Genomic DNA, 57,245 nt, shown 5'->3' on the forward strand with positions numbered 1-57,245 from the left:
CGGGTCCATATAAATCGGGGCGGCCGGCGCCCCCCCCCCCCAGTTTTCCGGGGTAACGGGGCCGCGCCACGCCCGGGAAGAGTGGCCGAATTTCGTTTGCGCCCGACCCGATGATAGAGTTTTACCTTGTTCGGGGAGATCCCAAACAGGCGCCTCTAGCTCAATTGGCAGAGCAATTGACTCTTAATCAATGGGTTCCCGGTTCAAGTCCGGGGGGGCGCACAGACAAGGCCCGAGATCATCATGATCTCGGGCCTTTTTTGTTTTTCCGGGTTATCGATGGTCTTCACTGATTCCCGGTTTGCGAGTGAATCGTTCTCACCCACGGGACCAATCCCGCGGAAACACCGGAACCGAGTGCCGCACACCGCGCCCCACGTCGGAGCAAGTCTCGAACGGTGATCGGTAGAAGACGCCCAGACGCCGACCATGGAGGTGGGGGCAGAACCTGCCGTTACTTTTTGCTTGCGGCCTTATGGATCTTTTCGCCAACATCGTGAACCGCGTCTTCGATGATGTCGGTGACCTCGTTCACTTTCGATTCCACCGCGTTGACGGTCTTATCAGTAACGTTCTTCGTTCCTTCAGCGGCCCGCTTGAGACCTTCGCCGACTGTCTTCATGACTCTTCTCTCCATTCCCGCTTCGCCTGAGCGACTACGCGCCAGTCTTTTTCCGTGAATCGCGCTGTTTGAGAATGCCAAACAGCAGCGTCCCGACCACGAGTACGACGCCGATCACTCCCAGCCACAGAAGCCCCTCGATGGCAAACCCCACGATGGCGAGGATCACCCAAGCCACCGCTAGCACAAGCAACACGATCCACATGCCTTCACGGTACGCCTGGAACGGGAGCAGAAACGAGACTGCCAGGATTCGACAGGATTCACGACCCCTCTCGCGGCCATGTGCACCGTGCAGGCCGACGACCATTGTTTCCGTGCACGCGACCCGAAGCGACGACCTTTCTCTCGAGCCAGGCAAGCGAGCCCTGCGGAAGGAACCCGGGGCACCGGTGAATACTTCACCGCCACATGCACAGAAAGGTACCCCCCTCCTCCCGGAGGGAGACGGGGGCAACACAGCCAACCGTCACCGGGATCCGGTCGCTTGACGGCGCAGACTAGTAGTGCGCAGGGGGGTCGCTGCTGGGGAACGAATCTTCGCCCCATTCGTCCGCGAGCTCGTCCGCATGCTCGTGTGGAACCTGTGTAGTACCCGGCCGCTCTGCAACGTCGTTCGCTGCTTCGTCGGGGACAGTGTGTGGTGCTGAACGGTCGCTGCGATGCACGATTTTCCTCCTGACCTCGCGGTGTCCCACCACTATTGAGCAGGCTTCCGATCCCCGTCAAGGGCCACATCGCCGCACATTGCGACAGCACCCAGGTTCGAAAACCCGGTAGCGATCATGAGTAGACCGGGCAACCGAGAGAGCGAATTTCTCCGGTTTGCAACATCCTTGGAGACCGATTTTCTGCAGATTTGTGCAGTCCCCACAAAGACTTCCGCTTCCGAGTCGAGCCTTCGGCACGATGTTGGGTAACCCGAAAGGAGCAAAAATGGGATTCATTTCATTCATCTTGCTGGGCCTCATCGCTGGAGCAATCGCGAAGGCCATCCTGCCCGGCGAACAAGGTGGGGGTTGGATTGCGACGCTCGTGCTGGGCGTCGTGGGGGCAGTACTCGGTGGCTGGCTCGGCTCGCTCATCTTCGGCGCATCGCTTGAAGAGTTCTGGTCGCTCCAGACGTGGGCACTCGCGATTGGTGGTTCGATCGTCGTACTGCTCATCTGGGGATTGACGGTCGGGCGCAAACGGACCACATAGTGTGCATGACCGTCACACTGACACTCTGCGGCGCTTGAGACACCACACGGAGGACACCATGGGAATTCTTGAAGATGCGAAAGAAGCCGCTGATTCGGCAGCGAAGAAGATCAGCCGATCCGTCGAGGACGGCGTAGATCGAGCGAAGGACAAGATTGATGAGCTGCATGCTGAAGCCGACCTCAAGAAGGCTGAAGCGGAACGCGACTCGGTCAGGTTGAAGAACGAGTTGAAGGAAGACCTTCGCGACAAGTAAGTCACACGGAAGGCTCGAGATCATCCCGATCTCGGGCCTTCTGCGTGTTTCCGGCACACGCGAATCGTGATCCCCCTTCCCTGCGAGCTTGCGCCGGGACAGGCTTCGCGTCGACTACTCTCGGCCGCATGGCACCGTCGCGTTTGTCCTTGGCCCTCGTCGCCGTATCCGGCTGCGCTCTCGCACTCGGGTTCGCGTCCTGCGCCGCGCCCCCACCGGAGCCGCCTGCGGCCCCTCCCGGCCCTGCGGCCACTCCCTCGCCCACGGCTTCACAGGAGCCATCCCCCAACTCGCAGCCAATTCGCATCCCGAGCTGTGACGAGCTCGTCCCACTCGAGGACGTACGTGCGCTGGTGGGCGACGATCGGTACGTGCTCATTCCCCTCGAGGGTTCCGATCTCGCGAGCGCGCACACGGGCCCCGTAGCTGCCGAGACCCTCCGCAACGCCATTCAATCTCAGGCCTGCGTCTGGGGTATCCCGAATTCGGACGGCTTCGTACAGATCGTCGTCGCAGAGATCACTGACCCGGCGAAGGCCACGTTCACTGCCGCCTTGAACGACTCTGATTTCGCACACCAACTCGCGGGGGACGTGGCCCTGTACACCAACGGCCCCGTTCAGGGGCTCGGCCCGAACTTTCTCACGCACCTCTTCCGAGGGAACATCTGGATATCCGAGTTCAGCTGGGGCCCTGATCCCGCCGTCGGCAAGCAGGCCCTTGCTGCAGTCCTCTCGGCCAACTCCTCCTAGCGTCCCGCCCACCCCGCTGGACTCAAATGTCGGACCCCCACCGTACGATCACCTCGAGTTACTTTTGAGGAGAGCGATGGCCGACACACGTGAGCCCATTCAGGTCGATGCGGACACCTGGGTGATCATGCGCGAGAGCGCACACCAGCCCAAGGCGATCGTGCAGCGGGTCACTTCGACCGCGGGCGAGGCACGGTTCCTCCTGATGACCTGGCATCCGATCGCCACCGAGCGCCGCATGGTCGCAATCCACCCCGATCTCCGGACCGCGGACCGTGCCGTACCCTAGCCCGCCCGCTCGGGGTGAACAACGGGTAACGAGGGCCTGTCGGGTCCGCCAAAGAGCGCCGTCTGGCTAGACTTCCCAGTGAATTACTGAAGGAGTTCGTCATGGCGCATCCCCCCGCCCCCTCGGAAGACCTGCGCTTCGCGCTCGAACTCGCGGACCTTGCCGACGCGATCTCGCTCGACCGGTTCCGCTCGGCAGACCTCGCGATCGACACGAAGCCCGACCGGACCTTTGTGACCGACGCCGATCGCGCCGTCGAGGCGGCCCTGCGCGCGCGCATCGAGCAGGATCGTCCCGGCGACGGCTTCCTCGGCGAAGAATCGGGGCGCGTCGACCAGGGTACGCGGCGCTGGATCCTGGACCCCATCGACGGCACCTCGAACTTCCTCCGCGGCGTCCCCAACTGGGCGACGCTGATCGCGCTCGAGGTCGACGGTGACCCGACAGTCGGGGTCGTCTCGGCACCCGCGTTTGGCGCCCGCTGGTGGGCCGAGACGGGTAGCGGCGCCTGGGGCCAGGCGACGGGCGAGGCACCCCGTTCACTCCGCGTCTCCGGCGTCTCGGGGCTCGAGCACGCCTCTCTCAGCTTCCAGAGCATCGAGCAGTGGGACCTCGCGGGATACCTCGAGCCGCTCATCGCACTCAGCCGGGCCGTGTGGCGCGATCGAGCGTACGGGGACATGTGGTCATACATGTTGCTCGCAGAGGGCTTGGTGGACGTCGTGGCCGAATTCGATGTCAAGCCGTACGACCTCGCGGCCCTCGTGCCCATCGTTCGAGAGGCCGGCGGCCGCTTCACCGATATCGACGGCAACGAGAGCGCGTGGAACGGCAGCTCACTCGCGACGAACGGCGCACTCCACGCCGCGGTGATCGAGTGTGTCGCGGAGGCGAAGCCCGCCCACGGCTGAGCCCGCGCTCGGCTGGGCCGATGGCCCATCCTGCCGACTAGTCGCGAATCTGTCGCCGCTCGGGGTCGATCTGATCGAGCACCGGCTGCAACAGGGCGCTCAACTCGGTGATCTTCGACGGATCGAGTGCGTCAAACACCAGGCGGCGAACCTCGCCGACGTGCTCGGGCGCCGAGTCGGCAAGCTGAGCGAAGCCCGCGTCTGTGAGCACCGCATTGGTTGCGCGCTTGTCGCTCGCGCAGGGCTCACGACGCACCCAGCCCTGCTTCTCGAGCCGCGTGACCACGTGAGAGAGCCGCGAAAGCGACGAGTTGGTGTGGAAGGCGAGGTCGCTCATCAATCGAGCACGCTCGGGCGCATCGGACAGCATCGCGAGCACGTGATACTCAAAGAGATTCATGCCAGCCTCGCGCTTGAGCTGCGCTTCGACTGCACTGGGCATCAGCATCGAGAGGCTGACGAGTTGCAACCAGAGCGCACGTTCATCAGGACTCAGCCAGTTCGGCTGCGCATCGTCAGTCACGGCGTCTCCCTCTCGCGGTCTCTGCCGGAGTTCCGGCACTCACTTCAGAGTAACCGGCTCTGGGGCCCAGCCGCACGTGCGTAGACTTTCGGCATGTCCCACGCGCCCGCAGCTTCGCCGCTTCCCGACACCTCGACCCCCATGAATCCGTCGATCCGTGCGAGATTCGGCGCGTTCCTGCCGTGTGTGCTCGACGCACTATTCGTTGTCGTGTTTGCGGTCACCGGACGCGCGAGCCACGCCGAGATGCTCGACGTCGCAGGTGTGTGGGCGACCGCCTGGCCGTTCCTCGTCGGGCTCGTGATCACCTGGGCCGCGACTCGCGCCTGGCGCCGCCCGCTCGGCATCGTGTGGCCCGGTGTCGCCCTCTGGGTCGGCACGGTCGCCATCGGCATGCTGCTCCGCTTGGCTACAGGCGAAGGGGCCGCACTCCCGTTCATCATTGTCGCGACCATCACTCTCGCGGTTCTCTTGCTGGGCTGGCGGGGCATTGCCGCGCTCGCGCGCCGGCTTCGCCGGCCTTCAGCAGACAGCCGTTAAGGTCACGGCCCGCAGCAGGCGAACCGCTCACACCCGCGAGACCGCCGTCTGGCCCTGGACACCCCTTCCGAAAAATACCCCCGGGGGTATACACTAGAGTCCAGGTATCCAACGGAAGGGACTGTGGTGCGAGTAATTATCATGGGTGGCGTCGCTGGGGGGATGTCTGCGGCAACGCGACTTCGCCGGCTTGACGAGCAGGCAGAGATCGTCATTTTCGAGCGTGGCCCTCACGTTTCGTTTGCGAACTGCGGGCTCCCGTATGCGCTCGGCGGCGTTATCGAGGAACGCCAGTCACTGCTGCTGCAGACTCCCGAATCGCTCGCACAACGGTTCGACCTCGATGTGCGAGTAAACCACGAGGTCCTGAGCATCGATCGCGAAGCCCACGAGATCCTCGTCGCAGATACCTTGAGCGGCGAGACTCGCATCGAACCATACGACGCACTCATCCTCTCCCCCGGCGTCTCACCGGTGAGATTGCCGAGCGATGACAGCGTCCCCGTGGTCGCGCTACACACCGTTCCCGAGCTTGACACGATGCTCGCGACGCTTGACGCCACACCCGGCACCCCAGTCGTCGTCGCGGGGGCGGGGTTCATTGGACTCGAGGTCGCCGAGAACCTCGTCCACCGCGGAATTCCGGTCACACTAGTACAGCGTTCGCCACAGGTCCTCGCTCCACTTGACCCAGAGATGGCGGCGCTCCTCACCGATCGGCTCCGCGACAATGGGGTCGACCTGCGGCTCAGTACCCGCGTCGATCGCATCGAGGCCGGGGAAGTCGTCCTGAGCGACGGAAGCACGCACCGGCCGGCGATGGTCGTGAACGCGATCGGCGTTCGCCCGAACACCCAGGTGGCGGCAGCGGCTGGACTCGCCATTGGGCCGTCCGGGGGGATCGTCGTTGATGCGCAGCAACGCACGAGCGATCCGGCAATTCTGGCCGTCGGAGATGCCGCGGAGAAGGTGGATGCCGTCGACGGGCAGACAACCATCGTTACCCTCGCTGGGCTCGCGAATCGGCATGGCCGCGCCGCCGCGGACACGATTGCCGGCATGGAGACCACCGCCGCACCGGCGCTGGGAACCTCCGTGATCGGATTGTTCGGCCTGGTGGCAGCGTCCACGGGCTGGTCGGAACGGCGCCTGATCGCCGCTGGTCGGGCGCACCATGCGGTGCACATCCACCCGTCATCGCACGCCGGCTACTATCCTGGCGCGACGACCCTGACCTTGAAGCTCCTGGTGGACAGCGAGACCGATGAGATTCTCGGCGCGCAGGCCGTAGGCACCGAGGGCGCCGCGCGGCGCATCGATGTGATCGCAACGGCAATCGTGGGCGGCATCACCGCCTCGGCGCTTTCGAGGCTCGAACTCGCCTACGCTCCCCAGTTTGGATCCGCAAAGGACCCGGTGAATCAGCTCGGATACGTGGCCGAGGGGCGCGCCAACGGGTCGAGCCCTGCGGTTCAGTGGCATCAGCTCGAGAGCGAGCTCGCCGCCGGGGCGCTCCTGATCGACGTGCGCTCGGCGGGTGAATTCGCTCGAGAGACGATTCCTGGCGCGACGAACATTCCGGTCGACGATCTGCGCGAGCGCCATGGCGAGCTCGCAGGGCGCCGGGTCATCGTGCACTGCCAAGTGGGGCAACGCGGACACACGGCAACTCGCTTGCTCCGACAGCTCGGGATCGACGCCCTGAATCTCGATGGCGGCTTCCTCACCTGGAAGGCCGGTGTCCGTGCGACGGCAACAGCAGCGCTCGAGGGTGCCGGCGAGGGCACGGGCGCCGCTCGCAGCTCGCAGGCATAAGAAGAGGGGGTGGGGCTTACGCCCCACCCCCTCTCACCTCAGTGCATGATTCATTCAAGACTCGTGGAGCCGCGGGGAATTGAACCCCGGTCCACTTCGGCAATTCCGTGTCTTCTACGGGTGTAGTTCGTGGAAACGTTCTACTCGGCCCCGTCCTTTGTCACGAACATCTAGGACGACAGGCCCAGCCACAGAAAAAGTCCCCACACACCCTGAGACACAGTGTGTGAGCAAGCCCCCTTAATGACGCCAGAATCCGGGGCAGGGGCACACCCGGTCTGACGGACTTTCTACTCTGCCTTAGGCGGCGAGAGCGAAGTCGGTGCGCTTAGCGTTTGCACCTATGTTTTGCGAAGAGCGTTTACGAGATAACTTCGCATCCTCGACCCGCTTCCCACGGTTTCACAACGACGTGTCGAAACCGATCGGCCCCGTGTGTGGCGGACAAGTCCGCCGGGAGGTCGAATGAATCATGCACTGTGGAGTTTTCAACCCGGCTTTTACCGGTTCCTCAATGCTAGCGCGGGTCGCTGTGAGATTCCAGCGCGCGGGCGCGCACGTGCACCTCAATTGCCTGGTCGAGGCCCCCACGCGCAAGACCGAGCGCACGTTCCGTCGCAGTGCGCACGTAGCGGGTGAACGATACATGCTCAAACGGTTGGTCGTTGTTCGCGTAGGCTCCGACGCCGTCAACCGCAATGAGAATTTCGACGGCCGCGGTGAACGGATCGATCAGTTCGAACTCCCCCGCGGCGACTCCGTCGGCGATGATCGCCATCAGCTGATCGCGATCGAGGGCCTCTTGCTCTTCGAGCACATCGCGAAGCGCCGGACGGAAGCGGCAGAGGTGGCGCGCGTTGAGCCAGAGGCGATCAAGACCCGATTCGCGCCCGCCCTCAACCCGCGCCACGAGTTCGGCGATGCGCTGCAGAGCGGATCCCACTCCCCCGTACAGGTGCGCGCGCTCTTCGCCGATCGCGAGCGCGAAGGCGGCGTTGACGAGGTCTTCTGCCGCCGGAAAATAATGGCTGATGAGGCCGGGTCGAACGCCCAGTCGATCGGCGACTGCGCGCAGCGTGACCTTCTCCAATCCCTCGGCGAGAGCGATGCGCGCCGCTTCGGCCAGAATCTCGGCGCGCCGCTCTTCCGGACGCTTGCGGGTCCGGGTCACCTGCGAACTTGACACCATGCCCAGCATCATATTGGATAAGTGCTCAATAAGACATTGGTCTTGCAACCAATAGCAGCGTCGCTTCGATTCCCGACCACTGGGTTCCTGGCGCGCTGGCGCCGAAAGGATCCCTCGTGACACCTCCCACCACCGCTGGCCTAGCCGAGCAGAGCCCGCTCGAGTCAGCGACTCAGCCTGAGACGCGTGGCATCGAGCTGATTCAGCCCGCTGAGCGTCACGGCCGCGCCCGCGACCTGTTCGCCGTCTGGGCCGCACCGAACGTGAGCGTCCTGGCATTCACGATGGGCGCGACGCTCACGCTCGTCCTCGGACTCGAGATCTGGCAGGCGATCCTGGTCATCATCGCCGCCTCCTTGCTCTGGGTGCTCCCCGGCATCGTCGCCATCAGCGGACCCTCGGCGGGAACCTCGGGTTCGGTCATCACCCGCGCGATCTATGGGGTGCGTGGCAACAAGTTCATCATTGCCTTCTACGGCTGGTTCATTTCCGGCGTCTTCCTGGCGCTGAACTGGGTGGCCTCAGCCTTTATGGGCGCCGAGCTGCTGCGCCGCATGGGCTGGGCGAACGACACCCTGAACATTCTTCTTGTCAGCGTCGTCGTGTCGACGATCACCGTGCTCGTCGCGGTTTACGGTCACGCGCTCATCCTCCGCGCGTACACCGTCGTCACGGCGGTCCTCTTGGCCATCTTTGTCCTCGTCGTCGGCTTCATCCTGCCGAACATCGACTGGGCCTTTACCCAGCCGGAACCGCTCGAGGGCGTGGGACTGTGGACCTCGGTGAGCATCGGCTTCGCGATCCTCGCATCGTCGCCACTTTCGTTCTCCAATAGCGCGGACCTTGCCCGCTACCTGCCCCGCGAGACGAAGCCGTCGCACATCGTCGCGGCGACCGCCTTGGGCGGTGCGCTCCCCGGCATCTTCTTCACCTCAGTTGGTGCGCTGCTCGGCACCGCAGTGAAACCGGAAGACCTCGCCTTCGGCATCGAGTACCCGCTGCTCGAGATGCTGCCCGTATGGCTCGGCCCCATCTTCGTCCTCGGCGTCATCGTCAACACGATCGCACTCAATGGCATGACCACCTACACGGCGAGCATGGTCTTCCAGTCCATCGGGGTGCGCATGAAGCGCATCCCCTCCGCGATCACGATCGGCGTCCTCGGGACGATCTTCACCATCGTGCTGGCGCTTGCCACGAGCCTCATCGATGCGGTGAACCTCATGCTGCAGTTCCTACTGATCATCTCGGTGCCGACCATGGCCGTATACGTCATGGACATCCTCCTGCGCCGCAACCGATACAACGGATTCGACCTGTTCGACGAATCCCCCGGCGGGCCGTTCTGGTATTTAGGAGGATTCGGCATCCCCGGAATCTCCGCCGCGCTGGCCGGGGGCATCGCGACCGCCCTCTTCCTCTCCACCGACGTCTGGACCGGCCCGCTCGCGGTGGCGATCGGCTACATCGACCTGTCGGTGCCCGTGGGGCTCGCCGTCTCCGCACTCGTCTACGCCGTGTGCTCGCGCCGATCCATGCGTGCCCTGACCACGACGACGTCTCGAGTTGCGGCATGACCCGCGGTTCAGGCCTGCCGCACACCCCACGCTATCCCGGCGCGCCTGCTGGTGAGCCGAGCCTCGACGGCTGGCAGGATCCGCCCCAAAGTCGGTGGGCATTCACCCACCTGGGCGAGCTCGTGCCGTCCGCGACGATCTCGCGACACGCTCGACCGGCCGCCCACGAGACGCAGAGCCGCCTGCAGGCGCTGACCACACAGGTCCCCGACCTTGAGTTGCGCCTCGCAGCGACCTACACGAACGCGTTCCTCGTGCTGCGTGGGGACGAGATCGTTGCGGAATATTCCGGCCCCGGCGTAGCCGCAGACGACCGCCACCTCCTCATGAGCGTGTCAAAGTCGCTCTGCAGCACGCTGATCGGATCCCTCGTGCTCGACGGGCTCCTCGACCCCGGGTGTCGGGTCACCGAGTACGTCCCTGAACTCACCGGCTCGGTGTATGACGGTCCGACCGTGCAGCAGGTGCTCGACATGGAGATCCAGATCGACTACCGCGAGGAGTACACCGACCCGAACTCGGAGGTGCAGACCCACGATCGGGCGGCCGGCTGGCGGAGCCCCCTGCCCGGCGACCCGATCAGCAATACCGAGTTCCTCACGACGCTACGCGGGAACGGCAGCACCGGCGAGTTCCAGTACTGCTCGGCGAACACCGACGTGCTTGCCTGGGTGATCGAGCGGGTAACGGGCCAGCGCTATGTCGATGCCCTGAGCGAGCGCCTCTGGAGCAAGCTGGGGGCCGATCTCGACGCGACTCTCACGGTCGACCGGGTCGGGTTTGGTTACGCCAACGGCGGCATCTCATGCACCGCGCGTGACCTGGCACGGGTCGGGCGGCTGATCCTCGACGGCGGCGTCGCTCCGGGCGGCCGCGTCGTCTCTGAGGCATGGGCGCAGAGCGTGCTCGCCGGCGGAAACCAGAAAGCCATGACCGACGAGGGCTACACGTCGTTCTACCCGAATGGTTCGTACACCCGCCAGTGGTGGTCCACCGGGAACGAGCGAAGCAACGTCAGCGGCATCGGCATCCACGGCCAGAACCTCTGGCTCGATCCCTTGACCGACTCCGTCATCGTCAAGCTCTCCACCTGGCCGGATCCCACCGGTTCGGAATGGGACCGCCAACAGGACGGGATCCTGCTCGACGTCAGCCGCGCGCTGGACCGACTGTAGGCAGAGACCGGGGAGTAGCGCGAAATTGCCCAGAAATGGGCGCTTTCTCTGAGCGCGGCCGCAGCCGAGACGGCTGCGGGGAGTAGCGCGAAATTGCCCAGAAATGGGCAATTTCTTATAGCGCTACTCCCCCATGTGCTTCCGGCTCGAGATGGCACGGTCGGCCTCGCGCCGATCCTGCCGCTCTCGCAGCGTCTGACGCTTGTCGTACTCCTTCTTGCCCTTGGCAAGCGCAATCTCAACCTTCGCGCGCCCGTTCAAGAAGTACAGGCGCAGGGGCACGATCGTCATGCCGCCCTCGCGGGTCTTCATATGCAGCTTGTCGATCTCCTGGCGGTGCAGCAGCAACTTCCGCTTGCGCCGCGGCGCGTGGTTCGTCCACGAACCGTTCAAGTACTCAGGGATGTAGGCGGCATCGAGCCACGCCTCACCATTCTCGATGAACACGTACCCGTCGACGAGCGACGCACGCCCCTCGCGGAGCGACTTCACCTCGCTGCCGGTGAGCACCATCCCCGCCTCATAGGTGTCGATGATGAGGTAGTCGTGCCGCGCCTTCTTGTTCGAAGCGACGAGTTTTATCCCGGTTTCTTTGGGCATCCTGGTCCCTCCTGACAATCGCGACCGCGGGCGCCCAGCAGCGAGCGCCCCGACCGCACAGTCTAACGGACGAGCGCCGTTAGACGCGAAGGTAGCGTGTGATTGCAACCTTCGCAGCGAAGGCCGAGAGCACAATCCCGACTGCGATCAAGATCGGCGGCACAATGAGCGACTGCTCGACCGTGATGTAGCTCGTAAACGGCACGTTGACCACCAGGAAGTCCTGCACGAAGAACTTCACGATCGCGACCGAAGCCGCGCTTGCGAGCACCGCCCCGATCAGCGCCGCGATGATTCCCTCAAGGATGAACGGCGTCTGGATGAACCGGTTCGATGCCCCCACCAGGCGCATGATGCCGATTTCTCGCCTGCGCGAGAACGCCGAGAGGCGGATCGTCGTGGAGATCAGCAACACTGCCGCGATCAGCATGAGCCCGGCGATGCCGATCGCCGTGTAGCTGGCGATCCCGAGCAGCAAGAAGATCTGGTCGAGCAGGCTGCGCTGATCCGAGACACTTTGCACACCGGGGACGCCCGAGAACGTCTCCTGGATGATCGCGGACTGCGACGGGTCATCGAGCTTCACCCAGAATGTTTGGTTGAGCTGCTCCGGCCGCGTGATGTCGACCACGGGGTTGTCGGCGAATTGCTTCGTGAACTCCGTGTAAGCCTCGTCGTGATCGACGAAGAAGAAGTCGGACACGTAGGGGGCGAGGGCGTCCGAACGCAGCGCGTCCTCGACCGCCTGGATCTGCTCCTCGTTCGCGTCGGTTCCCGCGCAGGTCTCGCTCTGGTCGAAGTCGGTGCAGAGGTAGATCGCTACCTGCGCCCGGTCATACCAGAACGTCTTCATCTGCTGGATCTGCAGCTGCATCAAGATTGCGGCGCCCACGAACGTCAGCGACACAAAGGTCACCAAAATGACCGAGATCACCACAGAAACATTGCGGCGGAGGCCAGAGAAGACCTCGCCGAGTACCAGACCAATTCTCATCGCACGGGCCCCACATCAGTCTGCTCATCATTGTTTCCCGCGCTGCCGCCGAGCCCCAGCGACTGCGCCAGGTTTCCGGTCTCAGACAGCTCTACCGGATCCCGCTTCACATGCGGATCAAGGAATCTCGGGAGCTTGCGTTGCCCGTCAGCCTGCGGCGCCTTCGCGTTGACCGTCTCGTCGTTCACGGTGTCCGGGAGAGCGACCGGCTCGGCCGGGGCCGGGGACTCTGCCGCGGCACGCGGCGCGATGACCGGAATCGACGGGGTCGAGCGGGAGGGCGCAGGGGCGGCCACCTCGGCAGGGGTGTCCGGGCGAGCCGGCTGCTGCTGCGCGGACTGAGCAGCGGCAGGATCCTGCACCGCCGGCCCGCCGATCGGGGCGATCGAGGTGTCGGGTGCGAGGACGGCTTTGACCGCGTCCTCGGTCGTGCGCAGGGCGGTGCGCTGCGCCTCAGGGATCTCGGCGAGCGAAATCGCCGCAGTCTCGCCGTATCCGCCGCGCTGCTCGTCGCGGACGATGACGCCCTGCGACAACTCGATGACGCGCTGCTGCATGATATCGACGAAGGCCGCTTCGTGGGTCGCCATGACCACGGTCGTGCCAGCGGCGTTGATCGAGCGCAGCAACTGCATGATGCCGAGGCTGGTCGCGGGGTCGAGGTTGCCCGTGGGCTCGTCGGCGAGCAGCACCGCGGGCTTGTTGACGATGGCGCGCGCAATCGCCACGCGCTGCTGCTCGCCACCCGACAGCTCGTGCGGGTAGCGCTTCGCCTTGCCGCCCAGTCCGACCATCTCGAGGGTGTCGGGCACGGCCTCCTGAATGAACCCACGGGACTTCCCGATCACCTGGAGCGAGAACGCAACATTGTCATAGACCGTCTTGCCGGTGAGCAGACGGAAGTCTTGGAAGACGACGCCGAGGTTGCGCCGAAAATACGGCACCTTGCGGGTCGACAGGTTGCCGAGTTCGTGACCGAGCACGTGCACGGTGCCCGAGGTCGGCTGCTCCTCGCGCAGCATCAGCTGCAGGCAACTCGACTTTCCCGACCCGGAGGCGCCGACAATAAAAACGAATTCCCCCCGGTTGATCGTCAGGCTCACCCGGTCAAGGGCGGGCTTTTGTGTACCCCGGTACTGTTTGGTGACATTCTCAAATCGGATCATGGCGCTTCGACCCTACGCACCCGGCTCGCCCGCGCCCTCGCGACTCGCTGGAAAGGCGCGAGCTTTCAGGATCCCGCCCGCTTGGCTAGGCCTTTGAGAGCGAGCGCCAGCGGATGCCCGCCGCGATAAATCCGTCGATGTCGCCGTCGAACACGGCCTGTGGGTTGTTCACCTCGTGCTCCGTGCGGAGGTCCTTGACCATTTGATAGGGCGCGAGCACGTAGCTGCGCATCTGGTCGCCCCAGCTCGCGGTGATATTGCCCGCGAGTTCCTTCTTCTTCGCCGCCTCGGCCTCACGCTGCAGGATGAGCAGGCGGGACTGCAGCACACGCATGGCGGCGGCGCGGTTCTGGATCTGGCTCTTCTCGTTCTGCATCGAGACAACGGTGCCCGTCGGGAGGTGGGTAAGGCGCACCGCGGAGTCCGTGGTGTTCACCGATTGCCCGCCTGGCCCGCTCGAGCGGTACACGTCGACCCGCAGGTCGCCTTCGGGAATCTCCACCGAGACCGCCTCTGGCATCAGCGGAATCACCTCGACCGCGGCGAAGCTGGTCTGACGCTTGCCCGCAGAGTTGAACGGGCTCATCCGCACGAGACGGTGCGTTCCCGCCTCGACCGACAGGGTTCCGAACGCGTACGGCCCCTCGAACTGAATCGTCGTCGACTTGATGCCCGCCTCTTCGGCGTAGCTCGTCTCCATCACGGTGACGCGGTGCTCGTTCTTCTCGCCCCAGCGCAGGTACATGCGCTGCAGCATCTCGGCGAAGTCCGCAGCATCGACACCACCGGCGCCGGCACGAATCGTCATGACGGCCGAATACTCGTCGTACTCCCCCGCCAACAGCGTCTGCACCTCGAGCTGCCCGACGACGGACTCGATCTCGGCGAGCTCCGAGCGGGCCTCTTCGGCGCTGGCCTCGTCATCTTCGTCCTGTGCCATCTCTACCAAGACGTCGAGGTCGTCGAGTCGGCTCTCGATGGCGCGCAGCCGAGCGATCTGTGCCTGGCGGTGGCTCAGCCCGCTCGTGATGCGTTGCGCCTCCGCCAGGTCGTCCCAGAGGTCAGGCGCCGCGGCCAGTTCTTCGAACTCCGCCGCCTCCCGCTCGAGCTTGGCTAAGTCGGACACCTGCAAGATGTCGGCGAAGGTACCGCGGACGGCGCGGATCCGGGAGGTGAGATCGAGGTCGAGCATGATCCCTGTAGCCTACCGCGCGAAACGGCCCCGCTAGATGATCGTCGCGCGCCGGGTCGCCACATCGATCCCCTGCCCACGGTCCGCCCAGGCCTCGCGCAGGAGCGGCACCGCGCGCGCGAGCTCTGCAGCCGGAGCCGTAAACGGCAGCCGCACGTAGCGCTCGAACACACCTGGGCTGCCAAATCTCGGCCCAGGCACCAACTGCACGCCCCGGCGCTCGCTCTCCCGGCACAGCCGCGAACCGCTGGGCTCCCCGAGGTCGGCCCACACCCCGACCCCGCCCCGCGCGGCCGAAAGCCGCCAGCCGGGCAGCAGTTGCGCCACGCCATCCGCGAGCGCCCGGTGCCCGGCGGTCAATTGCCGGGTGCGGATCGCCAGGATCTCGTCGTACTGCTCGAGGGCGAGGCGCGCGAGCACCTGCTCCCAGGTCCCGGTGCCGAGGTCGCTCACGCGACGCGAGGCCTCCAGCCTGGCCAGGAGATCCGGGGCTGCGCGAATCCAGCCCACCCGCAGCCCGCCCCACACCGTCTTTCCCAGGGAGCCGACCGTCAGGATCAAATCGCGTTGATGCGCGTGTTCGGCTGAGGCCGCAAACGGGGTCACGAGACGAGGGTCGCCCAGGGTCAGCTCCGCCGTGGTCTCGTCGGCGATGACGGCGGTGCCCTGGGCGGTGAGCATCGCGATGAGGCTCGCCCGCAGCTCCTGCGGCATGCTCAACCCGGTCGGGTTGTGGTGGTCGGGAATCAGATAGGCGAGCCGGGGCGACGTGCGCTTCGCGATCTCGAGGATACTTGCCGCGTCGTAGCCGTCCGCCCCTACGGGCAGCTCAGCCACGAGCGCTCCGGCCGCAACCAGCGCCTCGCGGGCATGCGGGTAGCTCGGCGACTCGATCAGGCTGCGGTCCCCACGACCGAGCAGCGTCCGGGCGATGAGAAAGATGGCGTGCTGCGCGCCGAGCGTCACCATAATCTGCTCCGCCGAGGTCGGCAGACCGCGCCGCGTGTATCGGTCGGCGATCGCGGCGCGAAGCGCCGGGTGTCCGACGGTGTCGTAGCCGCTACTAGTGAACGCGTCGGAGTGCTCCGTGAGCGCACGCGCGCCGAGTTCGGCGAGGCCAGCCCACGGCGGCGGGGAGGCGCGCGTCAGATCGATCCCGGACACGGACCCCTCGGCCCACGGCTCCGCTTCCCCTACGCGCGCACGCCTGATGACCGTGCCGGAGCCGCGCCGCGACTGCGCCGTCCCCGTCTCCCGAAGCTGGTGGTAGCTCGCGGCGACCGTCGTGCGAGAGACGCCGAGCTCCTCTGCGAGCGGGCGCTCTGCGGGCAGCGCGGTGCCCGCCAGGATCCTGCCGTCGCGCACCAGCAACGAGATACTCTCGGCCAGTTCGGCATAGGCGAGGCCCCCGCCGCGCCAGTTCCCGAGGTGGCGTGCAAGCCCGCGTGCGGTGAGTCGCTGCGCAATCATGAGGCCACTGTAGGCCAATTGGCCTCTTGAGAGCCAGTCCAATCTGATGTGGACTGGTCAGCATGCGTAACAGACTCCTGCAGCTGGTCCCGGGACTCCTCCTCTACGGCATCGCCGACGCCTTCATGATCCGCGCGGCGATCGGCGTCGACTCCTGGACCGTGTTCGCCCAGGGCATCTCGGTACACACCGGCTTCGGCATCGGGATCCTGACCAACCTCATCGGGCTCGCCGTCCTCCTGCTCTGGATCCCGCTTCGGCAGAAACCCGGGATCGGCACGGTGCTCAACATCCTGCTCGTCGGACCGGCCATCGAGCTCGGGCTCTGGATCCTGCCCGTCCCCGACGCGCTGTGGCTACGGGTGCTGTACTTCGCCATTGGCCTCGTGTTGCTGGCCTTCGCGAGCGGCATCTACATTGGCGCACGCCTCGGCCCCGGCCCGCGCGATGGTCTGATGACGGGCATTCACCTGCGCTTCGGTACCCCGATCTGGATTGGCCGGACCGCTATCGAGCTCACCGTGGTCGCGATCGGCTGGCTCCTCGGCGGAAACGTCGGCGTCGGCACCCTTGCGTTCGCCGTCCTCATTGGCCCGCTCTGCGCGTTCACGCTGCCGCTCTTCGACCGACGCTGGCGCACCCGCGAGACGCCAGCGGCGGGGCCAGAGTCCAGAGACCCCGCCCCGCCGCTGCCCGCAGCCCGCTCGCCGCGGTCGACCTAAACTATCGGTCGTTGTCGCCGAACTCCGGTACCTTGTTGAACCCGGTCACCGGCTGACTCTCGTCAAACGCCGCGACCTTGCGACGGAAGCCCCGCGTGAGCACGACGAGGTAGATGAACCCGATCGCGGTCCAGATGAGCCCGCCGATAAGCGCGTCGATGTGGAGGTTCGCCCACAGCAGACCCGTGAGGAGCATGCCAATGCCCGGCAGCACGATGAAGGTGAAGATGTCCTTCGCGGTCTTCCGGCGGCCCTTGCGGATCGCGAACCAGGCAATCACCGAGATGTTGACGAAGGTGAACGCGATGAGCGCCCCGTAGTTAATGTAGGCGGCAATCATCTCAAGCGTGAACGACATCGCGAGGAGGCTGATCGCGCCGGTCAGCACGATATTGAAGGTCGGCGTGTGCGTGCGCGGGTTGATGTAGCCGAAGAACTTCTTCGGCAGCACGTTATTGCGCCCCATCACGAGCAGCATGCGCGACACCGAGGCGTGCGAGGCGAGACCGGAGGCGAGCGTCGCCGCGAACCCTGCGGAGGTGAGGATTGCCTGGAATACCGGGCCTCCCACCTGGAGTCCAATCTCGGGCAGCGTGCTGTCCTCGATGGCGGCCGCGGGGAACGCGTCCGAGCTCGGGAAGCGCAGCTGCGTGAAGTAGCCGGCGATCAGGAAGATCGCGCCCCCGATGATGACGGTGAGCAGGATCGCGCGGGGCATGATCTTCGGCGACTTCGCCTCTTCCGCGTACATGGTCACAGCGTCAAAGCCGATGAACGAGAAGCAGACAATCGTCGCGCCCATAAGCACCGCGGCCATGGTCACCTCGTCGTGCAGGAACGGCATCATCGAGGCAACCGTGCCCTGGCCCTCGCCGCGCATGAGCTGCGCGATCACCATCACGACAAACACCGCCATCACGGCGATCGAAAAGACCAGCAGGATCATGTTGATGTTCGAGGTACCGCGCATCGTCAGGTAGATGAGGGTGGTCACGAACACGCAGTACACGACGACCCAGATCCAACCCGGGATCCCGGGGAAAATGGCCTCGAGGTAGCTGCGGATGATGAGGCAATTCACCATCGGAAGCAGCATGTAATCGATGAGGGCGGTCCAGCCGACCAGGAACCCCACGTTCGGGTGGATCGACTCGCGCACGTAGGTGTACGCCGATCCGGCACTCGGAATTGCGCCAGACATCTTGCCGTAGCTGATTGCCGTGAACACCATCACGATGAGCGCAACGAGGTAGGCGGCCGGAACCACGTTGTTGGTGTCTCTCGCCACCATGCCGAAGGTGTCGAAGACAACGGTCGGGGTCATGTATCCCAGGCCGAGGCCCACAATCGCCCAGAGGCCGAGATTGCGTTTGAGTGTTCCGCTGCCAGCGCGTGGCATCGTGGCGGTTGCCGTCATGTTCTACTCCTTTGAAGAACCTGGCTTCACCGCATATCGCGGCGGCGATGCCAGTCGGCCGGAACACTGATCCGGCCAAAAATTGGGGGCTACACGACCGATCAACCACGGCCGTGCAGCCCCCTGAACTATTCGAACTTACTGCTTCGCGAGCCGTTTGTCTCGGCTGATGCGGGCGATCTGCACACCGATCACCAGTATCAGCGCTCCGAAGAACACGATTGACGCCAGCACATTGGCCTGTGCCGGCACCCCCCGCAGCGCCGAGGTGTAGATGAACTTCGGGAACGTCGTCGCCGTGCCCGAGTTGAACGCCGTGATGATGAAGTCATCAAACGACAGCGCAAACGAGAGCAGCGCGGCGCCGATGATGCCCGGCATGAGCATCGGCAGCGTGATCCGCCAGAACACCTGGCTCGGCGGTGCGTACAGGTCACGCCCCGCCTCTTCGATCGCCGGGTCGAGGCTCGCCACGCGTGCCTTCACCGCCACGACCACGTACGAGATACAGAACATTGTGTGCGCGAGGATGATCGTGCCGATCCCCTTTTCGACACCGGCGAGCAGGAACTGCGCGGCGAGGCCCGCACCCAGGACAACCTCGGGGGTCGCCATCGGGGTGAACAGCAACAGGCTGATGGTCGAACGGAACTTGAAGCGGTACCGGACGAGGGCGATCGCGATCGCGCTGCCGAGCACCGTTGCCAAGACCGTCGAGACGACGCCGATCAGCAGGCTGTTCCCGAACGCCTGGCAGACCATGGGCGCGCCACAGGGGTTCGTCCAGTTGTCGAGAGTGAACCCGCGCCACGTGATGTTGTTGCGTCCCGCATCGTTGAACGAGAACACGAACACGTACAGGATGGGCAGCAGCAGGTAGACCATGGCAATGATGGCCGCGACCGGGACGAATGCTTTTCCGAGACTGAACTTCGAATTCACAGTAGGTCCTCCGTGCCACTCTTGCGCACGTACGTCGCCACGATGATCAGGATGATGATCATCAGGAGGATCGACAGTGACGCCGCCATCGGGTAGTTCTGCGTCTGCAAGAAGTTTGCCTCGATGACGTTACCGATCATGGGGGTGTTCGTTGATCCCAGGAACTCGCGGGACGCGTTCACGTAGTCGCCCGACATCGGGATAAAGGTGAGGAGCGTTCCCGAGACGATTCCCGTCATCGACAGCGGCAGGGTGACCTTGCGGAAGGTCGTGACCGGCGAGGCGTAGAGGTCTGAACCGGCCTCTACCAGGCGCAGGTCGAGCTGCTGCAGTGAGGCGAAGATCGGCAGGGTCATGAACGGAATGAAGTTGTAGACCAGGCCGAAGATCACGGAGAAGTCCGTGCCGATCCACTCGCCGGGAAGGATCTGCTTCCAGGCCAGCGTCCGCAGCAGGAAGCTGATAAAGAAGGGCGCGACCACCAGGATCAGCAGAATGCCCTGCAACATAGGCTTCGAACGTGCCTTGACTCCGATCATGTAGGCGAGCGGATACGCGATCACGAGCGCGACCACGGTGGCGATCAGCGCGTACGTGAACGAGCGCACCAGCTGGGGCCAGTACTCAGCGAGTGCCGCCCAGTAGTTGCTGAATTGCGTCGCTGCGACGTAATCTCCGATGCCGCCCGAGGCGGCCGGAGCCTGCAGCGAGGTCAGGAACAGTTGAATGAACGGCGTCACGAAGAACAGCACCATGTAGGCGATACCGGGAAGCAGTAAGAGCAGCGCGACCCAGGTCCCCTTCCGCGGCGCCTGTTCGACGACCTTGCCGCTCGCAAATGCGGTAAATGCCATGGGAGCCTACTTTGCGGCCTGGGCCGCGATGGCCCTGGTCGACGCCTCGGTGGTCAGCGAACCGGTCTCGAGGTGGTCGTCAAGCAAACCGAAGGTGTGCTCTGCGAGCCAGCTCAACCAGACCTCATCGCCGCGCTTGCCCACCGGGCCAGACTCGACATTCTGCGCGAAGACCTGCACGTCGCCGAACTCGTCCGAGCTCACCGTGTACTGCGTGCTCACGCCAATAAACGAGACGTCCGTAATGCGGCCAGGGCCCACGACGTTGATCCCGGCCGTATCGGCGGGCGCGCTCATGTGCAGCCGCAGCTTCTCCGGACGAACGCCCACGGTAATCGAGCCCGAGTCGCGTTCGCTGCGCGCCCGGTCGACCGTGATGCGGTGCCCATTGAAGTTGGTGTGGATCGCGGTGTCCGTCGTCCCCGTCACCTGCACGGCAAAGAGGTTGGACTGGCCGAGGAAGTTCGCGACGAACACCGTCTTCGGCAGTTCGTACAGCTCCTCAGGCGCGCCCATCTGCTCGATCCGTCCCTTATTCATCACGGCGACGGTGTCAGCCATGGTCATGGCCTCCTCCTGATCATGTGTGACGTGCAGAAAGGTCAGTCCGACCTCTTGCTGGATCTGCTTGAGCTCCTGCTGCATCTGACGACGCAGCTTGAGGTCGAGCGCCCCCAGGGGCTCATCGAGGAGCAACAGCGCCGGGCGGTTGACGACGGCACGGGCCAGGGCCACGCGCTGCTGCTGACCACCCGAAAGCTGCGAGGGCTTGCGGTCCGAGATGTGGTCGAGCTCCACGAGGCGCAGCACCTCGTGTGCCTTACCCAGCGGATCCCCCATCTTGCGGCGGCGCAGGCCGAACGCGACGTTCTCGAGCACGGTCATGTGCGGGAAGAGCGCGTACGACTGGAATACGGTGTTCACCTGCCGCTTGTGCGGCTTCAGCGACGTGACGTCTTCCCCGCCGATCAAGATCTTGCCCTGGGTGGCCTCTTCGAGGCCGGCCACCAGGCGAAGCGTCGTCGTTTTGCCGCAGCCCGAGGGGCCGAGCAACGCGAAGAAGGATCCTGCCGGGATGGTGAGGTTCAAATGCTCGATTGCAGTGAACCCGGGGAACCGCTTTTCGATCCCCACGAGTTCGAGGTCTGCACCGGCTTCAGCGAAAGTACCGTCATTCACGCTGCTTAGACCCCCAGGACGTTGTTGAACTGCTTGGTGTAAGTGTTATCTTCCTGCGGCGTGAGCGTGCGGAAGGTCTTGAGGCGATTCGCCATCTCCTCGTCCGGGAAGATGTACGGGTTGTCGACCTGATCCGGATTGACCTTCTCCATCGCCTCGCGCGCGCCGTCAACCGGGGTCACGAACCAGACGTAGTCGGCGACCATGGCCGCGACCTCGGGCTCGTAGTAGTAGTTGATCATCTCTTCCGCGAGCTTCTTCTCGGCCGCCTCGGTGCCGTTCGGAATCGCGAATGAGTCGGCAGTAATCGTGCCGCCCGACTCGGGGACGTCGAGCGTCCAACGATCGCCCTGCTCAGAGTTCAGGATCGCGATGTCGCCAGTCCAGGCGATCGCCGCGAGCGTCTCGTCGTTCTCGAGATCCTGCGTGTAGGAGTTGCCCTTCACCTTCGAGATCTGGCCACTCTTGAGCGCGTCGTCAAGCCAGCCGAGCGCCGCGTCGAACTCGGTGTCGCCCCAGCCTTGCGTAATGTCGACGCCCTGCGCCTGCATGATGATTCCCATGGTGTCGCGCATCTCGGAGAGCACGCCCACCCTGCCCTTCAGCTCCGGGCGCAGCAGGTCGTCGAGGGTGCGGATGCCGTCCGGGACTTCCTTCGTGTTCCACACGACACCGGCGGCGGGTGCCTGCCAGGGCATCGTGAACTTGCGGCCCGGGTCGAGGTCGAGGCTGTCGACGAGGGTCGGCAGCAGGCGGGAGGTGTTCGGCATGTTGGCCTTGTCCAGCTCCTGGATCTGGCCGTCAGTGATGAGGCGACCGTTCACCCAGTCGGTGAAGGTGATGACGTCGTAGCCCGTGTGCTGTCCCAGCTTGAGCTGGTCCTTGATCTTGCCGTAGAAGGTGTTGTTGTCGTCGATGTCTTCGAGGTAGTCGACCTGAATGTTGGTCTGCTTCATGAAGGCATCGAGCGAGGGGTACGTGCCGCTCTCCTCGTCGAAATCGAGGTAGAAGGGCCAGTTGCCCCACACGATGGTGCCGGCCGAGCCGTCACCCTGATCCGGTGAGCCGGCCCCGGGGGCGCAGGCACTCAGCGCGAGCGCGCCGGCGCCGGCAGCACCGATTCCGACGCCCTTCATGAGGCCACGGCGCGACATCTGCGCGCTGCGAGCGTAGGCAATCAGCCTTTGAACCATCGGATCTTCGGGAAGTCGTTGAACCACGAGAGCACTCCTTGACATCTTTGTCGGTGAATTGCCCAAGAAATGACCTGCGCTGCAAGCGCCATCGCCTGGGTATGTCTCGAATACTGACATAGATTCGGTACCAGACAAAATACGCAGGGCCGCTGACGCGAAATCTTCACGCAACGGTTACCAATCCGCGGGAGAGCATGCAAGAAGGGCGGTGACCGGCGAGAGAATCCGCCGGTACACCGCCCTTCTGATTGCGACTATTCGCCGAGGAAGTGCATCACGTGCTTGATGCGCGTGTAATCCTCAAAGCCGTACATCGAGAGGTCCTTGCCGTAGCCCGAGTACTTGAAGCCACCGTGGGGCATTTCCGACACGAACGGGATGTGGGTGTTCACCCAGACGCAGCCGAAGTCGAGCATCTTCGCCTGGCGCATCGCGGTGCCGTGATCGGTGGTCCAGACGGACGCGGCCAGCGCGTAGCGGACGCCGTTCGCGAGCGCGAGCGCCTCGGCCTCGGTGCTGAAGGTCTGCACCGTGAGCACCGGCCCGAAGATCTCCTCCTGCACCGCCTCGTCGTCCTGACGCATGTTGTCAACGATCGTGGGCTCAATGAAGTACCCGGCGCCGTCTTTCGCCTTGCCACCCGTCACGACGACGGCGTGCTCGGGCAGACGCTCGAGCATGCCGAGCACGCTGGCGTACTGGCGGTCGTTGTTCATCGGGCCGTAGAACGCTCCCTGATCCGGTGCGCCGGTCGTGACGTTGGCCTCGACGTGTGCCTTGATCGCTGCGACGAATTCGTCGTGCACGCTCTCGTGCACGATCACGCGGGTCGCGGCGGTGCAGTCCTGGCCGCCGTTGAAGAAGGCAGCGGAGGCGATGCCCTCTGCGGCCTGCTCGATGTTGGCGTCAGCGAACACCACTGCGGGGGCCTTGCCGCCCAGCTCGAGGTGGGTGCGCTTCATCGTCTCGATCGCGGACTTCGCGACCTCCATGCCGGCCCGGACAGATCCGGTGATGGCGACGAGCTCGGGCGTCGGGTGGTCCGTCATGGCGGCGCCGGTGACGCGGCTCCCGAGAACGACGTTCAGCACGCCGGCCGGGAGGAACTGCCCGGCGACCTCAGCCAGCAGCAGCGTCGACAGCGGAGTCGTCGACGCGGGCTTCAGCACGATCGTGTTGCCAGCGGCAAGCGCGGGCCCAATTTTCCACACGGCCATGTTCAGCGGGTAGTTCCACGGGGTGATCTGGCCCACGACGCCAATCGGCTCGCGACGCACATAGGAGGTGTGGCCGGCGAGGTACTCGCCCGCGCCCTTGCCCTCAAGGTTGCGAGCGGCACCTGCAAAGAAGCGGATCTGGTCCACCGACTGCATGATCTCGTCGGCGATGATCGTCGCGCGCGGCTTGCCGCAGTCAAGCGACTCGGCATCGGCGAAATCAGCAGCGCGGCGCTCCATCTCGGCGGCGATACGCCAGAGGGCGTTGGAGCGATCCTGCGGGGTGGTTGCCCCCCACTCGCCCGCGAACGCGGCGGAAGCGGCCGCGTAGGCGCGGTCAACGTCGGCGTCGGTCGAGACCGGCGAACTCGCGATGACCTCCTCCGTGGCGGGATTGAGCACTTCGAAGTACTCGTTGGTTTCGGCAGGAACGAAATCCCCATTGATGTAGTTCTGTAGTACACGCATACCCGAAGCCTAGGCGATTCTCGGCGGCCCGTCACCAATCAGAGTGTGCAAATGATCTGCGAATTCGAACAGTCGCTTCGGATTCCTTTGCGTTTTTGCGTTTTTGCTGCGAGAATCTGGATCGTGAGCGTTACACGGAGTTCCCCCTCGCTCGACGATACGTCGAAGGCCATCATCGAGCAGTTGCAAGTCGATGGCCGCCGTTCGTATGCCGAGATTGGGAAGGCCGTTGGACTGAGCGAGGCTGCTGTCAGGCAGCGCGTGCAAAAACTCACCGATGCCGGGGTCATGCAGATTGTTGCCGTGACCGACCCGATGCGCCTTGGTTTTCACCGTGGCGCCATGATCGGCATTCGCGTATCCGGTGACACCAGGGTCGTCGCCGATCATCTCGCCCGCCTCCCCGAGGTGTCGTATCTGGTGCTCAGCGCCGGATCGTTCGACATCATGGTCGAGGTCGTGTGCGAGGACGACGCGAGTCTCATCGAATTCCTGAACACACACATTCGGGTGCTTGACGGGGTCGCCTCCACCGAGACGTTCGTATACCTCGAACTCAAGAAGCAAAAGTACGACTGGGGAACCCGATAAACATGTCATACGATCCCACGGGCACGCACGATACCGCTGCCCTTCAGGCCAAGGCCAAGAGCCACCTCTGGCCGCACTTCACCTCGAGCAAGGTACTCAATGACGGCATCCCCGTCATCACCCGCGCCGAGGGCCACCACATCTACGATGCTGCGGGTCGCAAGTACTTCGACGGCCTCTCCGGTCTCTTTGTGGTCAACGCCGGCCACGGCCGCGACCGCATCGTCGATGCTGCAGCCAAGCAGATGAAGCAGCTTGACTTCATGCCGCTCTGGTCCTACGCACACCCCGCAGCGGTTGAGCTCGCCGAGCGTCTCGCGAGCTACGCTCCCGGCGAGATGAACAAGGTCTTCTTCACCACCGGCGGTGGCGAGGCAGTCGAGTCCGCGTTCAAGCTGGCCAAGCACTACTGGAAGCTCCGCAACAAGCCGATGAAGCACAAGGTCATCTCGCGCGCGGTTGCTTACCACGGCACCCCGCAGGGCGCCCTTGCCATCACCGGCATCCCCGGCATGAAGGAAATGTACGAGCCGCTGACCCCCGGTGGTCACCGTGTCCCGAACACGAACTTCTACCGCGCAGAAGAGAACGGCGCCCCGAGCGACGACGTCGAGACGTTCGGACAGTGGGCCGCGAACCGCATCGAAGAGGCCATCCTCTTCGAGGGTCCCGACACCATTGCCGCCGTCTTCCTCGAGCCGGTCCAGAACTCCGGTGGCTGCTTCCCGCCGCCCCCCGGATACTTCAAGCGCGTCCGCGAGATTTGCGACCAGTACGACGTGCTGCTCGTCTCGGACGAGGTCATCTGCGCCTACGGCCGCATCGGTGATTTCTTCGCGTCGAAGGCGCTCGGCTACGAGCCCGACATCATTACGTCGGCGAAGGGCATCACCTCGGGCTACGTCCCGCTCGGTGCCATGCTCGTCGCGGACAAGGTGTCGGAAGCGTTCGCGTCTGAGGACAACACCTTCTACCACGGCTTCACGTTCGGTGGCCACCCGGCCGCTGCCGCTGCTGCCCTGGCCAACCTCGACATCTTCGAGGAAGAAGACCTCAACGGCAACGTGCGCACGAACAGCCCGCTGTTCCGCGCGGAGCTCGAGAAGCTGCTCGACATCGACATCGTCGGTGACGTGCGCGGCGAGGGCTACTTCTTCGGCATCGAGCTCGTCAAGGACAAGGCCACGAAGGAGACGTTCAACGCGGAGGAATCCGATCGTCTGCTCCGCGACTACCTGTCCCCCGCGCTGTGGGAAGCCGGCCTCTACTGCCGCGCCGACGACCGTGGCGACCCCGTCATCCAGCTCGCTCCGCCGCTGACCATTGGTCCGGCCGAGTTCGCTGAGATGGGAACCATCCTGCGCAGCGTCCTGAAGGACGCGTCCTCGAAGATCTAGTCTTTCGAGCCTGGGGCCCGCTCTGCTGTTGCAGGGCGGGCCTTTTGCGTACCCGGGGCGCGCTGCGCCCGCAGGATCCTGCCCGGCGGCCCGGTCTGGGGACAGCCGCCACGCACCCGGTGGCCCGGTGCCCCGCCCCGGTGGCCCGACCACCCCGCGCCAAACATGTCGGAAACGCGAATCATTCTGCACCGAAGTCGGGCATGTTCTCCGACGCAATTGTCATTTCCGTCGTGATTCGCAGCGGCTCAGCTCACATCTGCGAGCCCCTGCGCGATCGCACGCAGAATGAGGTCTTGAACCTCGGGCCAGTGGTGAACGACTTGGTCGTAACCCACTCGGATCACGTGATAGCCATTGAGCAGCAGTTGCGCATCGTGAGCGATATCAGAGGCTCTCTGCGGCCCGACATGAGTGCCGCCGTCGATTTGCAGGATCAGCCGGTCCCCGATCAAGAAGTCGACGTAATGCCCAAGGACCCACGACTGAGGCTTGATGCGGATTCGAAACCGCCTCATTCGCCGCAGCACCAGGGACTCGAGCCCTGAATCAAGGTGCGGGAACACGTCCTTGACCAGCGCCTTCGCTCGTCCGGTGAAGGGCAGTCGGCGCAGTTCGGCGAGTTCAATCTGCCCCGCACGAAGCGCTGATTCCCAGATCGCGTGCGCGTCCTCCGTCGACTGGCAGAGTGCGACCGTTGCGAGCACATTCACTAAGTTGTCCTCGAGTTGGCGCCTATCCCGGTGCATGATGGGGGCATTCCAATGCAGACAGAGACTGTCGTCCCGCGGTGTTCGCGCACCTGCCGAAAGGCCGATGTGCGTCTGAGGCCCCACGTGAGTCACCCAGAGACCCAGCCGCTTCGCCTGAGTCACGCAGGTGAGCACCCCACCGCTTTGCGCCGCGATCAACAACTCGGCGTCTGCGCCAGGCGCAGCGAGCCAGCCCTGCCTGACCCGATGCAACTCGCCCGATAGACACATGCGATTCAGGGCCCGATAGCTGAACCCTGCTTCGATGAGTGCCCGCGACGGGACAACTCCGCTCCACTTTCGAATCTCATTTGCGATGTGCATACGCCCATGCTCGGTTGTCTCATCGGCATTGAGCACGTTTCCACAGACTTCACCTGAGTCTGCGCCTCGTCACCCCCTGTGAACGGGGTTCGTCGCGTGGCCTGCCACGCATGTCGGGAACGAGAATCATGCGGCACACAATGGGCAGGATCCCTCCGTCATGATTGCCAATTCCGAAATGTCTGACGGGCGAGGCGGGCCCGAGGCGAGAGCGGAACCCGGGCCGGCCCGGACGCACAAACGCCCGCCACCTTTCGGTGACGGGCGTTGTCGAGCAAGTCGCGAAAACGACCCTACTCGAAGAGTTAGCGTCGCAGGCCGAGACGCCCAATGAGCGTACGGTAGCGGTTGATGTCTACCTTCTGGAGGTAGCCGATGAGACGACGGCGCTGGCCGACGAGGAGGAGCAGGCCACGACGCGAGTGGTGGTCGTGCTTGTGCTCCTTGAGGTGCTCCGTGAGATCCAGGATGCGACGCGTCTGCAGCGCAATCTGAACCTCGGGGGAACCCGTATCACCGGGGTGGGTCGCGTACTCTTCGATGATCGCCTTCTTGACATCTGCTTCGAGTGCCATAGTTGGGGACCCCCTTCTCTTCGTTGCGCGGCGCCGAAGGCGGAATGCCCAGGCTCTCTTTATCCGCGGCCGTTAGACGGCAACCTGTACAGCTTACCGCACTCGCGCGGAACACGCGACACACGCGAGTAGGCTCGGGAGCATGACTGCACACGATCCCGCCCTCTCCCAGCACCTGGCCGAACTTGCCGGCACGCTAGCTCGCGAGGTTGGGGTGGAAATCATGCGCCGACGCCGGATCGGCGTCGATGTGGCAGCGACGAAGTCGAGCATCAACGACGTCGTGACCGAGGCTGACGGGGCCGCCGAGCGCATGCTCGCCGAGGCACTCCTGGTGGCGCGCCCCCAGGACGGGCTCATCGGAGAAGAGGGCGGCACCCGAGCGAGCGAAAGCGGCATCACCTGGGTGGTGGATCCGATCGACGGCACCGTGAACTACCTGTACGGGCTGCCCCTCTACGCGGTGAGCGTCGCGGCCACCGTGCCCGACGTCGACGCGTTCGCCGACGGCCGCCGCGCGATCGCCGGGGCGATCTACCTCCCCGAGCTCGACGAACTCTACGAGGCCTGGCAGGGCGGTGGCGCGCGGTGCAACGGCGAGCCGATCGCCGTGTCTGAGGAGGTCCCGCTCGAGACCGCGCTCGTCGGAACCGGTTTCGGCTATACGCGAGAGCGTCGCGCCGAGCAGGCGGCGGTCGTCGCCCAGTTGCTGCCAGACGTTCGCGACATCCGTCGCACCGGCTCCGCCGCGTACGACCTCTGCCTCCTCGCCTCGGGGCGCCTCAACGCGCTGTACGAGCGCGGCCTGCAGCCGTGGGACTACGCGGCGGGCGCTCTGATCGTCACCGAGGCAGGCGGAGCCGTCCTGGGTCGCGGTGACGGCACCGCTCCCGGCGACCCACTCTTGGTGGCCGGCCCGCCCCTGCTCGCGCACGCGCTCCGCGCGCGGGTGGATCACTTCGCGTAGTCCGGTGGCCGCTCCCCCGCAGCCGCCGTCTCAGCGCAGCACGCAGGCCTCACCTCGATAACGGTCGGTGTGCCCTGATGCGCCCCGGCCGTCCGTATGTCAGGATGATTGACATCGGCCACCCAGGCCGTCATGCAAGTCCTGAAGCACAAAGGAGTGCCGAGACATGACCCGACCTCTCCCCACGGATCCCCTGATCAGCGAACTCGTACGCCGCGCTCGCGGCATGCGCCTGAGTCGCCGGCAGCTCTTCACCGGCACCGCGCTTGGCGCGGCCGCTCTGGGCACCACAGCCTTGGCCGGATGTGCGCCTGCCGCCGGGCCCGGCGACGGCTCCGGCGGTGAGATCAACTGGGCCAACTGGACCTACTATCTCGACTTCGACGAGGAGACAGGCAGCTGGACCACTCTCGACAATTTCATGAAGCAGACCAACATCACGGTCAACTACTACGAGGACATCGAGGACAACAACACCTTCATCGGCAAGATCAAAGACCAACTCAAGCTGCACCAGGACACCGGTTACGACACCTTCTGCCTGAGCGACACCTCGGTCGTGCGCTTGCTCGAGCGGAAGGAACTGCAAGAGTTTGACCGCGCGGCGATGCCGAACACCAATGCGAACATGATCGACATTGTGCAGCGCGCGAACTTCGACCCCGACCGGATCTCCTCCGTCCCCTACCAGGCCGGAATGACGGGTCTCGTCTACAACACGCAGCTCTACCCGGCGGGCGTCCGCAACGTCTCCGACCTCTGGGCCCCGGCACTCAAGGGCAAGGTCGGCGTACTCAGCGAGATGGACGACACGCTCGGCCTCATCATGCTTGAGCAGGGCGTCGACGTCGAGGGCGACTGGGGCGACGATGAATTCGAGGCCGCGCTCGACGTCGTGAAAGCACAGCTGCAGTCACAGCAGATCGCGACGGTCAAGGGGAACTCGTACACGCAGGACCTTGAGCAGGGAGTGATTCACGCCGGAATGGCATGGTCGGGCGACGTCGCGATCCTGAACGAAGACGCCGGCGAGGAGATCTGGAAGTTCGTGGTGCCCGATGCAGGCGCGACCCTCTTCGTCGACTCGTTCTGCATGCCGGTCGCCACCGAGAAGCGTGACCTGGTGCAGGAGCTCATCGAGTACTACTACGAGCCCGAGGTGGCCGCGGAGGTGGCCGCGTACGTGCAGTACGTGACGCCCGTGAAGGGCGCACAGGACGCAATGGCCCAGCTGGCGCCGGAACTGGCCGAGAACCCGCTCATCTTCCCCGACGAGGAGATGAGCGCCCGCATCTTCGACGTGCGCTCGCTCTCCTCGGACGAGGACAATCGCTACACGCAGGCCTACCAGAAGGTGCTCGGCAACTAGCCCCGCGAGCGACAGCGACGCCCCGGTCCCGCGCAATCACGGGCCGGGGCGTCGTCAGTTTTCCGGCAGGATCCTGCCGTCGAGCTACCCGCCGATCATCGCCTCAATGGGCCCGCGCGCGAAGTACACCGCAAAACCGGCGGCGACGATCCAGAGCAACCAGTGGACCTTGCGCGCCTGGCCCGAGAAGACGTGGATCACGGCCCACGCGATGAACCCGACGCCGATTCCGTTTGCAATCGAGTAGGTGAGCGGCATCACCGCGATGGTCAGGAACGCGGGCAGCGCCACACGGAAGTTGGCGAAGTCGATCTCGACGATCTGCGTCATCATCATGGCGCCGACCACCACGAGGGCCGCTGAGCCCACCTCGATCGGCACGATGAGCGTGAGCGGCGTGAAGAACATCGAGACGAGAAAGAGCACGCCGACCGTGACCGACGCGAGGCCCGTGCGGGCACCCTCGCCGATGCCCGAGGCGCTGTCGACGTAGACGGTGTTCGACGATGTGGACGTCGCGCCGCCGATGACTGCGCCGAGGCCCTCGACCACGAAGGCCGAGCGGATGCGCGGGAACGAGCCGTCGCGGTTGGCGAGGCCCGCGTTCTTCGAGAGGCCGGTCATCGTGCCCATGGCGTCGAAAAAGTTGGTGAAGACGAGGGTGAAGATGAGCATCGTCGCGGCCAGTCCGCCGATGCGGCTGAACGCCCCGAAGAGATCGAACTGGCCGACCAGCGCGAAGTCGGGAAGGGTCACGAGCTGTTGCGGAAGCTCGGGGATGGTCATGTGCCAGCCGCCCGGCTGCGCGGCAGCGGGACCGAGCTTTAGGAGCGCCTGCAACACGATCGCGAGGAGCGTCGACGCGACCATCCCGATCAGGATCCCGCCCGGAACGCGAAGCGCGACGAGCACGCCGATCGTGATGAGCGCGATGACGAACACGAGCGTGGGCACCGACGCAATCGAGCCGCCATCGCCCAGCTGGACCGGCGGGCCGCCCGGGGTGCGGCTCACGAAGCCCGAGTCGAAAAGCCCGATGAAGGCGATGAAGAAGCCAATGCCGACCGCGATCGCTGACTTCAGCGGCTGCGGCACGGCGTGGAAGATCGCCGTGCGCGCGCCGGTGGCGCCGAGGAGGACGATGATCACACCGTTGATGACGACCAGGCCCATCGCCTCGGGCCAGCTCACCTGGCCGACGACGGCGACCGCGAGGAACGAGTTGATGCCGAGCCCAGCCGCGAGCGCAAACGGCATGCGCGCGGCAATGCCGAACAGGATCGTGATGACGCCGGCAGCGAGCCCGGTCGCTGCACCGACTTGGGCGGGGTCGAGGAAGTCGCCCGTGAGATCGGCGGCGGCCTCGCCGCCCAGAATGAGCGGGTTGAGGATCACGATGTACGCCATGGTGACGAAGGTCACGATGCCGCCGCGGAGCTCGCGCCCGACCGTGGACCCTCGCTGCGTGATCTCGAAGAACCGATCGATCGCGCCGACCTTCACGTCCTTCAGCTGCCGTTCGTCCACTGACACCCGGGCTCCTTGATTGCTCGGCGCCCCTGTCCAGGCGCAATACACCTGAAGTTACCAGGATCCTGCCGAGCGAACGCAACAGTGCCCGCCGTGCGAGCACGACGGGCACTGTGGTCGGTCAGCTCACGTTCGCGAGCTGACCGGAAAAGCGCACTGCCTAGCTCACGCCGAGCAGGTCGATCACGAAGATCAGGGTCTTGCCCGAAAGCGGGTGCCCTCCAGCGGTTCCGTACGCCTGAGCGGGCGGAACGATGAGCTTGCGGCGTCCGCCGACCTTCATGCCGGGGATGCCGGTCTGCCACCCCTGGATGAGCGAGCGCAGCGGGAAGTTGATGGATTCGCCACGGCTCCAGGAGGAGTCAAACTCTTCGCCGGACTCGAACTCGACGCCCAGGTAGTGAACGTCGACGGTCGAGCTCGCGAGAGCCTCGTCGCCAGCACCGATGGTGATGTCGACAATCTGCAGCTCCGCGGGGGCAGAGCCTTCGGGGAACTCGATCTCGGGCTTAGTCAGTGGTGCATCAGTCATGCCCCCATTCTTGCCGGAATCGGCGGCGCTCGGGCCTGCGTTCGCTCTCAGGGGAAGTTCATCCCGACTACGTGAAGAGCGTCCGACGCACCTCGGTGAGATGCGTCAAGAGTTCGAACTCTCTGCGGGCAGAGCGCTCGCTCGGAAATCCGGCGCGCACTCGCTCGCGCACCACCGCCAACTCCGTGCTCGCCCGCACAAACTCCCCGGCAGCGCTCGAGTAGGCGGGCCCGCGCGCCGCGGCCCAGCGCCTGAGCGTCCGGCGGCCGGCGGCGGTCGCGATGAGGCCTACCTCGTCCGAGCGCAGCCAGCCCGCGGCGCAGTAGTCCTCGAGCGCCAGTCGCAGGCGGGCGCGCTCGCGCGCACGCAGCTGGGTCACAAACACGGTGCCGATGATGAACATGGGCACCTGCACCAGGACGTACAGCAGCAAGAAGTCCACCCCGGCGGCTAGGTTCCAGAGCGCGTGGAGCGCCACCGCTCCGGCCAAACCGCCGATCGCCCAGCGGTGCACGGGGCGGCCCGTGCCGACCGCCCACCCCACCGCGATCCCGAGCACTGCGGTAAACATCGCGTGCGCGAAGGGCGACAGCATGCCGCGCATGACGAAGGTGGCGCTGAGCGAGGCGGCTCCGCCCGTCGAGAGCGCGTCGCCGAAGTAGAGGATGTTCTCGGTGAAGGCGAAGCCCGCGCCGATCGTCATGCCATAGACGAGGCCGTCCACGACGCCGGTGAATGTCGTCCGCCAGATGAGGAACACGAGCAGCAGGCCGAGGCCCTTCGCCGCCTCTTCCGTCACTGGAGCGACGGCCACCGACAACCAATAATCGCTCAGGCGGACGCCCATGAGCTCGGCGGGGAGGCCGAGCAGCAGCGCCAAGATCACCGCCGCGCTCGCTCCCCAGAGCAGCGCGCTGACCGTTGCCGAGCGCGGTTCCGGCTCCCACCGGTCGACCCACCGCACGCCGAGCAACACGATGCTGAGCGGGATGAGCGCCGCGGCACCACAGATGAGCAGCCCGAGCGTGCCGAAGGACGCCGCAAGCACCGCGATGATGACGAGCACCATGACGGCGAGGCCCACGAGCGCGATCGCGAACGCGACCAGCTCCCCCGTGCTCCGGTCACCCCGAAGCTTCGGCAGCGTCAGCCGATTCGCGATGGCGGTCTCTGACATCAGATCACCCCCTTGCCGGGGTTCAAGATCTGCGTCGGGTCAAAGAGCTCACGGATCCCGAGCTGGAGGTCCAGCTCGTCCGCGCCGAACTCCGCCGAGAGCCACCGCGCTTTGAGGAGTCCGACTCCGTGCTCACCCGTCAGCGTGCCGCCGAGCGCGAGCGCCGCGCGGAAAAGGGCGTCCGCGGCATCCCACACCAGCTGGGGCACGCCGCCGTCACTCTCCCGCTCCGCGGCCGGCACGAGGAAGTGAGGGTGCAGGTTGCCGTCCGCGGCGTGCGCGCCCGCGGGAATCGTCAGCCCCGTCTCTGCCTCGATGCGTGCGATCTCGCGATACATGTCCGGAAGCTTGCTGCGCGGGACGCAGACGTCCTCGATCAGCGCGTCCCCGAGCGAGCTCAGCGCCGGGTTCAGCGCCCGCCGAAAGTCGAGCGCGCGCTCCCCCGCCGCCTCTCCCACCAGCACCTCGGCACGTCCGCCTACGGCCTCTGCCATCGCCGCCGCTCGCTCGGCCCAGTCGGCCGAGTCGGCAGTGTCCCACTGACCAATCACGACGGCGGCCCCCGGCCTGATGTCTTGCAGGATCCCGTCGCGCTCGTTCGCGGGCACGTACTGGTCCACCGCAGTCACGGTCGAGGGATCCAGGAGCTCGAGGGTCGACGGGCGCTCCGGCGCGGCGGTCCGCTCGCTCGCGGCGATACTGCTGTCATCCGACAGGATCGTGCTGCTTCCCGACAGGATCCTGCTGCAGAGCGTGAGCGCCGCGGGAAGTCCCGGGAGCACGGCCACGACGGTGGTGGGCGGGGTACTCGAGAGCGGCACCAGGCGCACCGTCGCCTCCGTGATGACCGCGAGCGTGCCCTCGGAGCCGACCAGCAGGGCGGTGAGGTCGTACCCCGTCACGCCTTTGAGGCTGCGCCGTCCAGTGTGGATGACGCGGCCATCGGCAAGCACTGCGGTCAGCGCGAGTACTGCCTCCCGGGTCACGCCGTACTTCGCGCAGCGCAGGCCGCCCGCGTTCGTCGCAATGTTGCCACCGATCGTCGAGATCGCTCGGCTGGCGGGATCCGGTGCGTACAACAGGCCGTACGGGAGGGCGGCATGGCTGATGTCCGCGTTGAGGACGCCAGCCTCGACCCGGGCAACCTGGTCGACCGGGTCAATCTCCAGAATGCGGTTCATGCGTGAGAGCGAGAGGACGATCTCCCCGCCGCCCGCGGCCGCTCCTCCGGACAGGCCGGTTCCGGCTCCCCTCGGCACCACCGGGACGCCGCGTGCGTGGGCGATGCGCAGAATCTCGGATACCTCGTCGGTGTGGAGCGCCTCTGCGATGCCCAGCGGGCGAGATTCACGCACGATTCCGCTGCGGTCGGAGCGCATGGCGAGGACTTCGGCATCGCCGGTCACCCAACGAGTTCCCAACAGGCGAGCGAGATCGGCGGCGACAGTCACGGCTCCATCCTGCCACGACGACTCTTTCGCTCGGGGAGGGCGCTGCACGGCGGCTCCGAATCGGATAGCCTGGGAAATGTGAAATTTGCGCATCTTTCCGAAACGGCCGACTCGACTCCAGAGCTGTCGCTCGTCCTGGGTGACCGCGCAGTCCCGCTGCGCGAGCTCGACGACGCGCTGCAGTTTGCCACGCTCCAGCAGCTCATTGAGGCTGGGCCCGAGACGCTCGATCGCGTGCGCCAGGCCGCGTCGCACCTTTCGGCAGACGCCGGGCGACCGCTGAAGAACGCTATCTATTCTGCCGCGGTCATTCGTCCGCCGATCACGCTCGCCGTCGGACTGAACTACGACGAGCACGCGAGCGAGCTCGCACTCGACAACGATTCAGGCCCGGTCCTGTTCTCCCTCTTCCCAAACTCGCTCAACGGCCACGGTCGCGAGGTACCGATCCCTACGCACATCTCGACCGAGGTGGACTACGAGGGCGAGCTCGGAGTCATCATCGGCAAGGCTGTGCGCGACGTCTCCCCCGAGGAGGCCCTCGACGCGGTCTTCGGGTACACCGTCATCAACGACATCACCGCGCGCGACCTGCAGTTCCGCGAGCCGCAGTGGAGCCGCTGCAAGTCCTTCGACGGCTTCACCCCGGTCGGCCCGTTCGTGGTGACCGCGGACGAGATTCCCGATCCGCAGGACCTGCACATCACGACTGATGTGGACGGTCTGCGCGTGCAGGACTCGTCAACGAAGTTCATGGTGAACACGGTCGCGCAGCTGATCTCGGCGATCTCGCAGGGGCTCACGCTGCTGCCCGGAACGCTCATCTCGACCGGTTCGCCCGGCGGCGCTGGCCGCTCGCGCAAGCCGCAGCTCTTCTTGGTTCCCGGCACCGAGGTGACGGTCTCGATCTCGAAGCTCGGTTCTCTCACCTCGTACTGCGTTCCCGGCTAGCGGGCAGTCGCTCTGCCCCGTTCGGGGCAACGACCAAGGGCCGGTGAATCTCGCGATTCACCGGCCCTTGGTCGTTGCAGCGGAGCTGGTTACTTCTCGAGCTCAGCCTCTGCCTCAATGATCGGGATTGCGCCCGTCTCGGGCATCAGGCCCGCGAGGCGCGCCGGCTGCAGCAGCTCGTCGAGCTCTGCCTGGCCCAGCAGGCCGCGCGACACGACCAGCTCGGACACCTTCGCGTTCGTCGCGAGGGCCTCCTTCGCGAGCTTCGCCGACTCCGCGTAACCGATGACCGGGGCGAGCGCCGTGATCACGGTGACCGAGCGGGCCACCATGTCGCTCAGGCGCTCTTCGTTCGCCGTGATGCCGTCAACGCAGTTCACGCGCAGCGTCTCACAGGCACGCTCAAGCCAGGTGATCGACTGGAACAGCGAGTGCGCAATGATCGGCTCGAAGGCGTTCAGCTGCAGCTGCCCGGCCTCGACGGCCATGGTCACCGTGACGTCGGCGCCTGCGACCGAGTAGGCCACCTGCGACACCGCCTCGGGGATGACGGGGTTGACCTTGCCCGGCATGATCGATGAGCCTGCCTGGCGGGCAGGCAGGTTGATCTCGCCGAAGCCCGCCTGCGGGCCCGACGACAGCAGGCGCAGGTCATTGCTGATCTTCGAAAGCTTGATGGCGGAGCGCTTCAGCGCACCCGAGAACGTGATGAACACGCCGGTGTCGCTCGTCGACTCAACGAGGTCACCCGCGGTGACGAGCTCGAGGCCCGTGATCTCGCGGAGGTGCTTGACCACCGATTCCTTGTAGCCGCGCGGGGCGTTGATGCCCGTGCCAATGGCGGTCGCGCCCATGTTGACCTCGCGCAGCAGCGTGACGGCCTCGCCCAGGCGCTCGATGTCCTCCCGCAGCGTGACGGCGAAGGCGTTGAACTCCTGGCCCAGCGTCATCGGAACGGCGTCCTGCAGCTGCGTGCGGCCGACCTTGATGATGTGCGAGAACTCGCGGCCCTTCTTGGCGAAGGATTCGGCGAGGAGCTCGAGCTGCTCGAGGAGGCTCGTGAGCGAGAACGCAAGCGCGATCTTGATCGCGGTCGGGTACGTGTCGTTGGTCGACTGGCTGTGGTTCGTGTGGTCGTTCGGGTTGATGAACGCGTAGTCGCCCTTGCGGTGACCTGCGAGCTCAAGCGCACGGTTCGTGATGACCTCGTTGACGTTCATGTTCGTCGAGGTGCCCGCACCGCCCTGCACGACGCCGACCAGGAACTGGTCGAGGAGCATGCCGGTCTTGATCTCCTCGCATGCGCGGTCGATCAGCGTCGCCCGCTGCTCGTCGAGCGAGCCAATCTCGAGGTTTGCTCGAGCCGCTGCCTGCTTGACGCACGCGAACGCGCGCACAAAGTCGGGGTAGACCGAGATCGGCCGGCGCGCGATCGGGAAGTTCTCGAGGCAACGCGCCGTGTGCACCCCCCAGTACGCAGCTGCGGGAATCTCCACGCTACCGAGCGAATCGGTCTCCGTGCGCGTCTGGGTGGACATGTAGTCAGTCACGTGTCAGTGCTCCTGGTGTCGAACCGTATGGCGCCGTTGGCGCGCCCGTGACCAAGCCTACCCCTCTTCCCTCGGCGAGTCTGGTCGAGTGATGGGGCCGGTCATCGGTTCGACCGATGGCACGTCCTGCGGGGCCGAGTCGGACGGGCCGGTCAGCAGCGGCCCGCGGCGCAGCACCTCGATCGACGCGGTCAGCGTTTCGGTCTGCTGCGCAGGATCATCCCCGAGTCCGGGCCGACCCAGATGGGTCACGGCGATCCTGCCCCGCGGGCCGAAATGAAAGCGCAGCTCGCGCTCACGGAACAGCCAGACCACGCCGATTGCGCACGCAAGCAAGCCCGCGATCGCGGCGACGCCGAGGGTCCAGCGGGCCCCGAAGGCGTCCGCGACGGCGCCGACGATGGGCGCTCCCAAGGGCGTGCCTCCCATCAACACCGCGAGGTAGAGGGCGAGGACCCGCCCGCGCAGATGGGGCGGGGTCGTGGTCTGCACGAACCCGTTCGCGGTGGTGAGCAGGGTCACCGTCATGAAGCCCATGAGCACCAGCGACACCGCAAACGACCAGAAGCTCGGCATCAACGCCGAGACCACGCAGGAGAGGCCGAATCCACCGGCGGAGAGGATGACGACTCGGAGCCGCGCGTCCTGCCGTCGCGCCGCGAGCAACGCCCCGGTGAGCGAGCCGATCGCGAGGATGGAAGAGAGCAAGCCATACTCGCCCGCCCCGCGTCCGAACTCGACCGCCATGGTCGACGAGACGATCGGGAAATTCATGCCGAACGCGCCCATCAAGAACACGATCGCGAAGACGACCACGAGGTCGTGCCTGCGTCGCACGTAGCGGAATCCTGCCGCCAACTGCGCCCGTTGCCCGGCGCGCGGTCCCGCGTCGCGTTTCTCTCGCGGCCGATCGATCCTGATGGCAAGAAGAGCAAGGAGCACCGCCGCAAAGGACCCGGCGTTGATAACGAACACCCAGCCCGATCCGACCACCGCGATCAGCAACCCGGCCACCGCCGGTCCGATCAACCGCGCGGTGTTAAACGAAGCCGAGTTCAGCGCGACCGCGTTCGCGAGTCCCGCGTGCGGCACGAGGTCAGAAACGAACGCCTGCCGCGCCGGGGTGTCGATGGCGTTCACGATCCCGAGCATGAGCGCAAACCCAAACAGGTGCCACAGCTGCGCGGCGCCCGAGATCAGGAGGGCACCGAGGCCGAGCGCGAGCAAGCCGAGCGCGGTCTGCGTGGCAATCAGAACTTTTCGCCGGTCGAAGCGATCGGCGATCAGTCCACTGACGGGAACGAGCAACAGCTGCGGGCCGAACTGCAGCGCCATCGTTCCGCCCACCGCAAGCGCGTCGCCCGAGGTCAGCTCAGTCAGCACCACCCAGTTCTGGGCAGTCGCCTGCATCCAGGCCCCCACATTTGAAATCAGCGCGCCGAGAAACCAGAGTCGGTAGTTGCGGATCGAGAGCGATCGAAACATCGGCATCATTGCTGAGGGGCACCTCCGTGGGCCCAGTCGCGGGCTAGAACTTCCCGCCCATGTCGAGCAGGCGGCGGATCCGCTCAGGGATTGGAGGGTGGGTCGAGAAGAGGGCCTGCAGGCCGCCGGGCTTCAACGGGTTCGCGATCCAGAGGTGCGCCATGCTCGAGTTCTGCTTCTGCAGCGGGCGCCCGTACTCGGACAGCTTGTGCAGCGCGCTCGCGAGGGCCTCGGGGTGCCGCGTCGTCATCGCGCCCGTCGCGTCGGCGAGGTACTCGCGCTGACGCGACACCGCGAGTTGCACAATCGTCGCGACGACGGGGGCCAGCAGCATCGCCGCGAGGCCAAATACCAAGACGATCGGGTTGCCGTTGGAGTTGTTCCCCCGCGAGAAGAACGCCATCCGGAACATCATGTCCGCGATCATGCCAACGGCGACAGTGAGGCCGTAGACGATCATCGACACGCGGATGTCGTAGTTACGCACGTGGCCGAGCTCGTGCGCCATGACGCCTTCGAGCTCGGGATCGGTCATGATATCGAGCAGACCGGTCGTCGCCGCGACGACGGCGTGCTCTGGGTCACGTCCCGTGGCAAACGCGTTCGGTGCCGGGTCGTTCACGATGTAGACCTTCGGCATGGGCGAACCCGTCGTGATCGACAGGTTCTCCACGATCCGGTAAAGGCGCGGATGATCCGTCGGACCGATCTCCTGCGCCCCGGCCATCGAAATCGCCTGGCGGCCGGCCATGAAGTACTGGAAGACCGCGTACGCGGTCGCAAATCCCAGCGTGATCAGCACAATCGTGGTGTCTTGATAGATCCACGCTGCGAGCGCGCCGAGGCCGCCGATGAGCAGCAGGAATCCCAGAATGATGAGAACGGAATTGACCTTATTCCGACGTATCGCGCGGTACAACGCTCCCCCGACCTAGAACTGGATGCGCGGCGGTTCCGAGATCGAAGCGATGTCTTCGACCTCGAAGAACTCCCGCTGCGCGAAACCGAACATCTTCGCGACCATGTTGTTCGGGAACACCTGAATCTTGGTGTTCAGCTCACGAACGCCGCCGTTGTAGAAGCGACGAGCTGCCTGCACCTTGTTCTCCGTATCGACGAGCTCGCCCTGCAGCTGCAAGAAGTTCTGGCTGGCCTGCAGCTGCGGGTAGGCCTCGGCGACCGCGAAGATACTCTTCAGCGCCTGCTGCATGTGACCCTCGGCGACTGACGCCTCGGCCGGCCCCTGCGCGGAGATCGTCTCGGCGCGAGCTCGGGTGACGGAGTCGAACACCTCACGCTCGTGCGTGGCATAGCCCTTCACCGTCTCGACGAGCGTCGGGATCAGATCGGCACGACGCTTGAGCTGGACCGTAATGTCACTCCACGCCTCGTCGACCCGCACGCGCAACGTGACGAGGGAGTTATAGGTCGCCCAGAAGTAGATGCCAATGATGACAACGAGCGCAATGACGATGATCAGAGGAATTGAGATGCCAGCCATGCGGTTACTCTATCGGTTGCACCCCGTAAAGTGCTGCCACTCCGCCGTGATTTCGCCCTACGCGCCGAGCACCCGATCCAGGTAAGCGTTGCGGAAGACGCGATCCGGATCGAGTCGATCTCGCACCGCGACGAAGTCGTCGAACCGCGGGTAGCGCTCGCGCAGGGTTTGCTCGCCCAGCGTGTGCATCTTGCCCCAGTGCGGGCGGCCATCGTGATCCTGGAAGATCGCCTCGACCTCGCGAAAGTACCGAGTCGGGTCTTCCCGCCAGTAGCGGTGCACCGCAATGTACCCGCTCTCGCGGCCGTGGGCGGTCGACAAGTAGCGGTCGTCTGCGGCCGCCGCGCGCACCTCCACGGGGAACGAGATCCGGAATTGCTGGCGCTCGATCATCGCGCCGATCTCACGCATCACCTGCGGGACGGCGTCGAGCGGGAGGGCGTATTCCATCTCGCGAAAGCGGACGGCTCGCCGGGTGACAAACACCCGGTTCGAGAGATCGCTGTAGGTGCGGCGGCTGGAGAGGCCCTCGATCATCTGATTGACGCGCGGGGTCATTGCCGGCACGAGCCGCTCTGCGGCGACGAGTGCGCCCAAAGCCTGATTGTTCACGAGCTCCTCGTCGAGGAACTTTGCGACCCGTCCGAGGGGTTCGGCCTCCGCCGAGATCGGCAAGCGCGTGTTGGTCTTCGTTCGGGTCCCGCGCGTGTGCGGGAACCAGTAGAACTCGAAGTGGTCCGCGGCACGCACTCGCTCACCCCAGGTACTCAGCACCTCGTCGAGCGGCGCCGGCGCTTCCTCGGCGCGGAGTAGAAACTGGGGCACGCACTGCAGCGTGACGGTCGCCAGCACCCCGAGTGCGCCCAGCCCGAGGGCAACCGCCGGCAGCAGCTCGGGCGAGTGGTCCTCGTCGATCGTGATCACCTCACCTGTGCCCGTCACGAGTGTCGCGCCGACGATGCCCGTGGAGAGTCCACCGAAAGCGAGACCTGTCCCGTGCGTGCCCGTCTGCGTTGCTCCGGTGATCGTCTGCCGGTCGATGTCTCCCATGTTTTCCAGGGCAAGCCCGAGCGGACCCAGTAGTGCAGGCAGCTCGTAGAGGTGTGTGCCGCCCCAGAGGGTCACGCGGCCGCGCGCACGATCAGCCGAGACGAGCCCGCGCATGCGACTGAAATCGAGCCGGATCCCGTCCGTCGCCCCGATACCGGTGAAGCTGTGCGAGCCCCCGATGGGTTTCACCGGATGGCCGGTCTCGCGTGCACGCTCGACCGCGAGCACCACCTGCTCGATCGAGCGCGGCGCGATCACGAGTTCGGGACGGGACGACTCGCTCCTGGCCCAGTTCCGCCAGCGGGCTTTCCCTCCGGTCACAGGAAGCATTTCCCTTCTCCTCGGTAGCTCGGCACCGGATCCTGGGAGCGTCCGTCACTCACCGGTACCAGCTCGTTCGTGTGCTCGGCGATCTCGCCGGCCTTCGTGTGCCGCATCCAGACGCGGTCGCCGGGTCGCAGCGCGTCGGCTGCGGCGCCCAGCACCGGGGTCTGGACCTCACCGGCGCCCTCGCGCGGGGCAAAGGTGAGCCCCGCTGGCCAGACGGGAAGCGGCGACCGATCGGCGCCAGGCACCCCGGAGGCGGTCCAGCCGCCGCCGAGCAGCGTCGCGACCCGCGCCGCCGGTCGCCGCACGACGTCCAGGGCGAATGCGGCGGCGGGCGCCGGGTGGAAGCTGCGGTAGTGATCAAAGAGGTGCGGGCCGAACAGGCCGCTGCCCGCGGCAACCTCGGTGACCGCCGCCTCGCTCACCGTGCGCTCGATCGAACCGGTACCGCCGCCGTTGACGAACTCGAGTTCGGCAACCTGACGAACCGCCGCAACGGCCTCGCGGCGGCGGTCGGCGAGCTCGGCCGCGCTTCGACGCTGGATCCACCCCATGAGGGCGGCGTCGACGGGCTTGCCCTCAGGGTTGTCCCCGACACCGGCGATCTGAGCCTCATAGGCCATGATGCCGACCAACGTGAACCCGGGCCTCGAAACGACACGCTCGGCCAGTCGGCGCAGGTCGCCCGGCTCGTGCAGGGGCGAGCGGAGCACCCCGATGTGGCCGAGCGCCGGCGCCCGCCACGACGAGTCCAGGTCGAGGCACACACGGATGGCTGACCGATCGCCGGGAGCAATCGCTTTGTCCACAAGATCGAGTTGGTCGACCGAGTCGACCATGATGGTGACGCGCGCCGCTGCGCGCTCGTCTCGGCCGAGTGCGGCTAGCGCAGCCAGGTCTGCGGAGGGGTACGCGACCACGACGTCGTCGATGGTCTCCGAGAGCCACAGCGCCTCGGCAACCGTGTAGGCCAATACGCCCTGGTAGCCGGGCAGCGCGAGGACGGCGTCGAGCACGGCACGGACGCGCACCGACTTCGATGCCACCCGGATCGGGAGGCCCCCGGCCCGCCGCGTCAGGTCGCGGGCGTTCCACGACAGCGCTTCGAGCGACAGCGCTACCACCGGGGCTGAACGATCACGGGTGGCCTCGGTCATCGATTCCCAATAGGCGGCAGGTTCCAACCACGGCTGCGCGTCGGCGCGCAGCACCAGCTCCGGATCATCAAGCGTGAGTGACATGGTCGTGATCCTAGCGGGGGCGACGGCCATTCCGGCGAACTTTGGCGCCCCACCAACGACGGATATTTCCCCAGATCGCGAACACGATGACGAGCACCACAACGACGATGAGCAGCAGCTTGGCAATCAGCACTGGGCATCCTCCCCGGGATCAGGCGCGCGGCGGCGCGGCTTGGTACCCCCAGTGGGACTCGAACCCACACCTGAAGCGATTTTAAGTCGCCTGCCTCTGCCAATTGGGCTATGGGGGCGCGGATCAATACTGCCAGAGATTGCGCGCGACTTCGGCCCGGGGCGCCCGCCCCACGCGAAGAAGCCGACCAGAGGTGATCTGGCCGGCTTCTTCGTGTATCAGGGTGTGGACCTCAAGCTGGGCAGAACTCAAGGTCCACAGTCAATGAGCCGGGGATACCCCGGCAAGGGTTATGCGCCGAGGCGGCTGCGCAGCGAGGCGAGCTCCGCGCTCAGGCGGGGAGGCACGCGATCGCCGAACTTGGCGAAGAACTCCTCGGTCAGGTCGCACTCGGCGAGCCAGGACGAGGCGTCGATCGAGAACAGCTCGTCGAGGTCGGCTTCGGGAAGCTCGAGACCATCGAGGTTCAGCTCTCCCGGCGCGGGCACGTGACCGATTGCGGTCGCGCGCGCTGCGTGCTCGCCCTCGACGCGACGAATCACCCAGTCGAGCACACGCGAGTTGTCACCGAAACCAGGCCACAGGAAGCGCCCATCGTCGCCCTTGCGGAACCAGTTGACCTGGAAGATCTGCGGGGCCTTGTCGCCGAGCTGATCGCCAATCTCGAGCCAGTGGCCCCAGTAGTCCGCCATGTTGTAGCCGCAGAACGGCAGCATCGCGAACGGATCGCGGCGCAGCTCGCCGACGGTGCCCTCCTGGGCCGCGGTCTTCTCCGAGGAAATGGTCGCTCCCATGAACACGCCGTGCTCCCAGGAGAGGGACTGCGCAACGAGCGGGACGTTGGTCGCGCGGCGCCCGCCGAACAGGATCGCGTCGAGCGCGACCCCGTCGTGCTGGTACCAGTCATCGGCCAGGGTCGGCGTCTGCTGGATCGGCACCGTAAAGCGCGAGTTGGGGTGCGCGGCGGGGCGACCGGACTCGGGAGTCCAGTCCTCACCGAGCCAGTCAACGAGGTGTGCGGGCGTCTCCTCGGTCATGCCCTCCCACCACACGTCACCGTCGTCGGTTAGTGCGACGTTCGTGAAGATGGTGTGGCCCCACAGGGTCTCCATCGCGACGGGGTTGGTGGTCTCGCCGGTACCCGGCGCGACGCCGAAGAATCCGGCCTCGGGGTTGATCGCGTAGAGCCGTCCGTCGCTGCCGGGGCGCAGCCACGCAATGTCGTCACCGATCGTCTCGACCTTCCAGCCGGGAATCGTTGGCTGGAGCATTGCGAGATTCGTCTTGCCACACGCCGAGGGGAACGCGGCCGAGAGGTGGTAGGCCTTGCCCGTCTCCTCGTTGCTGAGCTTGAGCAACAGCATGTGCTCGGCGAGCCAGCCCTCGTTGCGTCCCATCACGCTGGCGATGCGCAGGGCGAAGCACTTCTTCGAGAGCAGCGCGTTTCCGCCGTATCCCGATCCGAACGACCACACCTCGAGCGTCTCGGGGAAGTGAGTGATGTACTTCGTGTCGCTGCAGGGCCACGCCACATCGTCCTGGCCAGGCTCGAGGGGAGCGCCGACCGAGTGGACCGTGCGCACCCATTCCTTGCCCTCGACGATGCCGTCAAGCGCCTCCTGGCCCATCCGGGTCATGATGCGCATGTTCAGCACTGCGTAGGGCGAATCGGTGAGCTGCACGCCGAGCTGCGAGATGGGACCGCCGACGGGGCCCATCGAGAACGGCACAACGTACATCGTGCGGCCACGCATCGAACCGCGGAAGTGGGGCTCGAGCTCGGCCTGCATGTCCGCAGGGGCGCGCCAGTTGTTCGTGGGGCCCGCATCCGATTCGTTCTCGGTGCAGATGAAGGTGCGGTCTTCGACACGTGCCACATCGGCAGGGTGCGAACGAGCCAGGAAACTGCCCGGGCGAAGGTCCCGGTTGAGCGGGATCAAGGAGCCGGCCGCGACCATGCCCTCGCTGATCAGGTTCCACTCGTCCTGCGAGCCGTTGCACCAATACACAGAGTCAGGTTGCGTGAGCTCGGCAACACTGGTTACCCAGGCCAAGATCTCGGTATTCTCTGTCGTAGCTTCGGCCGTGACGCGCTGCTCAATGGGGAGCTGCGTCTCAGGTGCGATAGTCATGTTCAGGAAACTCCTACTGGGGTCAAGAAACCGCGTTATGTCTATTGTGACCGCCCGTACCCGAGAAATAGCACCAAACGAGTTGTAAACTTTGGCGAAAATTCACGTATAGTCAAGACATGGCACCAGAGGTTCATGAAGCTCAGTCTCGAGCAGCCACCGATCGGCTGATCCTCGGCAAAAGGATTCGACACTTTCGCACTCAAGCAGGCCTGACGCTCGAGCAGCTCGGCAATCGCGTGGGCGTCGTGGCGAGTCAGCTCTCCCTCGTCGAGAACGGCCGCCGCGAGCCCAAGCTGTCCCTCCTCCAGGGCATCTCGCGCGAACTCGACGTTGACCTCAGCGCGCTCCTCAGCAGCGAGGCTCCCGATCATCGCAGCGCGCTCGAGATCGAACTCGAGCGCGCCCAGGCCAGCCAAAATTACCTCCAGCTCGGTCTCCCCCTGATTCGCTCCCCCAAGTCACTCGGCGACGATTCGCTTGAGGCCATCGTCGGGCTGCACCGCGAACTTGGCCGCCGCTCGCGCGCGGCGGCGGCGACGCCCGAAGAGGCCCGCCGGGCAAACACCGCGATCCGGCACCAGATGCGCGAAAAGAACAACTATTTGCCAGATATCGAACGTGCTGCTGAGGAACTCATGGCACGTGTCGGCCACACCGGCGGCGCCGTCACGCACCGAATGGTCGCGGTGCTCGCGGAACTCCTCGGCTTCACCCTGATCTTCGTGGACGACCTCCCCTCGAACACGCGCAGCATCACCGACCTTGAGAACGGGCGCATCTATTTGCCCCCGGCTTCGATCCCTGGTGGGCACGGCCTGCGCTCGCTCGCGCTCCAGGCGATGGGCCACCGGGTGCTGCAGCACGACCGGCCAGTCAGCTACGCCGAGTTCCTCGCTCAGCGCCTGCAGATCAACTACTTCGCGTCGGCTTGCCTCATGCCCGAGCTCCCCGCAGCCGAGTTCTTGCTGCAGGCGAAGGAGAACCGCAATCTCGCGATCGAGGACTTCCGCGACGCCTTCGGCGTGACGCACGAGGCCGCTGCGCACCGGTTCACGAACCTCGCTACCCGGCACCTCGACCTGCGTGTGCACTTCATGCGCGCCGACGCGGACGGGGCCCTCACTCGCGGGTACGAGAACGACGGCATGCCACTGCCCGAAGACCCGACCGGATCGATCGAGGGGCAGATCCTGTGCCGGAAGTGGCCCGCACGCACCGCGTTTGAACGCACGAACCGCACAAGCGAGTTCTACCAGTACACCGACACCCCCGATGGCACTTTCTGGGAGAGCGTGCAGACGGGTGACGCGGGGCCCAACGGCACATACTCCATCAGCTTTGGCGTGCCATTCGACGACGCGAAGTGGTTCCGCGGCCGCGATACCGGTATTCGCACCTTCTCGACCTGCCCGGACGAATCATGCTGCCGCACCCCGCAGGCGGAGCTTCTGAACCGCTGGCAGGATCACGCCTGGCCGAGCGCGCGCATGCACGCCCACGTGCTCGCTCCCCTGCCGACCGGCTCGTTCCCCGGTGTCGATGACACCGTGATGTACGAGTTCCTCACCCGTCACGCGCCCGAGTAGAAGGCGCGTCCTGCGGATCGTCCGCTCCGAGGCACAGCGGGGACCGGCGGGTCAGCCCGTCAACATCGGCACCGCGGTCACGCCGTGGTGATCGGCGAGCTCCCGTGAGAGGTGTTCGGCGAGGTGTTCGTCGCCAAAGCGATACGACACCCAGAGGTCAACATCGGCGATCGCGAGCGCTCGAAGTTGCTCCGCCACCGCCCTGGCCTCCACCGCGCGCGTGGCAGAGACGATCAGCACGGGGCGGTAGAGATCTCGGTCGGCGAGCCGCAGCATGTGCTGCCAGTCGGCGTGCCGGAATCCCTCCGCGTCGGCGCGAATGGGCAGCAGGTGCGGGAGCATGCGCGCGGACGGCGCCTCGGGCGACGCACCCGTCGGCATGAGGCTCGCGAGCGTCGTGGAACTCGCGGCCTCCACGAAGGTATCGCGCTCTGCGGCAATGGTGACGACGTCGATGGGAGTGACGCTGCGCCTGACCGGTCGGCCGCTCGGCAGCTCCCCGCGCAGGTGTCCGGCACACACCTCGACGGGAAACGCCGCGAGCGGCTCAACGCTCTCCTGGCCGCGGAGGCGGTCCAGGTTCTCCCTGCGATACTGCGAGGGCGTGCAGGCAAACCAAGACCTGAATGCCCGAGTGAAGTACTTCACGTCGGAGAAGCCGCACGCGGCAGCGATACTCACCATCGTGTCTTCGGTCTCGAGCAACAACACCTCCGCCCTCCACAGCCGGACGTTCGTGAGGAGATCGCTAAAGCTCATCCCTGTCGATTCGCGGGCGATGCGGGACAACGCACTCTTGCTGTAATGCAGCTGCTCGCTCACGAGGTCGAGCACGTTGCGCTCAGCCGCGTGCTCGCGCAGCAACGCAGTGACCGCGCGAATGAGCGATCGGCGGCTCTGATTGAGCGTGCGGCGCCGATCGTAGTAGTGCTCGACGCCGTACGAATCGAGCATCTCCCCGAGCAAGCGCTCAACGAGTGGGATGCGCGCCGCGGGCTCGGCGCAGAAGATCGCCAGGAGTTGCTCGCGCTGGGACGTCTCGGTGCCCAGGTACCGCGGCAGGTCGAACGACTCGCAGGCGAAGATCGCGCCGTGTAGTTGCGGGAATCCCGGCAGAAAGGCAGCAAGCTCGAGTTGCAGGACGGCGATCAGCGTGTCCTCGCCGCCCTCGAAGACGTGCATGTCACCCGCGTTGAGCAGGGCGTAGTCGCCCTCCTCCAGCACAAACCGTTCACTGCTCACCCGCACGCTGAGCTCGCCGCGCAGCACGTAGACGAGCTCGATTACCTCGGGATGCCGGTGCACCGAAGTCGTTCTCACCGCGTAGGCTTCGACGGAAATCCCACTGTCTCCCCGCCGCATTCGCACAGACAGCAGTTTAACCCGCGCCTGTCACCAGCCCGGGAGTGTGCCCGAGATCAGGCGCCCCTCAAACACCACGGCCTCACAGTGGATGTCGCCGAGAGCGCCCGGTTCGACCGCAAACAGATCGTCACTGAGAACTGCCAGGTGCGCCAATTTGCCCACCTCGAGCGATCCCGCCTGATGGTCAATCCGCAGCTGCTTCGCGCCGTGCGTCGTGTACCCCGCCAGGAGCAGCTCGCGCGAGAGGCTGGCCTCCGGCGCGGGGCGCACGCTTCCGGGGTAACGGTTCCCGTCGAGCGGGTAGTCGGGGTCGACCCGCGTCGAAGCGACTTGCATGCCGAAGAGTGGGGCGGCGCGCTCCATCTCGTATCGGGTGGTGACATCACTCGCCAGCGTCAGCATCGCACCGCTGTCGACCATCTGGTTGAACTGGTACATCCGGCTCCATCGGTCCTCGCCGAGGTGCGCGATCGCGCCCTCGCCGAAGTAGCCACCCGACCAGTGCGGGGTCCAGTTGATGAAGATCCCGAGTTCGGCGGGACGATGCATGTCCTCGGGATCGACGAGTTCGCAGTGCGCAAAGGTGACCTGTGTGTCCCAGGACTCGCCGGCCTCCGCGGCACTCGCTCGGGCGAGTGCGACGGCGTCGCACGCGGTGCGGAAGGCGCGGTCGCCGACGAGGTGGATGTGGACGTCGATGCGCTCGCGGTTGCACAGCTCGAGACAGGCATGTAACTCGGCGACGTCCATCTGGATCTCACCGAGGTCGACCGCCCCGTCCGCGGGCGAGTGTCCCCCGCACATCGGCTCGAGCACCGCGCTGTTCCCCGTCTCGTTGGTGCCGTCGAGAAACAGTTTGAGCGCGTTCACACGGATCCGATCGCCCCCGTACTCGGCGTTCAGCCGCTGCGCACGCGCGATCGCCGCGGGGAGATCAGCACGCGAGCGAAAGCGAAGGGCGCCCTCGTAGTGCAGGTTGAGTTCGCCCCTGCGGTCGAGCTCGGCAAGCGACTTCACGACGTCTTCATCAGCCAGCATGGCGTCAAAGAGGGCCGTGACGCCACTCTTCGCCAGAAAACTCAGAAATGTCTCCAGCGTCTCAGGCGTCATCTGCTCGGGAGGAGTCCACCCCAAGTTGCGATACATCGTGTCCATGAAGCGCAGCTGCACCAGCTCCAGAAGATGTCCGGTGGGCTCACCCTGCTCGTCGCGCACGAACATTTCGAGCCCCGGCACCGGATCAGGGGTGTCCCGGTTCACCCCCATGTATTCGAGCGCCTTGCTGTTCACCCAGCTCGCGTGCTCACTGAAGTCTTGCAGCAAGACCGGGCGGTCCGAGACCACGGCGTCCAGGAGTTCCTTGGTCGGCTGCCCGTCGCCAAACAGGGTGCTGGGGTAGTACTCAAAGTACAGAAACGGCATTTCTTCCCTCGGATGTGCGGCCGCATAGTCACGCACGAAGTCAAGGATCTCCGTGACGTCGTCCGTCCACGGCAAGCGGGTATGCCAGGCGCTCTTCGACACCATCTCGGGGTGAGTGTGGCTGTCGATAAAGCCGGGAACCACGACGCGTCCTCCGAGGTTGATCTCGCGAAGCACCGGCGCGGCGCAGGCGGCATCGCGCATCGCGACGAATCCGTCGCGCTCCCCCGCGAACACGATCCTGCCGTCGACGACCGCAAGGGTGTCTACGACGCGGTTCGTCGCGTCCTGCGTGTGAATCACGCCACCGGTGAGGAGGAAGTTCACGCGCTGTGCTCCGAGACTCGTGCGGCAGCGGCGTTGGCAGGCGCCTCAGTATCCCCATCATCGAATCGCATCTCGCCCGGAAGCGTGCGGAACCCTCGGCTGATCACTCCAAGATAGATCACTCCGACGAAGAGCCAGATGCCGCCGAGGACTTTGGCTTGCAGGTCGATGTTCCACCACAGCACCAGGTTGACGAGGATCCCGATCGCGGGCAGCACGAGAAACTTGCACAGGTCCGCCCGGCTGCGTCGTCCCTCACGGATCACGTAGTGGCTGATCACCGCGTAGTTCACCAAGATGAAGCCGGTGATGGCGCCGAAGCTCGTCAGCGAGGCCGCCCCCAGCAGGTTGTCGGCGTAGAAGACCGCAGTGAGCGAGAGCGCCCCGGTAAGCAGGATGTTGTTGACAGGGGTGCCGAAACGTTGAGACACCTGCCCGAAGAACCGCTGCGGCAGGATCGCGTCGCGCCCCATGCTGTACAGCACGCGCGAGACCGCTGCGATCGCCGCGGTGCCCGCGAGAATACTCGCCAGCTGATCGGTGACGAAGAAGGTGAGCGAGAGCGACTCCCCACCAATCATGGGCAGCAGCTCAAAAATGCCCGTGTCTGGATCTGCCAGGTCGCGGTACGCCGTGGGCCAGGCGATCTGCAGGAAGTACGCGATTATCGCGAACGCGATGCCGGCACCAAAGCAGACGATCATGATCGCCCGGGGCACCGTCTTTGCCGGTTCCTCGGTCTCTTCGGCGAGCGTAGTGACCGCGTCGAAGCCGAGGAACGACACGGCGAGAATTGAGCTGGCCCAGAGCAGACTTCCTCCGTCGAGGCGCACGACATCGACGATCGCCTCAGGAACGATCAGTGATGTACTGCCCCCGCCGCTCGCCACGAAGCCCACAATGAGTCCGATCAACACGATGCAAAAGACCGCCTGCAGGGATACGAGGACGATGTTGATCCGGCCGGAAATGCGCGCGCCCAGAATGTTGATCGTCACCCCGAACGCGGCGGCCAGCACCACCCAAATCACCGTGGGGACCGCTGGCACGTACTCGTTCATGTAGATACCGAAGAGCAGGAAACAGATCATTGGCAGCAAGAGATAGTCGAGCAGCAACACCCATCCGGTGCCGAACCCGATCCACGGGTTTACCGCTCGCCGCACGTAGCTGTAGGCAGAACCCGACACGGGAAACGCCCGCACCATTTGCGCGTACGCGTACGCGGTGAAGAACATCACTCCCATGGTGATGAGATAGGCGAGCGCCATCATGCCGCCGGTCAGGCTGGTCGCGACGCCGTAGTAATTGAACACCACCGTGGGCGCCAGATAGGCAAACCCGAACGCCACCAGGTGCTTCAGCGACAGTACTCGCTTCAGCCCGCTCTTTCCTGCACTCATGTGTGCCTCCTCCTTGAGTCTCGGCGCCGCGCGCGCTCCGAAACCGTTCGAAATCGCGACGTGAATCCGCGCCAGTGAACAACGTACTGACGTGAGGGGCGCCTCGGACATGACGATCAGGGCGGCGCAACATGCTCATGCGATCAATCTGCCGATTCGATCGCGTGTGGGCGACAATAGGGCCAGGCTGGGCCGAAAAACACCACAGCGCCGCGTGCCCTTTCGGGTCACGCGGCGCTGTGGTCGTGCGGTGTCGACTACGCCTTGGGGCGCGAGGCGAACTCCTCGAACAGTGCGCGGGGCTGCTGCACTGCCTCGATGTTCACCATGTCGCGGCCGAGGAAGAAGTGTCCGACCCAGCCACCGAACACGCGCCACTTGCGCTCCCACGACGGGATCGCGAGGCCGTGGTAGAAGCGGTGCGCGAGCCAAGCAAAGTAGCCCGTGAGCGCGAACTTGCCCGACTGGAACACGCCGGTGTTCACGCCGAGGCCGGCGACCGCGCCCAAGTTCTTGTGGTTGTACTCCACCACGCCCTCGCCGCGCAGGTCAGCGACGATGTTCTTCGCGAGCAGTTTGCCCTGGCGAACCGCGTGCTGTGCGTTCGGAACGCAGAACCCGCCGGGGCCGGGGGTCGAAGAGATGTCGGGGGTCTGCGACGTGTCGCCGACCGTCCAGGCACCCTCGAGTGCCTCGCCGGCCTCGGTGGTGATGCGGAGCTCCGGGCTGCCGATGACGTGGCCGCGGGGGCCAATCGGGAGGTCCGTGCCGCGCAGGAACGGACGGGGCATGACGCCGGCGGTCCAGACAATGAGGTCCGACTCGAACGACTCACCGGTCGAGAGCTCAATCTTGCCGTCCACAGCGGAGGAAAGCTGCGTGTCGAGGTGAATCTCGACGCCGCGACGGGTCTGATCCTTGATCACCCAAAGCGAGGTCTCAAGCGAAACCTCGGGCATGATGCGACCCATGGCCTCGATGAGGTGGAACTTCGTCTCGTCAAAGCTGAGCTCCGGGTACCGGCGCAGCAGCGACGACGCGAACGAGCGCAGCTCGGAGATCGTCTCGATACCGGCGAAGCCGCCACCCACGACAGTGACCGTGAGCAGGCGCTCGCGCTCCGCCGACCCCTTGGGCAGGCTCGCTGCGCGCTCGAAGTTGCCGACCAGGCGATCGCGCACTGCGACGGCCTCCTCGATGGTCTTCATGCCAATCGCGTTGTCGGCGATGCCGGCGATCGGGAACGTGCGCGACACCGAACCGGTGGCGATCACGATGTGGTCATACGCGAAGTCGAATGCCTCGCCGACGTTCGGGGTGATCGTAACGGACTTGTTTGCGTGCGAGATCGCGGTGACCTTGCCCGCGATGTTCGCGGTGCTCTTGAGGTGACGGCGACGAGCGACCACCGCGTGGCGGGGCTCGATCGAGCCGGAGGCAACCTCGGGCAGGAAGGGCAGGTACGCCATGTAGGGAAGCGGGTCGACAATCGTGACCTCGGCCTCACCGGCACGCAGCCACTTCTCCAGCTTCCACGCAGTGTAGAAGCCGGCGTAGCCGCCGCCAACGATCAGAATTTTCTTCGACACGAAAGTCGCTCCTTGGAACACGAATCAGCACAGGGATCCGCGCGATCCGGCCATGGACCGCGCACGCGGTCGGGCACAGGCGCACCCGAACTTAGCCATCCTATCCGCGATCAGGCACGGAGCCGCACACCTCGCGGAACCACGGCCGCATTCCCGCACATTCTGCGACGGGAGCGCCGATCTCGGCCGAGTAGACGGACCTACGGTCGCCAGTCCGCACGTTCGAGCGCGAGGTCACCGATGGGATTGACACCGGGACCGGCCGCGAGCGCGTGTCCGATAAGCGCGTGCAGGCACTTCACGCGGGTCGGCATTCCCCCGGCGCTCACTCCGTGCAGCTCGGGCACCTCGCCGACGGTCTCGCGGTCAGCGATGTATGCCAAGTGCGCGGCGGCGTACTTCGCGCGCAGTTCCTCGTCGTCCTGCAGCATCTGGTTGAACTCCACCATGACGCCCTCGGCCTCGAGGCGCGAGGCGGCGGTGACCGCACCCGGGTGGCTCAGGTAATAGAACGTGGGGAACGGGGTGCCGTCGTCCAGACGGGGCGCCGTCGCGACAACGGTGGGCTCGCCGGTGCGCGTGCGCGCGGCGATGCCGACGACTCCGCGAGCCTGGCGACCGAGCTGCTCACTCACGGCCGCAATGTCGGCCTCGGTGGGCTCGGGCAAGGGCAGGGGCAGCCTGGTCATTTCGATGTCTCCTTCGTCCCTGACGCAGCAGGGGGTATGTCACCGGACGCATCGTCCGGAGTGTGGCCCGTGGTGCCGGCAATCAGCACCGACGACACCAAAGTCTTTGCCCAGTTCCGCTCAACGGCGGTGAGCTCGGCGCTCGGGACGTCGTCTGAGCCGTCCGGGATCACGACATCGTCGATCACGCTGAGCTGGGTCTCGCCCGGCAGCACGTAGAACAGTCGGTCTCGCGCCTGGGCGCGAATATAGGCCGGGTCTTTCCATTTCACGCGCTCTTGGTCGATCGTTTCGACCGATTCGCGGTGCAGCCGGACGCTTTCGCGCAACTCGGAAATCTCACGGCGCTGCTGCACGAACGTCGACACGCTCGGGCTCACGATCACCGCACCGGCGATCGTGAGCCCGACGAGCATGAGAGTAAACCCGCTGAAGCGGAGGCTGCCCAGCCATTCGGCGACATCCTCCCGCGCGCGTCGACCTCTCGGCTCCCGTGTCATCGGTTCGTGGGCTGCTTAGGCCGTGAAGCGCGGGAACGCACCTCGGCCGGCATACGCTGCGGCGTTCCCCAGCTCCTCCTCGATGCGGAGCAGCTGGTTGTACTTCGCGACCCGGTCGCTGCGCGCGGGGGCGCCGGTCTTGATCTGGCCGCAGTCGGTCGCGACGGCAAGGTCGGCGATCGTGACGTCTTCGGTCTCGCCCGAGCGGTGCGACATGACGGCGGTGTAGCCGGCGCGCTGCGCCATCTGCACGGCGTCAAGCGTCTCGGTCAGCGTGCCGATCTGGTTGACCTTCACCAGGATCGAGTTGGCGGTTCCCTGCGCGATGCCGTCGGCGAGGCGCTTCGGGTTCGTGACGAAGAGGTCGTCACCCACGAGCTGCACCTTGTCGCCCAGTTCGGCGGTCAGCTGGTTCCAGCCCTCCCAGTCGTCCTCGGCGAGGGGATCCTCGATCGAGACGAGCGGGTACTTTGCCATGAGGTCGGCGTAGTAAGCGATCATATCTGCGGCCGAGCGCTTCTGGCCCTCGAACGTGTAGACACCGTCCTCGTAGAACTCGGTCGACGCGACGTCGAGCGCAAGCGCGACGTCGGTGCCCGGGACATAGCCGGCACGCTCGATCGCCTCGACGATCAAGTCCAGGGCCGCGGCGTTGTGGGGCAGATCGGGGGCGAAGCCACCCTCGTCACCGAGGGCAGTAGTGAGGCCCTTCTCCTTGAGCAGCGCCTTGAGCTCGTGGTACACCTCGACGCCCCAGCGCAGGCCCTCCGAGAAGCTCTCGGCGCCGAGGGGCACCGCCATGAACTCCTGAATGTCGACGCCGGTGTCGGCGTGGGCGCCACCGTTGATGATGTTCATGAGCGGCACGGGCAGCGTGCGCGCGTTCGGGCCGCCCAGGTAGCGGTACAGCGGAAGCGCGGCCGACTCGGCAGCGGCCTTCGCCACCGCGAGGCTGACGCCCAGGATCGCGTTCGCGCCGAGCTTCGACTTGTTGTCCGTGCCGTCGACCTCGATGAGCGCCTGATCGACCAGGCGCTGGTCATCAGCGGCGAAGTCGTCAATCGCCGGGCCGAGCACGTCAAAGACAGCGTCGACTGCCTTCAAGACACCCTTGCCTGCGTAACGGTCGGGGTTGCCGTCGCGCAGCTCAAATGCCTCGAACGCGCCAGTCGATGCGCCCGAGGGCACCGCCGCACGGCTTACCGTTCCGTCCGTCAGGCCGACCTCGACCTCGACGGTCGGGTTGCCGCGCGAATCGAGGATCTCGCGTGCGATCACTGCGTCGATAAATGCCACCGGGCGCTCCTTAGCGTGGGGAATGAATGCGGGGTTTCAGGCAGAAAATGCCGTCCCCGGTAGTGTACCGGGCGCACACTGACACTCGCCTCGCGCGGCGCGCCTACTCGGCCTCCATGCCGGCTGCGGCCGCTTCCATGTCCATGAAGAAGAACTCGAGGATGTTGCCGTCCGGGTCCTCGACCGCGCGGCCATACATGAACCCGAGATCCTGCGTCTCGCCGGTCAGCGCGCCCCCGTGCGAGAGCGCCGCATCGACAATTGCGTCAACCGCCACCTTCGAATCACGGCTGAACGCGGTGCGCACCTGCGTGAACTGTGCGGGGTCAGCGATCGGCTTTCCGCCAAAGCTGTCGAAGAACTCGGGGAGCAGCATCATGAAATAGATCTCGTCGCTCCAGATCACACAGATCGCGTTTTCATCTGAGAACTGCGGGTTGATCGTGCAGCCGAGCGCCTCGTAAAAGGTCTGCGAACGCGCGAGATCACGAGTGGTGAGATTGACGAACACTTGACTGGTCACGTGGCCTCCTTGCCGGGCGACGCGGTCCGCGCCGATGCCCACCATCGTGCGCCCTTGGCGGCCCACGGTCAAGAGGTTTGGCTGATCCCGCCGGGTTTCCCAGGGGCGCGTTCCCCCGGGCAGGATCCTGCCGCTAGACCTCTCGAAGCTCGAGCGCGGCCGCGTCGCTCACACCCGCACGCACCGAGGCAAAGCGCGTAAAACCCGCGTCCCGGATGCGCGCGAGCAGCGTCTTCATATTCTTCTGGCGCTTCTCGAGACGCACGCGGTGCCCGCGACTCACGAGCTCCCGCTTGATCGCCGCGAGGTCGGCAGGAGCCGCGTCGGCGTCGTAGACGAGGGCGATCGACTCGGGGCCGATCTCGCCCGGCACGTCGATCAGGTCGACGACGCGCTCAAAGCCGATCGAGAAGCCGGCGGCCGGCACGTCCTCGCCGAGGAAGCGGCCGATCATGCCGTCGTAACGGCCGCCGCCGCCCACCGAGCTGCCCGAGCCCGGGTGCGCGATCTCGTAGATCGTGCCGGTGTAGTAGCCCATGCCGCGCACGAGCGACGGGTCGAAGCGGACGGTCACGCCGTTTGGGAGCGCCCCTTCCAGGGCGGCGCCAAGCTCGGCGAGGCTGGCGACGCCCTCCTCAGCTGCCCCCGCGGGCAGGACCTCGCGAATTGCCTGCTCGGTGAGCGGAATTCCGTCGCCCTCGAGGCGCGGCGCGATGTCGTTCAAGACGGAGCCGATGCTCGCTGCCGCCGCCGCGTCGATTTCGGCGAGCTCGGCAACCACGCCCTCGGCGCCAATCTTGTCGAGCTTGTCGATCGTGATGAGCGCGCGCTCGTGCGTGTCGGCGGCGAAGCCGCAGTGCTCGAGGAGGCCGAAGAGGATGCGGCGGTCGTTCACGCGGATGACGCAGCCGTTGAGGCCGAGCGCCGCCAACGCCTCGCTCGTCGCGGTGACGAGCTCGACCTCAGCCAGCAGGCCGGACTCGCCAATGATGTCGATGTCAGCCTGGACGAACTGGCGGTAGCGCCCCTTCTGGGGGCGCTCGGCGCGCCAGACCGGGGCGATCTGCAGCGAACGGAAGACGGGCGGCAGCTGGGCGCGGTTGGTCGCGTAGTAGCGCGCGAGCGGCACGGTGAGGTCGAAACGGAGGCCCAAGTCGGCGAGCTGCTCGACCTCGCCCGCCTCGGTTGCTGCGGCGAGCGCCTCGGGCGTGATCCCGCGCTTCAGGATGGAGAAGGAC

General features: G+C 65.5%; 54 protein-coding genes, 2 tRNA genes and 1 other RNA gene (1 of these 57 running past the window's edge). 17 read left to right on the forward strand and 40 right to left on the reverse strand.

The annotated features are described in order from the left end of the window. Positions 1–149 precede the first annotated feature (149 nt). Positions 150–222 (forward strand) — tRNA-Lys (locus KOE53_RS02995). Positions 223–454: 232 nt separating this feature from the next. Here KOE53_RS02995 and KOE53_RS03000 read toward each other — a convergent pair. Further along, entirely contained in the window at positions 455–622 is a 168-nt protein-coding gene (locus KOE53_RS03000; RefSeq protein WP_188044107.1) for a hypothetical protein, read from the reverse strand. A gap of 34 nt (positions 623–656) precedes the next feature. After that, on the reverse strand, positions 657–827 hold the full coding sequence (locus KOE53_RS03005; protein WP_188057337.1) for a hypothetical protein: 171 nt from the start codon (positions 825–827) through the stop codon (positions 657–659). A 731-nt stretch (positions 828–1,558) separates the two neighbouring features. On the opposite strand from KOE53_RS03005, the gene KOE53_RS03010 reads away from it, so the two are divergent. The 5 genes from KOE53_RS03010 to KOE53_RS03030 all read left to right on the forward strand — a co-directional run bounded on the left by KOE53_RS03010 (position 1,559) and on the right by KOE53_RS03030 (position 4,033). Further along, a complete protein-coding gene (locus KOE53_RS03010; protein WP_188044108.1) occupies positions 1,559–1,825 on the forward strand; it encodes a GlsB/YeaQ/YmgE family stress response membrane protein in 267 nt (88 codons plus the stop codon). A gap of 58 nt (positions 1,826–1,883) precedes the next feature. Further along, positions 1,884–2,081 carry a hypothetical protein gene (locus tag KOE53_RS03015; RefSeq protein ID WP_188057338.1) on the forward strand — a complete coding sequence of 66 codons (198 nt, stop codon included), beginning with the start codon at positions 1,884–1,886 and terminating at the stop codon, positions 2,079–2,081. A 371-nt stretch (positions 2,082–2,452) separates the two neighbouring features. Then, positions 2,453–2,833, forward strand: a complete 381-nt coding sequence (locus KOE53_RS03020; protein WP_188044110.1) for a hypothetical protein — start codon at positions 2,453–2,455, stop codon at positions 2,831–2,833. Between the two features lie 76 nt (positions 2,834–2,909). Next, complete coding sequence (locus KOE53_RS03025; protein ID WP_188044111.1) at positions 2,910–3,122, forward strand: hypothetical protein; 213 nt, start codon at positions 2,910–2,912, stop codon at positions 3,120–3,122. A 101-nt stretch (positions 3,123–3,223) separates the two neighbouring features. Continuing rightward, positions 3,224–4,033, forward strand: coding sequence for an inositol monophosphatase family protein (locus tag KOE53_RS03030; protein WP_188044112.1), 810 nt, complete (start codon positions 3,224–3,226; stop codon positions 4,031–4,033). A 37-nt stretch (positions 4,034–4,070) separates the two neighbouring features. On the opposite strand, the gene KOE53_RS03035 is transcribed toward KOE53_RS03030, so the two are convergent. Next, positions 4,071–4,556 carry a MarR family winged helix-turn-helix transcriptional regulator gene (locus KOE53_RS03035; RefSeq protein WP_241095387.1) on the reverse strand — a complete coding sequence of 162 codons (486 nt, stop codon included), beginning with the start codon at positions 4,554–4,556 and terminating at the stop codon, positions 4,071–4,073. A 93-nt stretch (positions 4,557–4,649) separates the two neighbouring features. Between KOE53_RS03035 and KOE53_RS03040 the strand changes: the two genes are divergently transcribed. Together KOE53_RS03040 and KOE53_RS03045 are read left to right on the forward strand one after the other, a co-directional pair. Then, on the forward strand, positions 4,650–5,096 hold the full coding sequence (locus KOE53_RS03040) for a DUF3054 domain-containing protein (protein ID WP_251364114.1): 447 nt from the start codon (positions 4,650–4,652) through the stop codon (positions 5,094–5,096). A gap of 141 nt (positions 5,097–5,237) precedes the next feature. Next, on the forward strand, positions 5,238–6,911 hold the full coding sequence (locus KOE53_RS03045; RefSeq protein WP_223160103.1) for an FAD-dependent oxidoreductase: 1,674 nt from the start codon (positions 5,238–5,240) through the stop codon (positions 6,909–6,911). 61 nt (positions 6,912–6,972) lie between these two features. On the opposite strand, the gene ssrA is transcribed toward KOE53_RS03045, so the two are convergent. Then, positions 6,973–7,344, reverse strand: a transfer-messenger RNA (tmRNA) gene (ssrA, locus tag KOE53_RS03050). A gap of 84 nt (positions 7,345–7,428) precedes the next feature. Continuing rightward, on the reverse strand, positions 7,429–8,100 hold the full coding sequence (locus tag KOE53_RS03055; protein ID WP_188057339.1) for a TetR/AcrR family transcriptional regulator: 672 nt from the start codon (positions 8,098–8,100) through the stop codon (positions 7,429–7,431). A 116-nt stretch (positions 8,101–8,216) separates the two neighbouring features. Between KOE53_RS03055 and KOE53_RS03060 the strand changes: the two genes are divergently transcribed. Both KOE53_RS03060 and KOE53_RS03065 read left to right on the forward strand, forming a co-directional pair. After that, positions 8,217–9,677 (forward strand): purine-cytosine permease family protein, encoded by a 1,461-nt coding sequence (locus tag KOE53_RS03060; RefSeq protein WP_188057340.1) that lies wholly within the window; start codon positions 8,217–8,219, stop codon positions 9,675–9,677. Continuing rightward, entirely contained in the window at positions 9,674–10,852 is a 1,179-nt protein-coding gene (locus KOE53_RS03065; RefSeq protein WP_188057341.1) for a serine hydrolase domain-containing protein, read from the forward strand. Before KOE53_RS03060 ends, KOE53_RS03065 begins: the two co-directional genes overlap by 4 nt. 123 nt (positions 10,853–10,975) lie before the next feature. Here the strand turns inward: KOE53_RS03065 and smpB are convergent, their stop codons facing one another. The 5 genes from smpB to yczR all read right to left on the reverse strand — a co-directional run bounded on the left by smpB (position 10,976) and on the right by yczR (position 16,274). Beyond that, on the reverse strand, positions 10,976–11,452 hold the full coding sequence (gene smpB / locus KOE53_RS03070) for an SsrA-binding protein SmpB (RefSeq protein WP_188044117.1): 477 nt from the start codon (positions 11,450–11,452) through the stop codon (positions 10,976–10,978). Positions 11,453–11,531: 79 nt separating this feature from the next. Further along, complete coding sequence (gene ftsX, locus KOE53_RS03075; RefSeq protein ID WP_188044118.1) at positions 11,532–12,446, reverse strand: permease-like cell division protein FtsX; 915 nt, start codon at positions 12,444–12,446, stop codon at positions 11,532–11,534. Beyond that, complete coding sequence (gene ftsE / locus KOE53_RS03080) at positions 12,443–13,612, reverse strand: cell division ATP-binding protein FtsE (protein WP_188057342.1); 1,170 nt, start codon at positions 13,610–13,612, stop codon at positions 12,443–12,445. The genes ftsX and ftsE overlap by 4 nt, the downstream gene beginning before the upstream one ends. Positions 13,613–13,697: 85 nt before the next feature. Next, complete coding sequence (prfB, locus tag KOE53_RS03085) at positions 13,698–14,804, reverse strand: peptide chain release factor 2 (RefSeq protein WP_188044120.1); 1,107 nt, start codon at positions 14,802–14,804, stop codon at positions 13,698–13,700. 33 nt (positions 14,805–14,837) lie between these two features. Next, on the reverse strand, positions 14,838–16,274 hold the full coding sequence (yczR, locus tag KOE53_RS03090; protein WP_188057343.1) for a MocR-like transcription factor YczR: 1,437 nt from the start codon (positions 16,272–16,274) through the stop codon (positions 14,838–14,840). Positions 16,275–16,336: 62 nt separating this feature from the next. Here yczR and yczE point away from each other — a divergent pair, with 62 nt between their 5' ends. Beyond that, entirely contained in the window at positions 16,337–16,996 is a 660-nt protein-coding gene (yczE, locus tag KOE53_RS03095) for a membrane protein YczE (protein ID WP_188057344.1), read from the forward strand. A 1-nt stretch (position 16,997) separates the two neighbouring features. Here yczE and KOE53_RS03100 read toward each other — a convergent pair whose 3' ends face one another. From KOE53_RS03100 to KOE53_RS03125, 6 genes are all read right to left on the reverse strand, one after another. Then, a complete protein-coding gene (locus tag KOE53_RS03100) occupies positions 16,998–18,413 on the reverse strand; it encodes an APC family permease (protein ID WP_241095390.1) in 1,416 nt (471 codons plus the stop codon). A 138-nt stretch (positions 18,414–18,551) separates the two neighbouring features. Continuing rightward, positions 18,552–19,298: an ABC transporter permease gene (locus KOE53_RS03105; protein ID WP_188044403.1), complete on the reverse strand. Its 747-nt coding sequence runs from the start codon at positions 19,296–19,298 to the stop codon at positions 18,552–18,554. Between the two features lie 53 nt (positions 19,299–19,351). Further along, complete coding sequence (locus tag KOE53_RS03110) at positions 19,352–20,209, reverse strand: ABC transporter permease (protein WP_188044123.1); 858 nt, start codon at positions 20,207–20,209, stop codon at positions 19,352–19,354. Positions 20,210–20,215: 6 nt separating this feature from the next. Then, on the reverse strand, positions 20,216–21,388 hold the full coding sequence (locus KOE53_RS03115) for an ABC transporter ATP-binding protein (RefSeq protein ID WP_188057345.1): 1,173 nt from the start codon (positions 21,386–21,388) through the stop codon (positions 20,216–20,218). Positions 21,389–21,393: 5 nt separating this feature from the next. Further along, on the reverse strand, positions 21,394–22,608 hold the full coding sequence (locus KOE53_RS03120) for an ABC transporter substrate-binding protein (protein WP_188044125.1): 1,215 nt from the start codon (positions 22,606–22,608) through the stop codon (positions 21,394–21,396). 230 nt (positions 22,609–22,838) lie between these two features. Beyond that, the gene (locus tag KOE53_RS03125) at positions 22,839–24,269 is read right to left on the reverse strand and encodes an aminobutyraldehyde dehydrogenase (RefSeq protein ID WP_188057346.1); all 1,431 of its coding nucleotides are present in this window, start codon (positions 24,267–24,269) and stop codon (positions 22,839–22,841) included. Positions 24,270–24,392: 123 nt separating this feature from the next. Here KOE53_RS03125 and KOE53_RS03130 point away from each other — a divergent pair, with 123 nt between their 5' ends. Together KOE53_RS03130 and KOE53_RS03135 are read left to right on the forward strand one after the other, a co-directional pair. Beyond that, on the forward strand, positions 24,393–24,860 hold the full coding sequence (locus tag KOE53_RS03130) for an Lrp/AsnC family transcriptional regulator (protein ID WP_241095391.1): 468 nt from the start codon (positions 24,393–24,395) through the stop codon (positions 24,858–24,860). A 2-nt stretch (positions 24,861–24,862) separates the two neighbouring features. Next, complete coding sequence (locus tag KOE53_RS03135) at positions 24,863–26,257, forward strand: aspartate aminotransferase family protein (RefSeq protein WP_188044128.1); 1,395 nt, start codon at positions 24,863–24,865, stop codon at positions 26,255–26,257. Positions 26,258–26,505: 248 nt separating this feature from the next. On the opposite strand, the gene KOE53_RS03140 is transcribed toward KOE53_RS03135, so the two are convergent. Further along, positions 26,506–26,970, reverse strand: coding sequence for an endonuclease domain-containing protein (locus KOE53_RS03140; RefSeq protein ID WP_353055565.1), 465 nt, complete (start codon positions 26,968–26,970; stop codon positions 26,506–26,508). Between the two features lie 668 nt (positions 26,971–27,638). Beyond that, positions 27,639–27,908 carry a 30S ribosomal protein S15 gene (rpsO, locus tag KOE53_RS03145; protein WP_188044129.1) on the reverse strand — a complete coding sequence of 90 codons (270 nt, stop codon included), beginning with the start codon at positions 27,906–27,908 and terminating at the stop codon, positions 27,639–27,641. A gap of 142 nt (positions 27,909–28,050) precedes the next feature. Here rpsO and KOE53_RS03150 point away from each other — a divergent pair, with 142 nt between their 5' ends. Together KOE53_RS03150 and KOE53_RS03155 are read left to right on the forward strand one after the other, a co-directional pair. After that, positions 28,051–28,875: an inositol monophosphatase family protein gene (locus KOE53_RS03150; RefSeq protein WP_188057347.1), complete on the forward strand. Its 825-nt coding sequence runs from the start codon at positions 28,051–28,053 to the stop codon at positions 28,873–28,875. A 166-nt stretch (positions 28,876–29,041) separates the two neighbouring features. Beyond that, the gene (locus KOE53_RS03155) at positions 29,042–30,244 is read left to right on the forward strand and encodes an ABC transporter substrate-binding protein (RefSeq protein WP_188057348.1); all 1,203 of its coding nucleotides are present in this window, start codon (positions 29,042–29,044) and stop codon (positions 30,242–30,244) included. Between the two features lie 84 nt (positions 30,245–30,328). Here the strand turns inward: KOE53_RS03155 and KOE53_RS03160 are convergent, their stop codons facing one another. From KOE53_RS03160 to KOE53_RS03175, 4 genes are all read right to left on the reverse strand, one after another. Beyond that, positions 30,329–31,771 (reverse strand): NCS2 family permease, encoded by a 1,443-nt coding sequence (locus tag KOE53_RS03160; protein ID WP_353055566.1) that lies wholly within the window; start codon positions 31,769–31,771, stop codon positions 30,329–30,331. Positions 31,772–31,934: 163 nt separating this feature from the next. Then, a complete protein-coding gene (locus tag KOE53_RS03165) occupies positions 31,935–32,306 on the reverse strand; it encodes an FKBP-type peptidyl-prolyl cis-trans isomerase (RefSeq protein WP_188044133.1) in 372 nt (123 codons plus the stop codon). Between the two features lie 67 nt (positions 32,307–32,373). Next, positions 32,374–33,483, reverse strand: a complete 1,110-nt coding sequence (locus KOE53_RS03170) for a PrsW family intramembrane metalloprotease (protein ID WP_188044134.1) — start codon at positions 33,481–33,483, stop codon at positions 32,374–32,376. After that, complete coding sequence (locus KOE53_RS03175; RefSeq protein ID WP_188044135.1) at positions 33,483–34,934, reverse strand: FAD-binding oxidoreductase; 1,452 nt, start codon at positions 34,932–34,934, stop codon at positions 33,483–33,485. The genes KOE53_RS03170 and KOE53_RS03175 overlap by 1 nt, the downstream gene beginning before the upstream one ends. Before the next feature lie 78 nt (positions 34,935–35,012). On the opposite strand from KOE53_RS03175, the gene KOE53_RS03180 reads away from it, so the two are divergent. Beyond that, on the forward strand, positions 35,013–35,885 hold the full coding sequence (locus KOE53_RS03180) for a fumarylacetoacetate hydrolase family protein (RefSeq protein WP_188057350.1): 873 nt from the start codon (positions 35,013–35,015) through the stop codon (positions 35,883–35,885). 89 nt (positions 35,886–35,974) lie between these two features. On the opposite strand, the gene KOE53_RS03185 is transcribed toward KOE53_RS03180, so the two are convergent. From KOE53_RS03185 to KOE53_RS03220, 9 genes are all read right to left on the reverse strand, one after another. Then, a complete protein-coding gene (locus tag KOE53_RS03185) occupies positions 35,975–37,423 on the reverse strand; it encodes an aspartate ammonia-lyase (RefSeq protein ID WP_188044405.1) in 1,449 nt (482 codons plus the stop codon). 69 nt (positions 37,424–37,492) lie between these two features. Continuing rightward, positions 37,493–38,920 (reverse strand): MFS transporter, encoded by a 1,428-nt coding sequence (locus tag KOE53_RS03190; protein ID WP_188057351.1) that lies wholly within the window; start codon positions 38,918–38,920, stop codon positions 37,493–37,495. Between the two features lie 43 nt (positions 38,921–38,963). Then, a complete protein-coding gene (locus KOE53_RS03195; protein WP_188057352.1) occupies positions 38,964–39,839 on the reverse strand; it encodes a M48 family metallopeptidase in 876 nt (291 codons plus the stop codon). A 12-nt stretch (positions 39,840–39,851) separates the two neighbouring features. Continuing rightward, a complete protein-coding gene (locus KOE53_RS03200) occupies positions 39,852–40,421 on the reverse strand; it encodes a LemA family protein (RefSeq protein ID WP_188044139.1) in 570 nt (189 codons plus the stop codon). Between the two features lie 57 nt (positions 40,422–40,478). Further along, entirely contained in the window at positions 40,479–41,792 is a 1,314-nt protein-coding gene (locus KOE53_RS03205; protein WP_370566938.1) for a D-arabinono-1,4-lactone oxidase, read from the reverse strand. Next, a complete protein-coding gene (locus KOE53_RS03210) occupies positions 41,789–43,039 on the reverse strand; it encodes an alanine racemase (RefSeq protein ID WP_188057354.1) in 1,251 nt (416 codons plus the stop codon). The genes KOE53_RS03205 and KOE53_RS03210 overlap by 4 nt, the downstream gene beginning before the upstream one ends. A gap of 10 nt (positions 43,040–43,049) precedes the next feature. Further along, positions 43,050–43,172, reverse strand: coding sequence for a hypothetical protein (locus KOE53_RS13685; protein WP_255499010.1), 123 nt, complete (start codon positions 43,170–43,172; stop codon positions 43,050–43,052). Between the two features lie 40 nt (positions 43,173–43,212). Continuing rightward, positions 43,213–43,290 (reverse strand) — tRNA-Leu (locus tag KOE53_RS03215). A gap of 172 nt (positions 43,291–43,462) precedes the next feature. Beyond that, positions 43,463–45,304: a phosphoenolpyruvate carboxykinase (GTP) gene (locus KOE53_RS03220; protein ID WP_188057355.1), complete on the reverse strand. Its 1,842-nt coding sequence runs from the start codon at positions 45,302–45,304 to the stop codon at positions 43,463–43,465. Between the two features lie 119 nt (positions 45,305–45,423). Between KOE53_RS03220 and KOE53_RS03225 the strand changes: the two genes are divergently transcribed. Next, positions 45,424–46,893 carry a helix-turn-helix transcriptional regulator gene (locus KOE53_RS03225; protein ID WP_188057356.1) on the forward strand — a complete coding sequence of 490 codons (1,470 nt, stop codon included), beginning with the start codon at positions 45,424–45,426 and terminating at the stop codon, positions 46,891–46,893. 51 nt (positions 46,894–46,944) lie between these two features. On the opposite strand, the gene KOE53_RS03230 is transcribed toward KOE53_RS03225, so the two are convergent. The 9 genes from KOE53_RS03230 to hisS form a co-directional block, all read right to left on the reverse strand. Then, on the reverse strand, positions 46,945–48,213 hold the full coding sequence (locus KOE53_RS03230; RefSeq protein WP_188057357.1) for a helix-turn-helix domain-containing protein: 1,269 nt from the start codon (positions 48,211–48,213) through the stop codon (positions 46,945–46,947). A gap of 72 nt (positions 48,214–48,285) precedes the next feature. After that, positions 48,286–50,007: an amidohydrolase gene (locus KOE53_RS03235; RefSeq protein WP_188057358.1), complete on the reverse strand. Its 1,722-nt coding sequence runs from the start codon at positions 50,005–50,007 to the stop codon at positions 48,286–48,288. Next, entirely contained in the window at positions 50,004–51,410 is a 1,407-nt protein-coding gene (locus KOE53_RS03240) for an APC family permease (RefSeq protein ID WP_188057359.1), read from the reverse strand. The genes KOE53_RS03235 and KOE53_RS03240 overlap by 4 nt, the downstream gene beginning before the upstream one ends. Positions 51,411–51,667: 257 nt before the next feature. After that, entirely contained in the window at positions 51,668–52,999 is a 1,332-nt protein-coding gene (locus tag KOE53_RS03245) for an NAD(P)/FAD-dependent oxidoreductase (protein WP_188057360.1), read from the reverse strand. Between the two features lie 200 nt (positions 53,000–53,199). Continuing rightward, complete coding sequence (locus KOE53_RS03250; RefSeq protein WP_188044148.1) at positions 53,200–53,688, reverse strand: DUF501 domain-containing protein; 489 nt, start codon at positions 53,686–53,688, stop codon at positions 53,200–53,202. Next, complete coding sequence (locus tag KOE53_RS03255; RefSeq protein ID WP_188044149.1) at positions 53,685–54,188, reverse strand: FtsB family cell division protein; 504 nt, start codon at positions 54,186–54,188, stop codon at positions 53,685–53,687. The genes KOE53_RS03250 and KOE53_RS03255 overlap by 4 nt, the downstream gene beginning before the upstream one ends. 15 nt (positions 54,189–54,203) lie before the next feature. Then, positions 54,204–55,484, reverse strand: coding sequence for a phosphopyruvate hydratase (gene eno, locus KOE53_RS03260; RefSeq protein ID WP_188044150.1), 1,281 nt, complete (start codon positions 55,482–55,484; stop codon positions 54,204–54,206). Between the two features lie 103 nt (positions 55,485–55,587). Beyond that, the gene (locus KOE53_RS03265; protein ID WP_353055567.1) at positions 55,588–56,007 is read right to left on the reverse strand and encodes a VOC family protein; all 420 of its coding nucleotides are present in this window, start codon (positions 56,005–56,007) and stop codon (positions 55,588–55,590) included. A 133-nt stretch (positions 56,008–56,140) separates the two neighbouring features. Beyond that, on the reverse strand, positions 56,141–57,245 hold the 3' portion of the coding sequence (gene hisS, locus KOE53_RS03270) for a histidine--tRNA ligase (protein ID WP_188057361.1). It continues 188 nt past the right edge of the window; only the last 1,105 of its 1,293 coding nucleotides appear in the window; its start codon lies beyond the right edge, outside the window — the gene reads right to left on this strand; the stop codon is at positions 56,141–56,143.

The sequence above is a fragment of the Leucobacter sp. CX87 genome, assembly GCF_018682295.1.
Lineage (GTDB): Bacteria > Actinomycetota > Actinomycetes > Actinomycetales > Microbacteriaceae > Cx-87.

Excerpts from the sequence above, each read along its gene's own strand:
- KOE53_RS03025 (WP_188044111.1), top strand. The coding sequence starts at position 2,910 with ATGGCCGACACACGTGAGCCCATTCAGGTCGATGCGGACACCTGGGTG.
- KOE53_RS03210 (WP_188057354.1), bottom strand. The coding sequence starts at position 43,039 with ATGTCACTCACGCTTGATGATCCGGAGCTGGTGCTGCGCGCCGACGCG.
- KOE53_RS03220 (WP_188057355.1), bottom strand. The coding sequence starts at position 45,304 with ATGACTATCGCACCTGAGACGCAGCTCCCCATTGAGCAGCGCGTCACG.
- KOE53_RS03165 (WP_188044133.1), bottom strand. The coding sequence starts at position 32,306 with ATGACTGATGCACCACTGACTAAGCCCGAGATCGAGTTCCCCGAAGGC.
- ftsE (WP_188057342.1), bottom strand. The coding sequence starts at position 13,612 with ATGATCCGATTTGAGAATGTCACCAAACAGTACCGGGGTACACAAAAG.
- prfB (WP_188044120.1), bottom strand. The coding sequence starts at position 14,804 with ATGCTCGACCTCGATCTCACCTCCCGGATCCGCGCCGTCCGCGGTACC.
- KOE53_RS03170 (WP_188044134.1), bottom strand. The coding sequence starts at position 33,483 with ATGTCAGAGACCGCCATCGCGAATCGGCTGACGCTGCCGAAGCTTCGG.
- KOE53_RS03155 (WP_188057348.1), top strand. The coding sequence starts at position 29,042 with ATGACCCGACCTCTCCCCACGGATCCCCTGATCAGCGAACTCGTACGC.
- KOE53_RS03030 (WP_188044112.1), top strand. The coding sequence starts at position 3,224 with ATGGCGCATCCCCCCGCCCCCTCGGAAGACCTGCGCTTCGCGCTCGAA.
- KOE53_RS03250 (WP_188044148.1), bottom strand. The coding sequence starts at position 53,688 with ATGACCAGGCTGCCCCTGCCCTTGCCCGAGCCCACCGAGGCCGACATT.
- KOE53_RS03055 (WP_188057339.1), bottom strand. The coding sequence starts at position 8,100 with ATGGTGTCAAGTTCGCAGGTGACCCGGACCCGCAAGCGTCCGGAAGAG.
- ftsX (WP_188044118.1), bottom strand. The coding sequence starts at position 12,446 with ATGAGAATTGGTCTGGTACTCGGCGAGGTCTTCTCTGGCCTCCGCCGC.
- KOE53_RS03045 (WP_223160103.1), top strand. The coding sequence starts at position 5,238 with ATGGGTGGCGTCGCTGGGGGGATGTCTGCGGCAACGCGACTTCGCCGG.
- KOE53_RS03040 (WP_251364114.1), top strand. The coding sequence starts at position 4,650 with ATGTCCCACGCGCCCGCAGCTTCGCCGCTTCCCGACACCTCGACCCCC.
- KOE53_RS03135 (WP_188044128.1), top strand. The coding sequence starts at position 24,863 with ATGTCATACGATCCCACGGGCACGCACGATACCGCTGCCCTTCAGGCC.
- KOE53_RS03185 (WP_188044405.1), bottom strand. The coding sequence starts at position 37,423 with ATGTCCACCCAGACGCGCACGGAGACCGATTCGCTCGGTAGCGTGGAG.
- KOE53_RS03110 (WP_188044123.1), bottom strand. The coding sequence starts at position 20,209 with ATGGCATTTACCGCATTTGCGAGCGGCAAGGTCGTCGAACAGGCGCCG.
- KOE53_RS03010 (WP_188044108.1), top strand. The coding sequence starts at position 1,559 with ATGGGATTCATTTCATTCATCTTGCTGGGCCTCATCGCTGGAGCAATC.
- KOE53_RS03150 (WP_188057347.1), top strand. The coding sequence starts at position 28,051 with ATGACTGCACACGATCCCGCCCTCTCCCAGCACCTGGCCGAACTTGCC.
- KOE53_RS03065 (WP_188057341.1), top strand. The coding sequence starts at position 9,674 with ATGACCCGCGGTTCAGGCCTGCCGCACACCCCACGCTATCCCGGCGCG.
- KOE53_RS03225 (WP_188057356.1), top strand. The coding sequence starts at position 45,424 with ATGGCACCAGAGGTTCATGAAGCTCAGTCTCGAGCAGCCACCGATCGG.
- KOE53_RS03200 (WP_188044139.1), bottom strand. The coding sequence starts at position 40,421 with ATGGCTGGCATCTCAATTCCTCTGATCATCGTCATTGCGCTCGTTGTC.
- KOE53_RS03190 (WP_188057351.1), bottom strand. The coding sequence starts at position 38,920 with ATGTTTCGATCGCTCTCGATCCGCAACTACCGACTCTGGTTTCTCGGC.
- KOE53_RS03105 (WP_188044403.1), bottom strand. The coding sequence starts at position 19,298 with ATGGTCTACCTGCTGCTGCCCATCCTGTACGTGTTCGTGTTCTCGTTC.
- KOE53_RS03100 (WP_241095390.1), bottom strand. The coding sequence starts at position 18,413 with ATGACGGCAACCGCCACGATGCCACGCGCTGGCAGCGGAACACTCAAA.
- rpsO (WP_188044129.1), bottom strand. The coding sequence starts at position 27,908 with ATGGCACTCGAAGCAGATGTCAAGAAGGCGATCATCGAAGAGTACGCG.
- yczE (WP_188057344.1), top strand. The coding sequence starts at position 16,337 with ATGCGTAACAGACTCCTGCAGCTGGTCCCGGGACTCCTCCTCTACGGC.
- KOE53_RS03000 (WP_188044107.1), bottom strand. The coding sequence starts at position 622 with ATGAAGACAGTCGGCGAAGGTCTCAAGCGGGCCGCTGAAGGAACGAAG.
- KOE53_RS03125 (WP_188057346.1), bottom strand. The coding sequence starts at position 24,269 with ATGCGTGTACTACAGAACTACATCAATGGGGATTTCGTTCCTGCCGAA.
- KOE53_RS03015 (WP_188057338.1), top strand. The coding sequence starts at position 1,884 with ATGGGAATTCTTGAAGATGCGAAAGAAGCCGCTGATTCGGCAGCGAAG.
- KOE53_RS03240 (WP_188057359.1), bottom strand. The coding sequence starts at position 51,410 with ATGAGTGCAGGAAAGAGCGGGCTGAAGCGAGTACTGTCGCTGAAGCAC.
- yczR (WP_188057343.1), bottom strand. The coding sequence starts at position 16,274 with ATGATTGCGCAGCGACTCACCGCACGCGGGCTTGCACGCCACCTCGGG.
- KOE53_RS03255 (WP_188044149.1), bottom strand. The coding sequence starts at position 54,188 with ATGACACGGGAGCCGAGAGGTCGACGCGCGCGGGAGGATGTCGCCGAA.
- smpB (WP_188044117.1), bottom strand. The coding sequence starts at position 11,452 with ATGCCCAAAGAAACCGGGATAAAACTCGTCGCTTCGAACAAGAAGGCG.
- KOE53_RS03005 (WP_188057337.1), bottom strand. The coding sequence starts at position 827 with ATGTGGATCGTGTTGCTTGTGCTAGCGGTGGCTTGGGTGATCCTCGCC.